At 38.6% G+C, this 57,671-nt stretch carries 60 protein-coding genes (1 of these 60 running past the window's edge); 6 read left to right on the forward strand and 54 right to left on the reverse strand.

Features of this window, described 5'->3' with window-relative positions; all coding sequences use genetic code 11:
* Window positions 1-125: 125 nt before the first annotated feature.
* The 37 genes from wrbA to JOD18_RS18155 form a co-directional block, all read right to left on the reverse strand.
* Window positions 126-737 (reverse strand): NAD(P)H:quinone oxidoreductase type IV, encoded by a 612-nt coding sequence (gene wrbA, locus JOD18_RS17975; protein WP_204670504.1) that lies wholly within the window; start codon window positions 735-737, stop codon window positions 126-128.
* A gap of 123 nt (window positions 738-860) precedes the next feature.
* Window positions 861-1,466: an alpha/beta hydrolase gene (locus tag JOD18_RS17980; RefSeq protein ID WP_204670505.1), complete on the reverse strand. Its 606-nt coding sequence runs from the start codon at window positions 1,464-1,466 to the stop codon at window positions 861-863.
* Window positions 1,467-1,494: 28 nt separating this feature from the next.
* Window positions 1,495-1,695 (reverse strand): hypothetical protein, encoded by a 201-nt coding sequence (locus tag JOD18_RS17985; RefSeq protein ID WP_204670506.1) that lies wholly within the window; start codon window positions 1,693-1,695, stop codon window positions 1,495-1,497.
* Window positions 1,696-1,731: 36 nt separating this feature from the next.
* Window positions 1,732-1,905, reverse strand: coding sequence for a VOC family protein (locus JOD18_RS17990; RefSeq protein WP_204670507.1), 174 nt, complete (start codon window positions 1,903-1,905; stop codon window positions 1,732-1,734).
* 50 nt (window positions 1,906-1,955) lie between these two features.
* Window positions 1,956-2,567 (reverse strand): flavin reductase family protein, encoded by a 612-nt coding sequence (locus tag JOD18_RS17995; protein WP_204670508.1) that lies wholly within the window; start codon window positions 2,565-2,567, stop codon window positions 1,956-1,958.
* A gap of 39 nt (window positions 2,568-2,606) precedes the next feature.
* Window positions 2,607-3,545: a VOC family protein gene (locus JOD18_RS18000; protein WP_204670509.1), complete on the reverse strand. Its 939-nt coding sequence runs from the start codon at window positions 3,543-3,545 to the stop codon at window positions 2,607-2,609.
* A 242-nt stretch (window positions 3,546-3,787) separates the two neighbouring features.
* The gene (locus JOD18_RS18005) at window positions 3,788-4,243 is read right to left on the reverse strand and encodes a MarR family winged helix-turn-helix transcriptional regulator (RefSeq protein ID WP_204670510.1); all 456 of its coding nucleotides are present in this window, start codon (window positions 4,241-4,243) and stop codon (window positions 3,788-3,790) included.
* A gap of 379 nt (window positions 4,244-4,622) precedes the next feature.
* Window positions 4,623-5,069: a hypothetical protein gene (locus JOD18_RS18010; protein WP_204670511.1), complete on the reverse strand. Its 447-nt coding sequence runs from the start codon at window positions 5,067-5,069 to the stop codon at window positions 4,623-4,625.
* Between the two features lie 871 nt (window positions 5,070-5,940).
* Window positions 5,941-6,495, reverse strand: coding sequence for a GbsR/MarR family transcriptional regulator (locus tag JOD18_RS18015; protein ID WP_204670512.1), 555 nt, complete (start codon window positions 6,493-6,495; stop codon window positions 5,941-5,943).
* A gap of 742 nt (window positions 6,496-7,237) precedes the next feature.
* Entirely contained in the window at window positions 7,238-7,900 is a 663-nt protein-coding gene (locus tag JOD18_RS18020; RefSeq protein ID WP_204670513.1) for an ABC transporter permease, read from the reverse strand.
* Window positions 7,900-8,799 (reverse strand): osmoprotectant ABC transporter substrate-binding protein, encoded by a 900-nt coding sequence (locus tag JOD18_RS18025; RefSeq protein WP_204670575.1) that lies wholly within the window; start codon window positions 8,797-8,799, stop codon window positions 7,900-7,902. Before JOD18_RS18025 ends, JOD18_RS18020 begins: the two co-directional genes overlap by 1 nt.
* 46 nt (window positions 8,800-8,845) lie before the next feature.
* Window positions 8,846-9,490, reverse strand: a complete 645-nt coding sequence (locus JOD18_RS18030) for an ABC transporter permease subunit (RefSeq protein WP_204670514.1) — start codon at window positions 9,488-9,490, stop codon at window positions 8,846-8,848.
* A gap of 13 nt (window positions 9,491-9,503) precedes the next feature.
* Window positions 9,504-10,658, reverse strand: coding sequence for a betaine/proline/choline family ABC transporter ATP-binding protein (locus tag JOD18_RS18035; RefSeq protein WP_204670515.1), 1,155 nt, complete (start codon window positions 10,656-10,658; stop codon window positions 9,504-9,506).
* Window positions 10,659-10,931: 273 nt separating this feature from the next.
* On the reverse strand, window positions 10,932-11,192 hold the full coding sequence (locus tag JOD18_RS18040; RefSeq protein ID WP_420827809.1) for a YlmC/YmxH family sporulation protein: 261 nt from the start codon (window positions 11,190-11,192) through the stop codon (window positions 10,932-10,934).
* Window positions 11,193-11,624: 432 nt separating this feature from the next.
* Window positions 11,625-12,404 (reverse strand): RNA polymerase sporulation sigma factor SigG, encoded by a 780-nt coding sequence (gene sigG, locus JOD18_RS18045; RefSeq protein ID WP_204670517.1) that lies wholly within the window; start codon window positions 12,402-12,404, stop codon window positions 11,625-11,627.
* Between the two features lie 91 nt (window positions 12,405-12,495).
* Complete coding sequence (gene sigE / locus JOD18_RS18050) at window positions 12,496-13,215, reverse strand: RNA polymerase sporulation sigma factor SigE (protein WP_204670518.1); 720 nt, start codon at window positions 13,213-13,215, stop codon at window positions 12,496-12,498.
* Between the two features lie 26 nt (window positions 13,216-13,241).
* A complete protein-coding gene (gene spoIIGA, locus JOD18_RS18055) occupies window positions 13,242-14,126 on the reverse strand; it encodes a sigma-E processing peptidase SpoIIGA (RefSeq protein ID WP_204670519.1) in 885 nt (294 codons plus the stop codon).
* Between the two features lie 227 nt (window positions 14,127-14,353).
* Window positions 14,354-15,523, reverse strand: a complete 1,170-nt coding sequence (ftsZ, locus tag JOD18_RS18060; RefSeq protein ID WP_204670520.1) for a cell division protein FtsZ — start codon at window positions 15,521-15,523, stop codon at window positions 14,354-14,356.
* A 65-nt stretch (window positions 15,524-15,588) separates the two neighbouring features.
* Entirely contained in the window at window positions 15,589-16,884 is a 1,296-nt protein-coding gene (ftsA, locus tag JOD18_RS18065; RefSeq protein WP_204670521.1) for a cell division protein FtsA, read from the reverse strand.
* Window positions 16,885-17,085: 201 nt separating this feature from the next.
* Window positions 17,086-17,439, reverse strand: a complete 354-nt coding sequence (locus JOD18_RS18070) for a small basic family protein (protein WP_204670576.1) — start codon at window positions 17,437-17,439, stop codon at window positions 17,086-17,088.
* Window positions 17,439-18,164: a DUF881 domain-containing protein gene (locus tag JOD18_RS18075; RefSeq protein WP_204670522.1), complete on the reverse strand. Its 726-nt coding sequence runs from the start codon at window positions 18,162-18,164 to the stop codon at window positions 17,439-17,441. The genes JOD18_RS18070 and JOD18_RS18075 overlap by 1 nt, the downstream gene beginning before the upstream one ends.
* A 21-nt stretch (window positions 18,165-18,185) precedes the next feature.
* The gene (locus JOD18_RS18080; protein ID WP_239588205.1) at window positions 18,186-18,863 is read right to left on the reverse strand and encodes a DUF881 domain-containing protein; all 678 of its coding nucleotides are present in this window, start codon (window positions 18,861-18,863) and stop codon (window positions 18,186-18,188) included.
* A complete protein-coding gene (locus JOD18_RS18085; protein ID WP_204670523.1) occupies window positions 18,844-19,650 on the reverse strand; it encodes a cell division protein FtsQ/DivIB in 807 nt (268 codons plus the stop codon). Before JOD18_RS18085 ends, JOD18_RS18080 begins: the two co-directional genes overlap by 20 nt.
* Window positions 19,651-20,154: 504 nt before the next feature.
* On the reverse strand, window positions 20,155-21,261 hold the full coding sequence (gene spoVE / locus JOD18_RS18090) for a stage V sporulation protein E (RefSeq protein ID WP_239588206.1): 1,107 nt from the start codon (window positions 21,259-21,261) through the stop codon (window positions 20,155-20,157).
* Window positions 21,262-21,418: 157 nt separating this feature from the next.
* A complete protein-coding gene (gene murD / locus JOD18_RS18095; RefSeq protein ID WP_204670524.1) occupies window positions 21,419-22,765 on the reverse strand; it encodes a UDP-N-acetylmuramoyl-L-alanine--D-glutamate ligase in 1,347 nt (448 codons plus the stop codon).
* Window positions 22,762-23,748: a phospho-N-acetylmuramoyl-pentapeptide-transferase gene (mraY, locus tag JOD18_RS18100; protein WP_204670525.1), complete on the reverse strand. Its 987-nt coding sequence runs from the start codon at window positions 23,746-23,748 to the stop codon at window positions 22,762-22,764. Before mraY ends, murD begins: the two co-directional genes overlap by 4 nt.
* 95 nt (window positions 23,749-23,843) lie before the next feature.
* Window positions 23,844-25,301: a UDP-N-acetylmuramoyl-L-alanyl-D-glutamate--2,6-diaminopimelate ligase gene (locus JOD18_RS18105; RefSeq protein ID WP_204670526.1), complete on the reverse strand. Its 1,458-nt coding sequence runs from the start codon at window positions 25,299-25,301 to the stop codon at window positions 23,844-23,846.
* A 288-nt stretch (window positions 25,302-25,589) separates the two neighbouring features.
* Entirely contained in the window at window positions 25,590-27,515 is a 1,926-nt protein-coding gene (locus JOD18_RS18110; RefSeq protein ID WP_204670527.1) for a stage V sporulation protein D, read from the reverse strand.
* An 84-nt stretch (window positions 27,516-27,599) separates the two neighbouring features.
* Window positions 27,600-29,822 (reverse strand): penicillin-binding protein, encoded by a 2,223-nt coding sequence (locus tag JOD18_RS18115; RefSeq protein WP_204670528.1) that lies wholly within the window; start codon window positions 29,820-29,822, stop codon window positions 27,600-27,602.
* 9 nt (window positions 29,823-29,831) lie between these two features.
* A complete protein-coding gene (gene ftsL / locus JOD18_RS18120; RefSeq protein WP_204670529.1) occupies window positions 29,832-30,209 on the reverse strand; it encodes a cell division protein FtsL in 378 nt (125 codons plus the stop codon).
* A 31-nt stretch (window positions 30,210-30,240) separates the two neighbouring features.
* On the reverse strand, window positions 30,241-31,179 hold the full coding sequence (gene rsmH, locus JOD18_RS18125) for a 16S rRNA (cytosine(1402)-N(4))-methyltransferase RsmH (RefSeq protein WP_204670530.1): 939 nt from the start codon (window positions 31,177-31,179) through the stop codon (window positions 30,241-30,243).
* A 24-nt stretch (window positions 31,180-31,203) separates the two neighbouring features.
* Entirely contained in the window at window positions 31,204-31,635 is a 432-nt protein-coding gene (mraZ, locus tag JOD18_RS18130; protein WP_204670531.1) for a division/cell wall cluster transcriptional repressor MraZ, read from the reverse strand.
* Window positions 31,636-31,981: 346 nt separating this feature from the next.
* Window positions 31,982-33,604, reverse strand: a complete 1,623-nt coding sequence (bshC, locus tag JOD18_RS18135; RefSeq protein WP_204670532.1) for a bacillithiol biosynthesis cysteine-adding enzyme BshC — start codon at window positions 33,602-33,604, stop codon at window positions 31,982-31,984.
* A 380-nt stretch (window positions 33,605-33,984) separates the two neighbouring features.
* Complete coding sequence (locus JOD18_RS18140) at window positions 33,985-34,389, reverse strand: DUF3397 domain-containing protein (RefSeq protein ID WP_204670533.1); 405 nt, start codon at window positions 34,387-34,389, stop codon at window positions 33,985-33,987.
* Between the two features lie 294 nt (window positions 34,390-34,683).
* Window positions 34,684-35,133 (reverse strand): RsfA family transcriptional regulator, encoded by a 450-nt coding sequence (locus JOD18_RS18145; RefSeq protein WP_204670534.1) that lies wholly within the window; start codon window positions 35,131-35,133, stop codon window positions 34,684-34,686.
* A 602-nt stretch (window positions 35,134-35,735) separates the two neighbouring features.
* Window positions 35,736-35,909 (reverse strand): 50S ribosomal protein L32, encoded by a 174-nt coding sequence (gene rpmF / locus JOD18_RS18150; protein ID WP_204670535.1) that lies wholly within the window; start codon window positions 35,907-35,909, stop codon window positions 35,736-35,738.
* Window positions 35,910-35,942: 33 nt separating this feature from the next.
* Window positions 35,943-36,470 (reverse strand): YceD family protein, encoded by a 528-nt coding sequence (locus JOD18_RS18155; RefSeq protein ID WP_204670536.1) that lies wholly within the window; start codon window positions 36,468-36,470, stop codon window positions 35,943-35,945.
* A 144-nt stretch (window positions 36,471-36,614) separates the two neighbouring features.
* Here JOD18_RS18155 and JOD18_RS18160 point away from each other — a divergent pair, with 144 nt between their 5' ends.
* Entirely contained in the window at window positions 36,615-37,823 is a 1,209-nt protein-coding gene (locus JOD18_RS18160; RefSeq protein ID WP_204670537.1) for a nucleotidyltransferase, read from the forward strand.
* A gap of 115 nt (window positions 37,824-37,938) precedes the next feature.
* Here JOD18_RS18160 and JOD18_RS18165 read toward each other — a convergent pair whose 3' ends face one another.
* A complete protein-coding gene (locus tag JOD18_RS18165; protein WP_204670538.1) occupies window positions 37,939-38,958 on the reverse strand; it encodes a SepM family pheromone-processing serine protease in 1,020 nt (339 codons plus the stop codon).
* A 493-nt stretch (window positions 38,959-39,451) separates the two neighbouring features.
* On the opposite strand from JOD18_RS18165, the gene ylbJ reads away from it, so the two are divergent.
* The gene (ylbJ, locus tag JOD18_RS18170) at window positions 39,452-40,648 is read left to right on the forward strand and encodes a sporulation integral membrane protein YlbJ (RefSeq protein ID WP_204670539.1); all 1,197 of its coding nucleotides are present in this window, start codon (window positions 39,452-39,454) and stop codon (window positions 40,646-40,648) included.
* On the opposite strand, the gene coaD is transcribed toward ylbJ, so the two are convergent.
* The 7 genes from coaD to JOD18_RS18205 all read right to left on the reverse strand — a co-directional run bounded on the left by coaD (window position 40,589) and on the right by JOD18_RS18205 (window position 44,907).
* Entirely contained in the window at window positions 40,589-41,080 is a 492-nt protein-coding gene (gene coaD, locus JOD18_RS18175) for a pantetheine-phosphate adenylyltransferase (protein ID WP_204670540.1), read from the reverse strand. The two genes, ylbJ and coaD, sit on opposite strands and share 60 nt — an antisense overlap.
* The gene (rsmD, locus tag JOD18_RS18180; RefSeq protein WP_204670541.1) at window positions 41,073-41,642 is read right to left on the reverse strand and encodes a 16S rRNA (guanine(966)-N(2))-methyltransferase RsmD; all 570 of its coding nucleotides are present in this window, start codon (window positions 41,640-41,642) and stop codon (window positions 41,073-41,075) included. Before rsmD ends, coaD begins: the two co-directional genes overlap by 8 nt.
* 740 nt (window positions 41,643-42,382) lie before the next feature.
* Window positions 42,383-42,658 carry a YlbG family protein gene (locus tag JOD18_RS18185; RefSeq protein ID WP_204670542.1) on the reverse strand — a complete coding sequence of 92 codons (276 nt, stop codon included), beginning with the start codon at window positions 42,656-42,658 and terminating at the stop codon, window positions 42,383-42,385.
* Window positions 42,659-42,688: 30 nt separating this feature from the next.
* A complete protein-coding gene (locus tag JOD18_RS18190; protein WP_204670543.1) occupies window positions 42,689-43,129 on the reverse strand; it encodes a YlbF/YmcA family competence regulator in 441 nt (146 codons plus the stop codon).
* 65 nt (window positions 43,130-43,194) lie between these two features.
* Window positions 43,195-43,428 (reverse strand): YlbE-like family protein, encoded by a 234-nt coding sequence (locus JOD18_RS18195; protein ID WP_204670544.1) that lies wholly within the window; start codon window positions 43,426-43,428, stop codon window positions 43,195-43,197.
* A 9-nt stretch (window positions 43,429-43,437) separates the two neighbouring features.
* Window positions 43,438-43,806 (reverse strand): spore coat protein YlbD, encoded by a 369-nt coding sequence (gene ylbD / locus JOD18_RS18200; RefSeq protein ID WP_204670545.1) that lies wholly within the window; start codon window positions 43,804-43,806, stop codon window positions 43,438-43,440.
* 63 nt (window positions 43,807-43,869) lie between these two features.
* On the reverse strand, window positions 43,870-44,907 hold the full coding sequence (locus JOD18_RS18205; protein ID WP_204670546.1) for a CAP domain-containing protein: 1,038 nt from the start codon (window positions 44,905-44,907) through the stop codon (window positions 43,870-43,872).
* 143 nt (window positions 44,908-45,050) lie between these two features.
* Here JOD18_RS18205 and JOD18_RS18210 point away from each other — a divergent pair, with 143 nt between their 5' ends.
* Both JOD18_RS18210 and ytvI read left to right on the forward strand, forming a co-directional pair.
* A complete protein-coding gene (locus JOD18_RS18210; RefSeq protein WP_204670547.1) occupies window positions 45,051-45,416 on the forward strand; it encodes a YugN family protein in 366 nt (121 codons plus the stop codon).
* A 306-nt stretch (window positions 45,417-45,722) separates the two neighbouring features.
* Window positions 45,723-46,778 carry a sporulation integral membrane protein YtvI gene (ytvI, locus tag JOD18_RS18215; protein ID WP_204670548.1) on the forward strand — a complete coding sequence of 352 codons (1,056 nt, stop codon included), beginning with the start codon at window positions 45,723-45,725 and terminating at the stop codon, window positions 46,776-46,778.
* Window positions 46,779-46,966: 188 nt separating this feature from the next.
* On the opposite strand, the gene JOD18_RS18220 is transcribed toward ytvI, so the two are convergent.
* The 7 genes from JOD18_RS18220 to cyoE all read right to left on the reverse strand — a co-directional run bounded on the left by JOD18_RS18220 (window position 46,967) and on the right by cyoE (window position 53,584).
* The gene (locus JOD18_RS18220) at window positions 46,967-47,422 is read right to left on the reverse strand and encodes a DUF420 domain-containing protein (RefSeq protein ID WP_204670549.1); all 456 of its coding nucleotides are present in this window, start codon (window positions 47,420-47,422) and stop codon (window positions 46,967-46,969) included.
* A gap of 20 nt (window positions 47,423-47,442) precedes the next feature.
* Window positions 47,443-48,333 carry a cytochrome c oxidase assembly factor CtaG gene (ctaG, locus tag JOD18_RS18225; protein WP_204670550.1) on the reverse strand — a complete coding sequence of 297 codons (891 nt, stop codon included), beginning with the start codon at window positions 48,331-48,333 and terminating at the stop codon, window positions 47,443-47,445.
* 317 nt (window positions 48,334-48,650) lie between these two features.
* Window positions 48,651-48,977, reverse strand: coding sequence for a cytochrome c oxidase subunit IVB (gene ctaF / locus JOD18_RS18230; protein ID WP_204670551.1), 327 nt, complete (start codon window positions 48,975-48,977; stop codon window positions 48,651-48,653).
* Between the two features lie 3 nt (window positions 48,978-48,980).
* Window positions 48,981-49,601 (reverse strand): cytochrome (ubi)quinol oxidase subunit III, encoded by a 621-nt coding sequence (locus JOD18_RS18235; protein ID WP_204670552.1) that lies wholly within the window; start codon window positions 49,599-49,601, stop codon window positions 48,981-48,983.
* 1 nt (window position 49,602) lies between these two features.
* The gene (gene ctaD / locus JOD18_RS18240) at window positions 49,603-51,462 is read right to left on the reverse strand and encodes a cytochrome c oxidase subunit I (RefSeq protein WP_204670553.1); all 1,860 of its coding nucleotides are present in this window, start codon (window positions 51,460-51,462) and stop codon (window positions 49,603-49,605) included.
* 17 nt (window positions 51,463-51,479) lie between these two features.
* Window positions 51,480-52,568: a cytochrome c oxidase subunit II gene (coxB, locus tag JOD18_RS18245; protein WP_204670554.1), complete on the reverse strand. Its 1,089-nt coding sequence runs from the start codon at window positions 52,566-52,568 to the stop codon at window positions 51,480-51,482.
* Between the two features lie 80 nt (window positions 52,569-52,648).
* Entirely contained in the window at window positions 52,649-53,584 is a 936-nt protein-coding gene (cyoE, locus tag JOD18_RS18250; protein ID WP_204670555.1) for a heme o synthase, read from the reverse strand.
* 451 nt (window positions 53,585-54,035) lie between these two features.
* On the opposite strand from cyoE, the gene JOD18_RS18255 reads away from it, so the two are divergent.
* On the forward strand, window positions 54,036-54,926 hold the full coding sequence (locus tag JOD18_RS18255; RefSeq protein WP_204670556.1) for a COX15/CtaA family protein: 891 nt from the start codon (window positions 54,036-54,038) through the stop codon (window positions 54,924-54,926).
* A gap of 490 nt (window positions 54,927-55,416) precedes the next feature.
* Here JOD18_RS18255 and JOD18_RS18260 read toward each other — a convergent pair whose 3' ends face one another.
* On the reverse strand, window positions 55,417-56,622 hold the full coding sequence (locus JOD18_RS18260; RefSeq protein WP_204670557.1) for an FtsW/RodA/SpoVE family cell cycle protein: 1,206 nt from the start codon (window positions 56,620-56,622) through the stop codon (window positions 55,417-55,419).
* Window positions 56,623-56,744: 122 nt separating this feature from the next.
* Entirely contained in the window at window positions 56,745-57,038 is a 294-nt protein-coding gene (locus JOD18_RS18265) for an Fpa/YlaN family protein (RefSeq protein WP_204670558.1), read from the reverse strand.
* 522 nt (window positions 57,039-57,560) lie between these two features.
* On the opposite strand from JOD18_RS18265, the gene JOD18_RS18270 reads away from it, so the two are divergent.
* Window positions 57,561-57,671: the 5' portion of a hypothetical protein gene (locus JOD18_RS18270; protein WP_204670559.1), read on the forward strand. Its footprint extends 342 nt past the window's final position; 111 of the gene's 453 nt are visible here — the first part of the coding sequence; the start codon lies at window positions 57,561-57,563; the stop codon falls past the right edge of the window.

The raw sequence follows: 57,671 nt of genomic DNA on the forward strand, positions 1-57,671 counted from the left end.
CCTGTTTGGTCATTCTTTTAGACATACAAAATACTCCCTTCATAATAGGTGAGAATTTTTATTATTTCTCTGTCTACTATAAAGGGAGCATATCAAAAGAGGTACCATCTTCTTCAATATATGAATTATTGATTTCCTTTTTTAACCCATTCAGCAGCTGTAATTGTACGCTGTGCCTGATGTTTTACTGCAGCTTCGATATTTTCAACCATTTTCCCGTCTTGATCCACAGTAACACTGGTACCATAAGGGTTGCCACCAGCGGCAAATATAGATTCATCAGAGTAACCTGGAGGAACAATGATGGCTCCCCAATGCATCATGCTTGTGTATAATGATAGAATGGTTGCTTCTTGCCCGCCATGCGGATTCTGTGCCGAAGACATGGCACTAACTACTTTGTTAACCGTTTTTCCACTAGCCCAAAGTCCACCTTGAAGATCTAGGAATTGTTTCATTTGTGAAGCCATGTTTCCGAAACGTGTAGGTACACTGAAAATAATGGCGTCTGCCCACTCTAAATCTTCTGAGGTAGCAACCGGTACATCTTTAGTTGCTTCTACTGTTGCTTTCCATACTGGATTTCCTTCAATTACAGCTTCAGAAGCTAATTCCTGTACTTTTAAAACTCTTGCTTCCGCACCATTAGCCTCTGCTGCTTCTGCTGCCCATTTTGCCATTTGGTAGTTGGTACCACCCATACTGTAAAAAATAACTGCTACTTTTGTGTTTGACATTTTTTCCATCTCCTTTGATTGATTTGATTTTCCAAATAATTTATTTAAAAATCCCATTGTGACACCTCATTATAAGTTGTGTTCAAAACATTGGAGGTGATTCATTTACTTCCTGTCAATGCCTTACTTTAATTGCTCATACCATTTGCCGGCAGCGTCTATCTCTTGCATTGTCAATTGATGACCCCGATCTTCCCAATGAATTGCCACCTCTGCATTTGCTTTTTCTAATAAGTTTTTTAATTCTTTAGATTCTTCTGGTGAACAGATTGGATCATTAGTTCCTGCGGCAATAAATATAGATTTCCCGGATAAGTCAGGTAAACCCATCCCTCTTCTTGGCACCATCGGATGATGAAGAATAGCACCCTTTAATGCATCTTGATAGTGGAACAATAAGCTTGTTGCGATATTTGCTCCATTAGAATAGCCAATAGCTATGACATTACTCCTGTCAAAACCATGCTCATCTGCTGCTTCATCCAGAAATTCATTCAGCTCCTTCGTACGGAAAATAAGGTCTTCTTCATCGAATACTCCCTCTGCCAGTCGCTTAAAGAAACGAGGCATACCATTTTCTAAAATATTTCCACGGACACTCAATACAGAAGCATCTTCATCAATTCTTCCAGCAAGCGGCAGAAGGTCTAATTCATTCCCACCTGTTCCATGCAACATCAGAAACGTCGGTTTACTAGGATCATTTCCTTTTTGAAAAATATATTTCATACTTTATCCTCCTCCAAAATTCTTACCTCTACAGACGGCAAGATTTCTTCAAAAGCGACTCTTTCAGACTCCAGCCATGGCGGCAGCATAAGCCTGCTACCAAGTTCATCCAGCGCTTCATCGACTGCAAACTCTGGCGGATCTGCTGCAATTTCAAAAAGAATTCCGCCTTCTTCATAAAATAAACAGCTTTAAAATAATTTCGTTCACGTATTTCCGTTGGATGCATTCCTTTTTCTTCAAGTAAATCACGCCATTGGAATAGCTATTCCTCATTCTTCGCTCGCCAGGCTATATGGTGAACGGTGCCAGCTCCCATCAATCCACAGACAGATGGTGTTAATTTAATATCTGCTGTATTGCCAACCGCAGCTTTCGATTGAAACCTTAAAAAACCATCTTGATCGCCAATATTTTCAAATCCTAATATTTCCTCCAACAGCAGCGGTTTTATTAGGCTGTACAGACATTAATACAGCTATTTTGACATTATTTAGGACGTTCTATTGCAAAGGTTTCACCTAGCTTTGCATAGTTAGCGCCCGCCAACCGACTTACGGCAGCTAATCCTTTTGCATCCACTCTGCCACGTTCATAAATGGCCTCATCGATATGAAACTGAACTACTTTTCCAATAATTAAGTCACAGCCAGGTAAGTCACCAGTACCTCCTAATTCCAGAGAATGTTCCAGCGTGCATTCTAATCTCACCTTTGCTTCACGAATCCCCGGCACAGAAACCTTCTTACTATCTGTCGGTGTCAGCTTTGCCAGTTCCACTTCACTCTCATCCGGCGAGAGGGGTGCAGCCGTTTGATTGATTCTATCCACATTTTGTTCGTTAACCATATGAATGACAAATTCTTTGTTTTTCAGGATGTTTCTTGCTGTATCCTTTTGCTCCCCTCCAGAACGCTGTAATGATAAAGAAATCATCGGCGGATTAGACGATACAATATTGAAGTAGCTGAATGGAGCACCATTTATCGTACCCGCCTCAGATAATGTCGTAACAAAAGCGATCGGCCTTGGAATAATACTCCCAGTCAGAAATTTATAATTTTCTCTCTCTGTCATAGAATCCGGAGTAATGGAAATCATCGTCGTCATTCCCCCTTTTCATATACTGCTAGTTACGAATTAATCTAATTCTCTTACCTGAATCGGAATCAGTGTACGTTCCAGCTGTTCTCTGTGCTGTTCATACTGGACCGGCAGCTTTAATTCACGTCCCATTGTCGCTTCTGACTCATCGTGTGCAAATCCTGGTGGATCTGTTGCGATTTCAAATAGAATTTCACCATGCTCCCTAAAATAGATCGCATTAAAATAATTTCTATCCTTCACAGGGGTTACGCCATAGCCTTGTTCCCCAACATACTGCTGCCATTCTAATTGGTCTTTATCATCATCTGCTCTCCATGCAATATGATGAACTGTGCCTACTCCCATTTGCCCCCTTTCAGTTGAGTTTGTTTTTAAATCAACCACATTTCCAATGTCGGCGGCCGAACGGAAACGGATAAGGTCTTCTTCTTGGCCTACTTTTTCAAGCCCCATTACATTTGCTAATAAGTCAGCTGTCTTTTCCGGTTGTGCAGACAATAATGTTGCTCCTCCAAACCCTTTAATTGCTACTTCCGAAGTAACATCTCCAAAAGTCCAAGTATTGTTTTCTCCTTCTTTCCGTTCGACAAACTCTAAATGAAGTCCATGTGGGTCATCGAACGTGATGTACGATTCACCAAAGCGTTTTGTTTTCTTAAAAGGAATTTCAAATTTCTCTAGACGCTCCTCCCAAAATTCAAGCGCACCTTCAGGAATAACATAAGAAGTCACTCCTACCTGACCATCACCAATTTTCCCTGCATATGCATTTGCCCATGGGAAGAAAGTGATAATGGTTCCTGGCTTACCACCTTCATTACCAAAATAAAGATGATATGTCCCTGGATCATCGAAGTTTACGGTTTGTTTCACTAAACGTAAGCCTAAAATACCAGCATAAAAATCAAGATTTTCTTGCGGATGACCAACGATTGCGGTGATATGGTGAATGCCACTTGTTCTTTTTGTCACCTTCTGTCCTCTCCTTTAAAAATTCCGTTCTGTATTTATGAATCAACAGTCCTTGTTATCTCGTTTTTAGTTGCTTATTGCTTTTTCTTTGATGAATAAACATTTCTAGTTTATCCATATTCCAATTAATTAGCCTAATTTCATTTAATCTCTAATTCGTATATTATTAATTCGAGATAATCTCACAAAAAAATTTCAAAAAATTCACCATGTTATTTTTGGTTAAACTTTTTGAACTTCTTCTACAAGCTTTGTGCGTAGTAGCCCAGTTTTTTCAACTGCTCAATCAACTGCTGCTTTTCCTCTCTATCTAAACCAGCACATATTTCTTTAATTGCCTTTCGATGTCTCGGAAAAATGTTATTCATTAAATCTCTTCCCTCAGCCGTAATCTCAGCAAAAGTAATACGTCGGTCATGCGGACAAGGTTTTCTCTCTAATAATTTTTTCTTCTCCAATTTATCGACCACATACGTAATACTGCTGCTAGCAATCAACACTTTTTCACCGATTTTCTGAATTGGCTGTTCCCCTTTGTTGTAGACAAGTTCGAGAACTGCAAATTCAGTCGGATTCAACCCTGTTGATTTGATATCCTCTTCTACCCGCCTTTTCAAAGATTCTAGGGCACGGGTTAAAACAATAAACAGTTTTAAAGACAATTCTTCTTCCTGATAGTCATTTATTTGATTTCCCATAGGCACCCTTCTTCCTAAATTATCTCGAATTAATTTATCTCGAATTCAACATAAATTATATATTGTATATTTCCCTTTGTCAACAGGTTTTCAAAAACATTTTTTTACAGGTACGTTTATCTGTTATGCCATTTTTTCTTACATATTCAGCGTACGTTCATTGTGGTATTATTAGAGTATCGATGCAATGGTTCATATCTTAACATTCATCACATCAGCAAATGGATCAGATTCAACCAAATCAGGCTCACCACTAATAGATAGGAATCGCTTCTAGAAAATCATAAAAATCACTGTAAGCAATAATAAAAGAAAAAATAGTGACATAATTTCAACGTTAATCTCATATTGGTTTGATCAGCTTTATTAGTCTCTAGCTTCATTCCTCATCGCCCTGCTCCTTAAAAACCTTGATCATTGTATTCATACATAAGGAAACAATATAAAAACACGCTCCTCCAATCAGACTGGGTACGATAATGAGCTGTCCATCCAGGTTAATACCTATAAGCCGAGCAAATAGTATACCCGCCAAAAAACCAGCAAAAATATATAGGACTGGATGGAGAACATAAGCAGAGGCTCGATACCGAAAATTTATTTTTCTCATTATGCTTTCAATTAAGGTGGAGGCAGGGATTCCTCCAATTATAAAAACAAAGATGGAGACCATAAAAACAAGTTGAAAAATACCTTCAAAATCTGGAGCCTCCGGATAACCTTTCCGCGGCGGCTGATAATAAATCATAGCCATAATAATACTAAGCGTAAAAGCAGATAAAAGAGCTTCGATCAACTTTCTCAATGTCCATTTAATCAAAATCATTACTTCACTCCATTCATGATGCTTTATTTCATTATGTGTGAATTTTTTCTGATAACATAGAATCTCATTCTTCGGAAAGCCACTTTCAAAACCAAATTGCTGATATCTTTCTCACTATGCACATAGTGCTAATATTACATCATTATCCTAATATTTTTTAGTGACCATAGTCATTTTCTTCAAAAATAGGACTTTTATCACTTTTTTAGTTAGCTGATGCCGCCCCTTTGGCAGGCTAACGTTGCGACATCCTGTACGTTGAAAAGCGAAGGGCTTGGCTGGAGTGATTCTTTGCACATTTATTCAGTCAAAATAAGGAAATCGAATATAACTCTCCTATAAGATTACAGGGAATATGTTTTTACTCATGGATCTATTACTCTTCCTACCGAAAACAAACCTCAAAATGAGGAAGACAGCAATTGAAAAGCTGCTTTTTGCAGCGAAAGAGAGTGTTTCTAAGCCTTTAGAACAACTATCTCGTGAGCTATTTCTATTAAAGCAAAAGCTAAAGGCCTATGATTGGCACAACCAAAATATTGCATTATATAACAAAGAAATCCCTCTTCCATCAAACAGAGGGATTTCTTTTACTCACCGTCTGTAAATGCGAATCAGTACGTTAATTCTAATTTGTACTCTATGCCAGAATGCATCCATGCAGAGAAAGAAACAAGTGTTACCCATTTCTGAATCAAGAAAAGGAGGCCTGTTTCATATATAAACTTGGTTAAATGCTACTTAAAAAAAATTCATTTACGGTAGGTGTATTAGAGTTATCCAAAAACTTTAAAAAAATATTTGACATTGTACGCTTATCTTTCAAAAAAACTGTCACAAAATGCAACATTTTGCGACAGCCCCTTTTGATCTACTTTGTATTATGGTCATCTGCTTGTTTTGGAACATGCTTAAAAATTTCGCCACTTTCGAAAAAGTCGTTCACTCGCCGAATCCAATCATAATATTCTTTCCATTGATGCAATTCTGCCAACAGTTCATTTATCTTTTGTTCATTTTCGTCTGTTAATTCATCATTATTCATCAACTGGTCAATACTCTTGGTCAAGCGCTTTTCAAACTGCCGGTTACGGTTAATTGCCTTCCTCCAAGTGGAAGTAAACAGCGAAATAAATGTTTCATAATAGTCTGTTTCTACTTGATAGAGGTCTTTACGAATCCCTTTCTTAAAGACGCGTTCTGCGATATTCATATCGATCATTTCTCGGACAACCTGACTCATTCTAGTTTTACTCATCCCTGTTTCTGCTGCCAGCTCATCTAAGGTCATCGGCTCCCTATTCATATAAATAATCCCGAGTACACGGCCGACGCTTGTCGGCGCACCAAACCCGTTCATATTATCTGTTATCTTCTCAATAAATTGTGTTTCCACATCGGTGATCATTTCATCTTGATTTGACATATTAATCTCCTTTTCATAAGCGCATTAGATTAAGCGTCGATTTTCTCAAGTTTCAGTATGAGATGTGAAGGGGGTGGTTCACCCTGATAAACCTGCTCAAAGACCGCTGACCATAATCATATTGTTGCGATTGGTCATTCTGCTATTGTTTTATAGTGATGCTTTCATACCAATAAACAAGCGCTGTTTCTTCACTATATAAATATGCCGTGGAATTAATTTGTCATTCTAGACAAACCAGCTTTTTCACCCTATCAACCGGTTCACGATGAAATGCCCCTACAATTTTATAGGTATGCCACATCAGATACCCTGACAGCTACTTCTAAAAAAGCAGATGGCACTAATGTAAAATATGGGCTTGGATCGTTTCTAGTAAGTGTGATGCTTGAGAAAAATGCTTACCAGAATAGACTAACACGTCATTATGTGCTTGTATATTACTAATTTAAAAAATAGCTGACAATCAAATGGTTACTCCCATACAAAGGGACAAAATCATTTGAAGCAAACTTTAATTGACATAATTATTTGCCGTTCACGCCAATTCCATCTTGAGAGCACTCAAGTATTCATGTTCGAATCCATTCAGCTCTTTATTATAAAAAGTGCGGGAGATAGATTGTATCACCTGGACGATAGACATTGGCATGTAGAAGTGTCCTATTACTCAAAACACACGGAAAATGTTCACTGCTTTATTTCCAATACCTTCCCTCCAGCTGTTTACTAAAGCCTCGGTCTAAGCGGCTTTCGGTTTATCAACTTTAGCAGGCTGAAGTTTTTTTTCAATCCACCCCATGAACACATCAACAATAATAGCCATTAATGCCGTAGGAATCGCACCTGCTAAAATAATCGCTGTTCCATTGGTTGCATTTGTCCCGGTCAAGATAATTGCGCCTAAACCACCTGCTCCCACAAAGGCACCTATTGCCACGATACCAATTCCAATCACTAATGCCGTCCTCAAACCTGCCATAATCACACTAATAGCTAGCGGCAATTCGACCATACGTAACAGCTGAAATCTTGTCATACCTGAGGCAAAGCCTGCCTCCACAATATTTTTGTCTACTTCTTTCATGCCTACATACGTATTCTGTGTAATCGGCAGGATCGAGTAAAGCATCAACGTAACAATAACAGTGTTGGTGCCAAGCCCCATCGCGATCATAATGACTGCCATTGCACCAAGTGCTGGTACTGTTTGGATGATACTGCCAATCGCTAAGACCCAGCTGCTTAATTTACCGTATTTTGCAATCAGAATTCCTAAAGGGATGGAAAAAATGGCTGAAAATAACACACCATAAGCAGCCATTAAAAAATGCCGATAAAATTGTTCCCATATATAGCCACTATTCTGACTGACATAGAATATGAATTGCTCCACTGTTTCCATTACTCATCCCCCATTTCTGCGTCCTCAAAATAATTATGTTCTTCCAAGAATTCTTGAGCTACGCTTCTAGGATTCATTAATTTAACATCGGCATTATAATTAAGTTCTTGCATTTGTTCGGTTGAAATTTGATTATGCAGACGATCCATAATATCCTGGATTTCCGGATACTCCTCTAAGATTTCATTTGTTACTACAGGTGATGCATCATACGGTGGAAAAAAGTTCCTATCATCTTCTAGCACTTTCAAATCAAATTCCTTAATCCGTCCGTCAGAAGAATAAGCTAGCACAACATCCATGCTGCCTGTTGCTGCTGCTTCATATACTAATCCAATATCCATTGGATATACTTTTCCAAAAGCAAAGTACATCTTTTGAAACCCGTCATATCCATCACCTTTTCGGTTTATCCATGAATTATCTACACCAAATGTTAAATCATCACTGTATGGTTCTAAATCAGATACCGTATCTATACCATGCTCATCAGCAAATTCTTGTGTAACAGCTACAGTATAAGTGTTATCAAACCCATAGGTAGGTCCCCATGTTTGATTAAATTGATCTTGAAACTCTCTCTCCACAATTTCTAAAGCTTCTTCTGGATCTGTAATTGGATCCATTCCCAGTGCACCAGATAAGTCTGTACCTGTATATCGGGTTGACGTTATATCCAAATCACCGCGAAGCATACCTTGATGTTGTACAATCGATGATCCTAAATGAGAGACTATATCTGTTTGTGCATCGGTTTCTCTTTCAATCATAATCGCCAGCATTTCTGCCAAAATTTCAGTTTCGGATGTTACTGCTGATCCGATTTTAATCGTGTCACTCGACGTACTTGCAAGACCAGGTAATGAACACCCTGCCAGCATTATTAATAATATAGTCATAAGTGTGCCTTTATATATTCTGTCTTTCACCGTGTACACCTCCAATTTAAACGGCGTTATAAGAATCCTTTAGTCCTTCTGGCGTTAATTTATTTTCCACCACTGCTAACGAACGATCTGCGATTACAGCCAAAATAGTAGCTGGTACTGTCCCTGCCACAATCAAAGCAGGCTGATACAGGTTTAAGCCATCAAAAATAAAATCACCTAAACCGCCTCCCCCGATAAAGGAAGCCAATGTGGCCCAGCCAATTAAATACACAGTTGATAACCGAATACCAGCCATAATAACCGGAAGTGATAAAGGCAATTCCATTTTGATTATCGACTGCCAGTCATTCATTCCCATGCCTTTTCCTGCTTCAATCACACTATCATTGACCCCTTGTACACCAATATACGTATTTCTTAGGATCGGTAAGAGGGAATAAAAGAAAAGTGCAACTATGGCTGGCAGTTTACCAACACCCAGAATGGGGATAAAAAACGCAAGAATTGCTAAACTCGGAATCGTCTGTAAAATGCCGATAAAAGATATAAAACGACCTGCAAATTTAGGCACTCTGGACAAAAGGATACCTAATGGCACTGCGACAATAACTCCCAAAATTATTGCTGCCAGCGAAATATAAAAATGTTCCCATGTTTTGACCAATAAATCGTTCCAATTCGCTGAAAGAAATTCTAACACGATCCTGCACCTCCTATTCCATCACTCTACTATTTTCTTCCATTTCTGTTCCGTCACCCCAAATGGTATCGTACACTAAGTTTGCTAAGGTAGCTCGTGTCACGATGCCCTTAAGGTGTTTATGATCATCCACTACTGGTACATATTTCATGCCACGACGGAGTATTTTGTGTACTGTTTCACGAAGCAAACTGTCCTCTGCTACGGAAAATACATTGGTCTCCATCAATTCGTCTACAATTGTCACTTTCTTATGATTTAAATTAACCATTTCAATATCAAAAAAACCTTTTAATACGTTATCTTCATCTACCACTAATAAGGAATCTACCCTGCGATCACGCATTAAGGATACCGCCTCTTTTAATGGTGTAGCAGTCTGTACTGTTACAGGACTTGTTGACATTATTTGTTTAACGGTCGTTACATCCGGTTTACCTTGAATTAGTCGCTCACGTCCAAGGAATTCTTCAACAAACTCATTGGCTGGATTTCTCAATATTTCATCAGGTGTATCTGCCTGAACAATCTCACCACTGCGCATAATCACTATCTTATCAGCTAGTTTAAGAGCTTCATCCATATCATGTGTAACAAAAATAATCGTCTTGTCCAATTCCCTTTGTAATTTCTTAAATTCTTCTTGTAAGGAATCTCGAGTAATTGGGTCTAAGGCGCCAAACGGCTCGTCCATAAGAATTAACGGCGGATTGACTGCCAATGCACGTAACACGCCAATACGCTGCTGCTGACCACCACTTAGTTCATGCGGATAACGATCTAAATACTCTTCTGGCATATCAACCAGCTTCAATAGTTCATGAGCTCGTCTATCCTTTTTCTCTTCCGGCCACTTCAATAAGGTGCCGACAAGAACAATATTTTCTTTAATTGTCATATGGGGCATTAACCCAATTTGCTGAATGACATAGCCAATTGATCGACGTAATTGAACAGGATCTTGATTTGTAATATCCTTGCCATCGACAAGAATAGTTCCTTCCGTTACGTCAATTAGCCGATTAATCATTTTCATGGTGGTTGTTTTCCCACATCCACTCGGACCAATAAAACAAACAAACTCTCCTTTGTTAATTTTTAAGTTTAAATCTTTAACAGCAACTGTTCCATCTGCGTATTTCTTATAAACATGTTTAAACTCCAACAATGTTTACACCTCCATAATTTGCCTCGTACTGCTTTTTTCTATATCTTCTTTATTTTATAAAATAAACAAAAAAGATGAAAACAGCATATAACTTTATATAATGTGTAAAATCCGTACAATTTATATTGTACGGATTTTACAAACTGTTAATCATTTATTTCCTTCCAATTACAGCTCTTTTTGACCAGTATTATTGCTTTTTGTTAGTTTATTATTCCATATATACCAGATTATTAATCACATTCCATTAAATACTCCTAACATTTACCCAATTTATGGGAGGAGCATATTATCGGTATGCTGTGCATTGGCTGGGAATGTTTGGCCATTTTTCTTCACCAGGATGACATCTTGACCAATCCTAATTATTTGATTCCAAGGGATAATTACTTCACGGGATTCTCCGAACATGCCAAGTGTCTTTGTCTTCGTAGCAATCACCAGGTTAGTGATCTTCCCAACGTCTACATCAATTTCTATGTCTGTAACATGTCCTACCCGAGTACCATCTTCAATAAAGACAATGTCCTTCATTTGCAGCGCCGTAAGCGTGATCAAAACAAGCACCTCCCCTTATTATTAAATATATGTAATCTGTTGTGATTTATGGTTGTTTCTCGACGAGATTTTTAATTATTCACTCCAATCATTAGAAAAAACAGAAGCAAAACGTAAGCTACATCAAATAATGTGAAATGGCTATATCCACATTTTGACTTGAAAAGAGTGCAAGGCCTCGCTCCGGTCAACCACTTCGCTTTCCACGGGGACGGACAAGGAGGCTGAGCCAAGCCTGCGGAAAGCGCAGCCTATTTCCGAAGCGCTGTCAAGCACAAAAAAACGATCAAAATCATCCATTGAAAAATCTGTCCCTTCACTGCTCATCCTGCTATGGATTACTGTTTTTTCATAGGGGGATGGATATAAACTCTGATCTTATAAAAAAAGTGATGTCGCCATCACTTTTTACTCAAACATCTCTCGATTCATCTCTTTGATTGCTGCCTTTTCTAAGCGGGAAACTTGTGCTTGAGAAATCCCAATCTCTTCGGCAACCTCCATTTGTGTCTTACCTTGAAAAAAACGCTGGCTGACAATCATTTTTTCACGATCATTTAAGCGTTTCATGCCCTCTTTGATAGAAATATGGTCCACCCAGTCATCATCCTGAACATTCTCATCACTGACTTGATCCATGACATAAATAGGGTCGCCACCATCATTGAAGATCGGTTCAAATAAAGAAACGGGATCCTGTATTGCATCTAGCGCAAAAATAACATCTGTAACCGGTACGCCTAATTCCTCAGCAATGGCATCAGGGGAAGGATCTTTTGCTGTTTGACTTAATAATTTCTCTCTTGCATGTAATGCCTTGTAAGCCGTATCTCTTAGTGAACGTGAGACACGTATCGGATTATTATCCCTTAGATAACGTCTAATTTCACCGATAATCATTGGTACGGCATAAGTAGAGAATTTTACATTTTGTCCTAAATCAAAGTTATCAATGGATTTTAATAACCCAATACAACCTACCTGAAACAGGTCATCACCATATTCTCCACGATTGGAAAAGCGTTGAATAACACTTAGAACCAGACGTAAATTCCCATTAACTAATTTTTCTCGTGCAAATGGATCCCCACTTTGCATTTCTCGAAATAGTCGCCGCATTTCTTCATTCTTTAAAACGGGTAATGTTGCAGTGTCTACCCCACATATTTCAACCTTGTTTCTTTTCATACAAAAACCCTCCCAATTGGAGATCCTTCTCAAAAATCAGTATCACCAATCGGAGGGTTTTTATGCATCATCCATCATTTACCACTTGCGTTCAAACCATTTTATTAAATTCCTTTTGCAGTCGTTTAATAATCTTTTTTTCCAGCCTAGATATATAGGACTGGGAAATGCCTAGGAGATCGGCAACATCCTTTTGTGTCATCTCTTTATGACCTACTAATCCAAAGCGCAGTTCCATGATTTGTCGCTCTCGACCGTTTAATTGTTCTAACGCTTTACGCAATAAACTTTTATCAATATTTTCCTCTAAATCTTTGAAGGTTACATCTTCATCTGTACCTAATACATCTGATAACAACAGTTCATTTCCATCCCAATCCACATTTAGTGGTTCGTCAAACGATACCTCCGTTTTAATTTTGTTATTCTTTCTTAAAAACATCAGTATCTCATTCTCAATGCAGCGTGAAGCATAGGTAGCTAACTTGATCTTTTTTTCTGGATTGAAGGTATTAATAGCTTTAATTAAGCCAATCGTTCCAATACTGATCAGATCTTCAATATTAATCCCAGTATTCTCAAATTTTTTGGCAATATAGACAACTAGGCGCAAATTACGCTCAATTAACATAGCTCTTGCCGCCTTATCTCCGACAGGAAGACGGTTAATTAGTTCAAACTCTTCTTCCTTTGATAGAGGTGGGGGCAATGCCTCGCTGCCTCCAATATAGTAAATTTCATTTACTTTAAATCCTAATTTTTTGAGAATTTTGATCATAATCATTTTGTGCTTAGGCTTTACTGGAATCATGTCATTCGCTCCTTCATTTATTAGTATCACCCGGCCTGTTGAAACAGTTTAGGGTGTAATAAGCAATGATAGCTGCCATCTGCTACTAAATGTCCAAATTGTATACCAATCAGCACCTTGCTGGTTGTAATTGTCTGGTTAGGCAACTCTACTTTCAAATAGTCGGGCTTAAAGGCCAGCATCATTTGTTGTTCTCCACTTACACCTTGGTAGGGAATCCATTGAAAGTGTTTCGCCTGCAGCAAATCTGTCTCTCCAAATGATTGACTAGCTGTCCGCAAGTCATATATCTCTTCCTGATCCATCCATTGGGATAACAGCCCTTCATCAACCATGATGACAGGGTGATGGCTCAATGGATCAACTAAGTGATTCCCACTGTCCAGATAGCCTGTTGTACATAGGAGTTTCCCAGACCATTGAATCGTTACCTTATAAAAAAATTGTTGCTGAAATTGCTGCATACGATGATGGTCCATTCGATATTTTGTAAAGAAAAAAACGATTGGAAACCCGATTAAAACAAATAATCCATGAATATGGTGGGACGCAAGATAAGGCTGCGACGCATGATTTTCTGCTGATAACAGGAAATGAATGGCAATCAAGCCACCACCAATTGCAAACGTCATAAAATAAAAACTAAATAATGATTTACCAAAATAGGCCAAATTACGAAATGGAAAGGCAATCCAAATCATAATAAGCGAATAACAAACCTTAATCCATAATGAATGAAGGTTTACATCCGGAAAAATAAAGGTAATCGGAACAATCAATGAACCAAATAATCCCGCTAAAAATAAACGGTACCATTTTGTTTCATGTTTAGTCACAGATTGCGTTAGTAATAATAGCATCCAATCGAGCAAAAGATTTAATAACCATATGACTTCTACATATATAATCACGTCATGGTCCCTCTTTATTGTCATAATCTTTACAACTTGTCTCATAGTATAAAGTAAAGCCATTTAAAAGTCTGTCACAGTTTGTCTGCAAAAACCAACTAGTTTTTGAATATATAAGAAAAAAATGTAGAAAAGAGAAATGAGGTCTATTGACAAAACGAATGAGGGGAAATGTACATGAAAAAACTGCATTCACCATGATAGATGAATGCAGTTGTTTATCACTATTATCTTCTTCGATTGCGATTTCTTAAGAAGGTTGGGATATCCAATGGATCCTCTTCTTGTTTCGACCGCAGGTTGGCTTGCGGCTGATAGCTTTCTTGTTTTTGTTCTGTGTGCGCCTGATTTTGTGCTTGTGTTTGGGTTTGGGATGGTTCTTGTTCCCTTTTTGTCATTTTTTGCAATGATGGCTGCTGTTTTCTTTGTGTATTGTTCATTTGCGTTTCATCAAAACCAGTTGCAATCACAGTCACCACAATTTCGTCTTTTAAGTCCTCGTTAATAACAGAACCAAAGATAACATTCACTTCTTGGTCTGCCGCAGAGGTGACGATATCAGCTGCTTCTTGTACTTCATACAAGCTTAGATTTGTTCCGCCAGTAATGTTCATTAGTACACCATGTGCACCATCAATCGACGTTTCTAATAATGGGGAAGAAACTGCTTTCTTGGCAGCTTCCGTTGCTCTATTCTCACCTGTAGCCACACCAATTCCCATTAAGGCAGATCCTTTATCCTGCATAATGGTTTTTACATCGGCGAAGTCAACGTTAATTAAACCTGGAGTAGCAATTAAATCGGAGATACCTTGGACACCTTGACGCAGTACATTATCTGCTTCTCTAAATGCTTCAAGCATTGGTGTGTTTTTGTCAATGATTTCTAATAAACGATCGTTTGGGATGACAATTAAGGTGTCGACTGCTGATTTTAGTCCGTCAATACCAGAAACTGCTTGTGTAGCACGTTTTCTTCCTTCAAAGGTAAACGGTCGAGTTACCACACCAACTGTCAGTGCACCAACATCCTTAGCGACTTGTGCAATAACTGGGGCTGCTCCTGTTCCAGTACCGCCGCCCATACCGGCAGTAACAAATACCATATCGGCACCTTTGAGAATCTCTTCAATTTGTTCTTTACTTTCTTCAGCTGCCTTCTTACCCACTTCAGGGTTTGCGCCAGCTCCTAAACCTCGTGTTAATTTGGAACCAATCTGCATTTTCACTTCTGCTTTTGATAGGTTTAATGCCTGTGCATCTGTGTTTACTGCAATAAATTCAACGCCTTGTACGCCATGTTCAATCATTCGATTCACGGCATTATTACCGCCACCACCGACACCAATAACTTTTATCGTTGCCAGTTGGTCCATATTTGTGTCAAAGTCTAACATGCTATTTCCTCCTAAAATATACTAGAATTATAATCTATCTCTCTGTAGTCTTCTGCACTTATCTATCAATCAAAGAAGTATTTAAAAAAGTTAGCAAGTTTAGGTTCTTTCTTTGTATTTGATTGATCTTTGGAAGTGGACCTCTTCGGTTGCTTTGTACTCTCTTTCGTTCTCTCTGATTGTGGTGATTCACCATCAATTGTTACTGCGTTGACAAATTCTTTCCCTTGTATTTTCGCATTCTTGTAAGCAAATTTCAAGATTCCAATTCCAGCGGTATACAAAGGTTCACGTACACCAATATAATCAGGGATGGCAATACGCACATTACTTTGGAAAATATCTTGCGCCAATTCAACTGCCCCAGACATACTCATTGCTCCCCCAGTAAGCACCAATCCCCCAGGTATTTCATTATAACCCATTTTTTGAATTTCCTGTGCACTATGAATTAATATTTCCTCAAAACGGGCTTCAATGATTTCAGCAAGCTCTGGCTGACTAAACGTCTGTTTCTGATTACTGCCAATGATATTGACCTCAAACACATCATCTGGATCTGCATCAGGGAAAAAAGCATGTCCATGATTTAGTTTAACTTCTTCTGCTTCTTCGGAAGATGTTCTTAACCCCATAGACAGGTCTTTTGAAATGTTGTCGCCTCCAAGTGGTACAACACTAGTAGCGGTTAGCCCTCCATCTTCAAATATAGAAACAGTAGTACTTCCCCCGCCAATATCAAGCAGTGCAACACCTAAGCTCTTCTCATCTGGGGATAATGCCACCTCGCCGGTAGCTAATGGTTGTAAACAAATGTCCATTATCTCCAGGCCAGCACGCTCCACACACTTTAAGATGTTATGAAGCATAGTTTTAGCGCAAGTAATGATAGTGCCTTGCATTTCCAATCGTACACCAATCATGCCTCTTGGGTCACGTATTTCATCCAATCCATCGACAATAAATTGTTTTGGGATAACATCTACTACCTCTCGTTCAGGTGGAATGGACATGACTTGAGCCGCATCTAATACCCGGTGAATATCCTCTTCTCCAATTTCCTTATCCTCACTAGATACTGCTACAACCCCGTGACAAGGCTGCAATTGAACGTGACTGCCATTGATACCAACTATGACACGATCAATATGTATATCCACCATTCTTTCCGCCTGTTCAACAGCTGTACGGATGGAATGGACGGTTTCATCAATATCTACAATGGCACCTTTCTTCATTCCTAGAGATTTAGCCGTCCCCACACCTATTACATTTAGGGATTCTCCTAAAACTTCACCTATAATTACTTTTATCTTTGATGTCCCGATATCCAAACTGACTAGAATTTCTCCATTATCCATAAGGCACCTCCTGCTACAATGTGTCCCTAATTACGTCTATTTTAATTTAATTGTGAACTGTGTAAAGTCTATTATAATAAAAAACAATACAATTTTACACGAATATCTGTGATTTGAGTGAAAAAATATACAATGAACTACAGATAATTTACTTTTGCAACCAATAATAGTCCAAAAGACTTATATTTTGCGAACAAGCGTTCACACCGCGTCCTTTCGTTGTTTATACTTTAACAATAATATTCTTCTTATACTTGCCAGATTATTAAACAGTCTCACACCGAAGGCAAATATGGCTGCTAAGTATAAATCAATTCCTAACTGTGTACCTAAAAAAGCTAACAACGCTGCCAAACTTACATTAAAAAAGAATCCTGATACGAAAACACTTTGATCAAACTTCTCTTCTAATTGAGCCCTGATTCCTCCAAAAAGGGTATCAAGTGCAGCCAAAACTGCTATAGACAGATAGTTTATATAATCAGCAGGGATCGATACATTTGTTAAAATACCAATGCATAATCCAATGATCAAAAACAGGGCTGGTAACCACATCATTCTTCATCCTTCTCTAGGTTATCCTGTGTATGTATCTCCTGTAAATCAATTACCTCATCGTATGGCGGAAGTGTAACTGGTTGTGGTTCTGATATCTCGATTTCCACATCCTCTAATGCGAAGTAATCATGAATCTCACTTGACTCTAACTGAAGCTTTAATTTCTCCACATCTTCTGCCAATACATGAATGATATATGGTAAATCTCCGATAGAGCTGTTATTAACATAGATACTTCCATTTACCATTCGAATCGGGGAAATCGCAATCAAACGCTGGTTTTCAATAGCAATATCTTCCGCTCCTGCTGCATTTAATTGATTAATCAGCTGATGCAAAAATTCGGCGTGAAGCGTCGGATACGCTTGTTTCTCTTGATTCAAAAACAAAGGCAATAGGCTTATCTCGACCCCTGTTCCGCTCTTTTCTGATAAACCAGCTTCTGTACGCAAGGTTTCAATTGATTCTTTTATTGCCTCCATTTGCTGATGTTCAGATTGTTCTTGATATTCATTTAACATTTCCTCTTCTTTCCTAATCTCCTGATAGAGATCTTGCTGTACTTGCTGCTCCTCTAACAGAGCTGTTCTAATTTCCCAAGTATCTCGTGTATCACGGCCTTCTGGATGATTATTAGAATTAAACAGGATAGCGACCATAAAACCAATTAACAAACAAATAAAGCTTAACATAAAAGCTTGTTCAGGTATTCTTTTTTTCATGGTTATCACTTATCCTTTACCTTACATTTCGATCGTCGATTGTTTTTCAATCGCCACCTCAATATTTTCCTGTACCAGCATGTCAATCACACCATTCTGCAAATTCAGGCTTGTATCCAATATTTTTTGGTCCCCAATTGCAGAAATGACAAACGGAGCGGGATAAGGAGTTCCATCCACTGAGATAACTGGGCCTACACAGGAGATGTAACTATTGCGGTAGATGCGCTGCCCATTAATAGCAACCGCCTTCGCTCCCGCACTAAATAGTTCGTTCACCACTTGGTGAATATGCCGGTCATGCACAATATATTGATTGGCATGATCTTCTCTAGGAATATAATCAGCATCTCGTAATGTAATGATAACTCCTTCACCATAAATGGGGAAATCACCTGTAAGCTTCTGAAGGTTATTTTTCATTTGTACCAGATTTTTCATCATATCTGTATCCTGGCTAAGCTCTTCTTCCATGGTGCGTATCTCTTGTCGAATACTGTTTAATTCACTTCTTAATTGTTTGTTTTGCTCTTCTAGTTCATTCAGCTGCTGTTTATAGTTAAAATCCTCTTGCCAAGTTTGTTTATTTATCTGCGCAGGGCTGGAAGAGCTGGTAAATTTATAGTTAAATGCAAGAAGAAATCCTAAAACAAGAAAGACACAGGCATACAGGAACTGACTACGCCTCATCCGCTTCATCAGTCTCCCCTTCTTCCCCTTCTTCCTCATCTTCACCTGCATCATATGGCGTAAAGACGGCACCACCCTCGTCAATCTTGATCACACCCTGTACATCTGAATCTAGTTGACTGGCAATCGATGGATAATTATTAAAGACAGACGAGAAATTTCGGATCGTAGATTCTACTACATTACCGTCTGTCATATAGAGTTGGATATGATAGGGATTAGATTCTGTAGGCAGCCACTGAACTTCAGAAATAAGTGCTGTCACATAGGTGGAAATATGGGCCAACTCGTCTGAAAACTCCTTTAGATAAGCGTCTTCTTCAAAACCCGTTAATATAGGTACTTCACCATTTGCCTCATTCCAATTGACCTTCTGCAGCATATCACCATTTTCCAAAAGCGGATGCAATTCACCATCTATATTAGCATAGGCGACATGACTAAGTTCATGAACTTCGATATTAATCGTACTTGGAAACGATTTAGTTACGTGAACCTCCTTTATTTGCGGATTGGTCAATATGTTTTCCTCTACTTGGGAAGAACGAACACTCCAAAAGTTGGCGTCCTCCTCAATCTCACTTTGTTTCTTAATCTCTTCTTGATCCAGCCAGGTTAAGCCTGTCACATTAACATGTCTGACATAACTCATCGGTGACTGCAAATAAATCACAATAAAAATCAATACGAAGAAAATAAATACGTACATCACTAATTTCCGGTTAGCCCGTTTTCTTCGCTCTTGTTTTAGTTTAGGTATTCGATCTTCAATTGATACTACTCTTTTTTGTGCCATTACATTACTTCCTTTTTTATCTATCTTGGATATCAACGAGTAAGCGAAGTACAGCAACTGTCTGAAAGTGAGATAATACATGCAGCATTCTCCTATTGGATTGTTAGATGAATAGCAAAAAGGCTTCCATCATGACTTGTCCAAAAAGGCGCTTGGCCAGCTTATCCCGTTTCACATGTAGTTACAGTTCGTACTTCCGTATCTTGCAAGACAAACGAATGACGTTTTTTTTCCAGAATCATTCATAGTAAAATCATTATATCATAGTCATCCAAGGATAGACATCATTCATATAAGTGATTTTAATTTTTTTTAAAATATGAAAAATATACAATGGACACGATTTAATTGCAGGATGACCACATCTAAAATCCCCACCTGCATCTTTAAGACTTGAAGATGCAAATGGGGAATAAAGCGACCCTTGAAATAGGGCCGTACAGATAATTCTGGCAGGATAAATAAGCACTTTGTTTTCATGTAAGAAGCCAGGAAAATATTACTTTATTGCTGTCGATATTTACTAATATTAATCAGAATGCCTACCGAACAAAGGGTTAAGGTCAACGATGACCCGCCATAACTTAGAAATGGTAATGTAATGCCTGTTACTGGAATTAAACCGATAACAACACTGATGTTAATCATAACCTGAATCATAATCATGCCAATAATCCCAACCGCAAGTAACTTGGAAAATAAATCTGGTGCATGAATAGCTGTTAAAATCCCACGCCAAGCAAATAAAAAAAACAATACAATAACGAAACAGCCACCAATAAAACCTAACTCTTCCGCAATAATAGCAAAGATAAAATCATTGTGCGGTTCAGGTAAATAAAAATACTTTTGTAAACTGTTCCCCCATCCGACTCCTAATAAACCGCCCGGCCCAATGGCATATAGAGATTGGATAATTTGAAAGCCTGTACCTAATGGATCTTCCCACGGATCTAAAAAAGCAATAATACGATTGATACGATAAGGTGCAGAGATAATTAGTAACAAGAAACCAATAACGCCAAATCCCGCCAAAAAGATAAAGTGAGAAAACTTTGCACCAGCTACAAATATCAGTAGAAAACAGGTCAGCAAAAAGACCATGCCTGTCCCCAAATCCGGCTGCAACATAATAATAAGGAAGATAGCTATGGACATGCCTAATGGAGGCAGGAACCCTTTCTTAAACAATGACAGTTTGTCTTGGTGCTGCACAAGAAATCCGCTTAAAAACATAATCATCCCCAACTTAATAAATTCTGCAGGCTGTATACTAAATGCACCTACACCTATCCAGCTTCTGGCTCCCCCTCTTACCATTCCGATACCGGGGATCAATACAGCAATTAGTAACACGACACACACAATGAAAATCCATTTTCGATGTTTCAACCATTGATAGTAAGGGATATGTGAAACAATCATCATAGAAATTACCCCTACCCCTGCAAACAAAATCTGCCGCTTCAGAAAATAGAAGGAATCACCAAACTTATAGGCAGCCCAAATCGATGATGCACTATATATCATTACTGTACCAAACAGCAAGATCGCAAAAATAATACCTATTAATAAATAGTCTGGTTTATGCTGTTTTTGCATTTGTACCATAAAAAACCCCCACCTTTTTTTGAAAGATTAGGGGCTTTCTTGTCCTATTTATCCTTTTACTGGCTGTTAACAAAAGGAATCTCCCGCAATCAGCCATTTTACCGGATTAATTCTATTACCATTACCGTTTTCTTAAATTATAATAGACAAGCCCCTATTATAATTTATGCACTGCATCAATAAACATGTTACCTCTTTCTTCAAAGGTTTTATATTGATCCCAGCTGGCACATGCTGGCGACAATAAGATAACATCTTGTTCCTCTGATAATGGATAGGCTTTCTCTACCGCCTCTGCCACATTCTCCGCATAAATAATATTCGAAATACCTAATGCTTGCCCAACCTTTGCTAACTTCTCACTCGTTTGTCCAAAGACAATCAAGCTTTTTACATAAGACATATATGGAATCAATTCATCGAATTCATTCCCGCGGTCTAATCCACCCGCCAAAAGAATAACGGGTTGTTTAAAAGCACTTAAAGCTTTTGAAGTAGCGAGAATATTGGTTGCCTTTGAATCATTATAAAATCTTCTGCCATTCCATTCTCTCACAAATTGAAGACGGTGTTTGACACCTGTAAAGCTTGTTAAAACAGCATAAATAGCTTGATTAGATAAACCATCGACTTTAGCCACACAGATAGCTGCCAAAATATTCTCGATATTGTGATCTCCTACTAGAACAACTGAATCGATATCGATAATGGGCTTTCCTCGAAAATAAATCGTCCGCCCATCAAGGTATGCGCCATTTTCTACTACTTTCTGCCGGCTAAACGGTACTAGTTGTACCTCGGAATCTTTTATCATCTGACAGACATGCTGATCATCGGCATTATAAACAAGAAAATCACTCTCTGTTTGATTTTTCGTAATATTGGCCTTCGCCTCCATATAATGTTCCATTGTATGGTGATAATCTAAGTGGGCAGAGAATATATTAAGTAACACAGCGATTCGCGGTCTAAATACCTCGATGCCTAACAATTGGAAAGAGGATAGTTCTACTACCATGGTTTGTCCTTCTGACATTTGCTCTGCTACTTCAGAAGCAACATGACCAATATTCCCTGCTAAGGCAGTTGGACGGTTTGCCTGCTGATACATTTCATAGATTAATGTTGTCGTTGTCGTCTTCCCATTAGAACCTGTAATGGCTACTACTTCTTCGACACCAAAATAATGGATAAGTTCAACCTCTGTTAGGACAGGGATATGACGTTCCCTTGCCTTTTCAATAATCGGGTTCTCATAAGGAATCCCTGGATTCTTAATAACAGCCTCAACATTGTCCAACAAAGAGAGTGGATGGCTCCCTACCACTACCTCAACCCCCTGCTGTTCTAACAGTTGGACATTGGCATCCTCTTTTGGTGTCTTCCAATCATTCACGATAACACGCACACCGTTACGCCCTAACAACTGGGCAACGGCCGTACCACTTTTGGCAAGGCCTAGTACTAGTACATTTTGATAAGGAAAATCTGTTAACTTTCTCATGCAGTGAACACCTCAATATAAATTCCTAGTAGAGCAAATAAGACAGCAACCGCCCAAAAGGTAGTCACTACACGCCATTCTGACCATCCCTTTAACTCATAATGATGGTGTAATGGACTCATCAAGAACACTCTCTTGCCTCTTGTTTTAAATGAAATTACTTGGATGATGACCGATAACGTTTCAATCACAAATACTCCGCCAATGATAACTAATAAGATTTCCAGTTTCAGCAATATGGCAATCGCAGCGATTGCACCGCCTAGTGCTAATGAGCCGGTGTCTCCCATAAATACCTTAGCGGGGTGGGCATTAAATACTAAGAACCCTAACAAGGCGCCGACTACTGTTAGACTAAACAGTGTAACCGTCGTATTTGGTGTACCATACCATGCTAAGATGGCAAAAGCACCAAAAGCCACTGCGGCTGTACCTGCTAACAAACCGTCCAGTCCATCAGTCAGGTTCACAGCATTAGAAGCACCTACCAGCATTACGATGATAAATACTGGATAAAACCACCCTAAATCAAAAGAAAATGAAGTTCCTGGTATCAATAAGGTGGTGGCAAAGTCCTGCTGTAACAATACAATATAGAAAATAATAGCAATGACAATCTGCCCTAATAATTTCTGTTTGGATGTTAAACCAAGATTTCGTTTTAACACTACCTTGATAAAATCATCTAAGAACCCTAATAAACCGAATCCTATCAATACTAATAAAAGCAGAAATACTTCATAATCAAAGTGACCGCCATTGGCGCGAAATACAACTATTAAACTAGTAATGGTGATACTTAAAATAATCATTACACCACCCATGGTTGGTGTACCTGATTTCTTTTGATGGGATTGTGGTCCTTCTTCTCTAATGCTCTGTCCAAACTTCAACCTCTTTAGAAAAGGTATAATAATCGGCGAAAGAAGCACTGTAATTAGGAATGCTATTGCCACCGTTGCCAAAAATGTAAGTTGATTCATTACGTTATTCTCTCCTATCTTGAATATAAAAAGCAGTTCGGCTTATCACCATTGCTGGCGGAAGCTGTCATTCACTCTAACTGCTGACCTCTTACTTAATCTAAATACTTCTTTGCTATTTGTTCATCATCAAAATCCAATACTTCTTCTCCGATTATCTGGTATGTTTCATGTCCTTTACCAGCAATAAGAATTACATCAAGTTCCTCTGCTTGCTGGATTGCTTGCTGAATCGCTTGTTCTCGATCACTAACTACTTGGTAATTTTCATGGGCAATGCCGTCCACCATATCTGCCAAAATAGCTTCCGGTGATTCGGAACGTGGATTATCAGAAGTGAATATCGCTTGATCGGCATATTGACAGGCGATATGGGCCATTAATGGACGCTTGGTACGATCCCTGTCGCCTCCACATCCTACAATCACATGAATCTTGCCTTTACAGAATTTCTTGATCGTCGTCAACACATTCTCCAATGAATCAGGAGTATGGGCATAGTCTATGATCACACCGAAATCCCCTTGGTGTTCCACTGGCTGAAAACGACCTTTTACGCCGGATGTCTGTTTAAATACGGCTTGAATATCCACTAAGTCTATTCCTGAAGCATAAGAAGCGGCTGCAGCTGCCAGCAGGTTATACACACTAAACATTCCCATTAGTCGGCTTTCAACCATCATATCCCCTGCTGGTGTCTTCATTTTAAAAGCTACACCGTTTGCCTTTAGTTCGACATCTGTCGCTTGAAAGGTGGAGCGATGATGTACACCATATGTAATAATCGGCTGTGCGGTTGCCTTCATTAGAAAATCTGCATGTGCATCATCACTATTGATAATCGCATATTTTCTGCGGTCTTCTGCTAGTGAATTACCCAGCTGTGCAAACAATAAACTTTTGGCAAACAGATATTTATCCATCGTTTGATGGTAATCCAGATGATCTTGACTTAAATTAGTAAAAACAGCAATATCTATATCCACACCATGAACCCTGCCTAGGTCTAGGGCATGAGAAGAAACCTCCATTGACATGACGTCAATATCTTTTTCCACCATAAGTGCCAGATTTTTTTGTAAAAACAATGAATCTGGCGTTGTGTTCTTTACAGGGTATACTTCCTGATCCATAGTCATTTGGATTGTACCAATCATCGCCGTCCGTTGTTTAGCATATCGATGGATCTCATCAATGATATGTGTTACCGATGTCTTCCCATTTGTTCCCGTTACACCAATTACCTTGAGCTGGCGTGAGGGATGCTGATAGAAACTATTCGCTAACAGTGCCAATGCTCGTTGTGTATCTGGAACAAGCACAACTGGTACTTCGACATCGACTGGCTTCTGCGCCACAATAACGGCTGCCCCGTTTTGAACGGCTGCCTCTGCGTATTGATGACCATCAACGGTATACCCCTCAATGCATATAAACATGGAACATTCCGCTAATAAACGATGGTCCATTTCTATCTGCTGAATCTCTAAACTTGTTAGATCCTTATCACATGTATAGTCAGGTAAATTATTGATTAATTCTGCTGCATTCATCTCTTTCACCTTTTTCATTTATAAAATTATTTACGCTGTGTTAACCATCTTACCCCCACTTTAAGTGTGTATGCAAAGAAGCCTAAATAAATGGAGTAAGTTAAGTTAATCCTGATACATCTCGTTCTTCCATTTCCCTCACATCAAGTTGCCCGTACACAAAGAGCAGCATGATAAGAGGAAACATACAAATCATTTAACTGTTTTGTTATTATGTTGTGTTTACAAGATATAAACAACTACAATATTATAACAAAATATACCCTGATTGACGATACATAATTATAACTATTTATTTCCTAGTACTAACCGAATCGTACTTCCTTCTTCTACTTGTGTACCTGCTTTAGGAGCCTGATCCAAGATATACTCCCCATCTCCGACTACATCTGCTTGCAAGGACATTAGGTACTGCTGTAATTCTTCTTTTTTCAACCCCACTAAGTCAGGCACTTCAACAGGAGGGGATTCTGGCCATTGATAATCCTTATCGATTCCCTCTTCTTGTCGAGGAACACCCAAGGCCATAAGGCTGTCCTCAATAATGGAACCAACAATCGGAGCTGCTACAACTCCACCAAATTGTATGGTGTTTTTGGGATTATCGATAGCAACATAAACCACGATCTCTGGATCATTGGCAGGAGCAAAGCCGATAAATGATACAATGTGATTATTCTCCATGTATCTTCCGCCTTCCCCAACTTTTTGGGCTGTCCCTGTTTTACCTCCAACTCGATAACCATCAACAAATGCGCTGCGCCCTGTTCCTAAAGCTACGACAGATTCCAATGCCTCTTGTACTTGTGCCGATGTTTCTTGCGATATGATTCGTCTTTTCAGGACAGGTTCTGTTTCTGAAACTACCTCTCCACTGACTGAATCAATAAATGCATCAGCCACATACGGTTCATATAAATAGCCACCGTTTACTGCTGCTGAAACAGCCATGACTTGCTGTAACGGTGTAACGGACACTCCTTGACCAAACGACGTGGTGGCCAGTTCAACCGGACCAACACGATCTAAATTAAAAAGGATACCCTTCGCTTCCCCTTGAAGGTCTACTCCCGTCTTCTCTCCAAAACCAAATTGATTAATATAAGAGAATAACTTCTCCTTGCCTAGTTTTTGTCCCAAAACAATAAAGCCAGGGTTACATGAGTTCTGAACTACTTCTAAGAAGGTTTGATGACCATGTCCACCGCGTTTCCAGCAATGTAAAGTGGTTCCACCTACTTCAATCGATCCACTATCGTAAAATTCATCATTCTCTAAGTCTACGACATCTTCTTCCAAAGCGGCGGCCAGTGTTATTATTTTGAACGTAGACCCTGGTTCATATGTACTCCAAATAGGTAAATTGCGATTATAGACTTCTGCACTAATTTCTTGATAATTGGCAGGGTCAAAATTCGGTCGTGAAGACATTCCTAAAATCTTTCCATTTTTCGGGTTTACTGCAATAGCAATAGCACCATCTGGATTATATTTCTCCTCTGCTATATCTAATTCCCGCTCAATGATTGTTTGTACTTTATGCTCAATTGTTAATCTCAGATCAAGCCCGTCCACAGGTGCTGTATACTTATCCGCTTTTTGCTCCATTCGTTTGCCTTTGGCATCACTATAAAAAGACAGACTTCCTTTTTTCCCTCGCAGCAATTCATCATACATAAGTTCCAAACCAGTAAGTCCTTGGTTATCAATACCACTAAATCCTAATACATGTGATAAATACGCACCATGAGGATAATGTCGAATCGAATCTTCTGCAATGTATATCCCATCTAGATTAAATGACTGTACTAAAGAAGCTTTCTCTTCAGAGATCTTCTGGCCTTCAGGTTTCAAAATGACGATTCGTTCATTCTTTTGTAGATGCTCCAGGACACGTTCTTTTTCCATGTCTAATACCTTTGCAAGTACATCTGCCGTTTGTTCGGCATCCGTAATCTGCCGTGGTACGGCCATTACTGTTGGTGCCGATACATTCTCTGCTAATACCTCTTCGTTTGCGTCAAGAATTTTCCCTCTTTCAGGCTCAAAGACAATGTCCCTGCTCCACAAATCTTCCGCTTGTTCCACTAAAAAATCCGACCAAATAAATTGTACATATCCTAATCGGATCAAAATAACCAGTACAACAGCAAGTGCACAAAGAAACACAGCTACTATTCGGCGCTGTACCTGAATATTGGTCATTCGTTTCATAGCAATTCCCCTTTTACATTAAGAAACTATTTGTCCCAATATATGACTGGTAAAGCAAGAATAGAACACTGTGTCTCATCTGGGCTATGCCCCGTTGGTTTCTTCTGTTTCTTCTGTCTCTGCTTCATCTACGTTCTCTTCTTCAGACTCCGCAGGTGCTCCATCTGGTTCTTCTAATTCAACCATCAGATAGTCCTTCTCATTTAATGGTGTTCCTGCTTCAATACTTTGTTTCACAACATAACCACTGCCTAACCACTCGACATCTAAATCTAAGAACTCTTTAAAGGCTAAGATGTCCCGGAAAGACCATCCCGTCATTTCTGGCATCGTCAATTGATCAGTTGCTACAAAGACCGTTTGTCGAGCTGATATCTTATCTCCAGCTGCAATATTAATTTTGGTAATATTCTCGCCATCACCGACAACAACTGGCTGGATTCCATTTGCTTGCAATTGTTCTACTACTTGACTTGTCTCTTTTCCTTCCCATTCAGGCATTTCAATTGCTTTTATCGGTTCATTGGATTCTTTATCAGGTTGAATATTTAAATAGCGCAAACTATTTTCCATCACATTTTTGAATACAAATGACACAGGAGCAGAACCCGTTTCTGTATCTTCCAATTCAGGTTCCTTTACAGACACATATATCATTAATTCTGGATCATCAGCAGGTGCCATACCAAGGAAGGAAAAGACATAATTTTCCCTGCCTGTTTTATAACCGCCTGTTTCTGGATCAGGTATTTGAGCGGTACCTGTCTTTCCAGCAACTGTATAGTCGTTTAGATTATAAACATTATGTCCTGTACCAGTCTCCGAAGTAATAACTGTCTCCAGTATCTTTAATGTCTCTTGCGCCGTTTCTTCAGAAATAGGCTCCCTTACTACTTCTGGTGTGTGTTCTGCAATTACCTTACTGGTGTCACTGTCGACCACCTTGCTGATTACATAAGGTTTCATCATTTTGCCGCCGTTGGCAATGGCTGTTGCGGCCTTCATCATCTGCATTGGGGTCGCCGTGCTTCCTTGTCCAAATGAAGTGGTGATGATTTCAATTAAATTATCTTGTAGCAGACGTCCTTCTACTTCGCCCGGCAAGTCAATCTCTGTTTTCTTGTCTAAGTCAAAAGACTGTAGATATTCCATAAAACGCTCTGTTCCAAGCTTCTCATACATTAATTTTGCTGCTGCTACATTAGAAGAGCGTTGAATCCCCTCTAAATAACTAATGGTTCCCCAGCCACGCCGCGCGTTATGGTCACCAATGGCTGGTACATAACTTTCCGGTTTGTATGAACCTGATTGGAATTGTTCATCTGGATTCCATACACCTTCTTCTATAGCTGCTGCCAATCCGAAAATTTTCATTGTAGACCCTTGTTCAAACGGGGTTGCAATAGCATCATTATACCAATTTGTTACTTCTTCCATATCATTCGGATTATAGCTAGGTCTATTACCTAATGCTAATATCTCACCTGTTTTTGGGTTCATAACAATGGCAGATACACGGTCTGGGTTATACTCTTCCATTACTCCAGTTAAGGCGTCTTCCAGCAAGGTTTGAATTTTTTGATCGAGCGTCAAGACCACACTCTCACCATTATCAGGTTCATTAATCACTTCTTTTGGATTTAACAGCTTCATATTAAATTGATCCCGCTGATAGGATAAACTGCCATTCACCCCTGTCAAGCTATCATTCATAAAACCTTCAATACCATTGATCCCAACGATCTTATCATCCTGCTTATCGGTCAGGCCAATCGTGTGTGAGGCAAACATACCATTGGGATAAAAGCGAATCGGTTCTTCAATAAAATGAATACCAGGTAGTTCTAGTTCTTCTATCGCTTCTTTTTGCTTTTGATCTAATTCCCTGGCACCTGAGCCAAACTCCACTTGAAATTGTCCCTTTTCAATCCCTGACTGAAGTCTCTCAGCTATTTCTTCTTCTTCCATATCAATAATCGGAGCCAAACTCGCAGCTGTCTTCTCTACGTCTGATACATGCCTTGGTGCCATTGGATTAGCAGTTTGGTTTTCATCAAGAACGGCATATAAACGATATACTATATGTTCTTGCGCCAGTGCCATGCCGTTACGATCATATATCGTCCCTCTGGTAGCTGGAATCGAATAATGATTGGTTCGCTTCTCATCGGCCAATTCTTGAATTGACACACCAGAAACCTCTCCTACAACTTGGAGATACATAAAGCGTCCCAGCACTATAGTAAATAACAAACCAAAGATAATAATCCAAACAGTAGGCATCAATTCGGTTACTCTGTTTTTCATGTTATACACCTAATCTGTTAATTCATTTGCTTGTTTAACTTTAGTATTTTGTATTTTCAAGCCATGACTCTTGGCATTTTCAATAATGCGTTCAGGCTGGCTTAATTCTTTGATCTGAAAGGATAGATTTGTGTTTACTACACTTTGTTGTTCGACTTGATTATTTAATGTTTCTACTTCGCGATTAAGTTGATCTAAGGAAGAACTGTAAGAAACAATATAAGCAGAAATGCTTAAGAAAATAACAGCAAATACAGCATACATTATTTTCTCGCCAGGGGTTACCCAGCGTTTTTGGACTTTCACTTTCTTTTTCACAATTTTCGGTTGTCGAACAGGTTGACTTAGTCTTTCATGTCTTAAGTCTCTTGCATGTTGACTACTCATTAACATTTGCCACCTTTCTCCATGTTTTATATTATTCCTTCACTCTTTCTATCACTCTTAACTTAGCGGAGCGTGATCTCCTGTTTGCCTCCAGTTCCTCTGCATTCGGAACAATCGGCTTCTTATTAACCAGCTGAAAATCCGGCTGGTATTCACTAGGAAGCACAGGAATATTACGGGGTAATTCAGGAGGAGTACTCCACTTTTTAAAGGCTTGTTTACAAATGCGGTCCTCCAAGGAATGAAATGTGATAACAGCTACCCTTCCCCCCGGCCGGAGCAGATGAACTGCTTGATCCAGCGCCTCTTCAAAAACTTGCAACTCATCATTAACAGCTATACGAATCGCTTGAAAAATCCGTTTGGCCGGATGGCCGCCCGTTCTCCTTGCAGGAGCTGGAATCGCCTCCTTGATGATATCAACCAGTTCAAATGTTGTTTGAATCGGCTGTTTTGATCGCTCTGCTTCAATTTTTCTGGCAATTTGTTTAGAAAATTTCTCTTCTCCATATTTGAAGAAAATGGAAACCAATTTTTCATAAGGCCACTCGTTCACAACATGATAAGCCGTTATACCTTGGTCTTGATCCATTCTCATATCTAACGGAGCGTCATGCTGATAACTAAATCCTCTTTCCCCACGATCAAGCTGTGGAGATGACACACCTAAATCAAACACGACTCCATCCACCTGATCTATTTGTCTTTTAGTTAGTTCTTCTTGTAAGTAACGAAAGTTTTGTTTCACAAAGGTGATTTGTCCTGCAAATTTCTTTAACCTTGCTTGTGCTGCTTCTATGGCTGTCTGATCTTGATCAAAAGCAAACAGGTAACCATTCTCATCAAGATGCTGAAGAATGTACTCAGAATGGCCGCCGCCTCCTAATGTACAATCCACATACGTTCCACCCGGTTTTATATGTAAGTTGTTAACTGTCTCCTGCTTTAAAACCGTATAGTGTCCAAACATGCCCTCACCTCTCCATTTCGTTTCTTACAAATCAAAATCCATCATATTCTCTGCTATTTCAGCGAAAGATTCTTCTGAGACATCAACAAAATCATTCCATTTATCTTCAGCCCAGAATTCTACTCGATTAGATACACCGATTACTGCACATTCCTTCTCGATATCAGCATACTTTCGCAGTGGTGCTGGAATATTAATTCTTCCTTGCTTATCCAGTTCGCACTCCACGGCACCCGAGAAGAAGAATCGAGTAAATGCACGTGCATCCTTTTTAGTAAGTGGGAGTTTCTTTAATTTCTCCTCTAGTTGGCGCCATTCATCCATAGGATAAGCAAATAAACATTGATCTAATCCACGCGTAATCACAAATTGCTCACCCAAGCCTTCACGAAACTTGGCAGGAACAATAATACGCCCTTTGGTATCAATGTTGTGCTGATATTCTCCCATGAACATAGCCACGCACCCCACTTTCTATTTTATCGTACCACATTCCCCCACTTTTCACCACTATTAATTACAAAATAAATTAATCCTTTATCAAAAAGGGTATCAAAGTACTGATAAAATCAAGCTTTATCTATATAAGAAATAAAGTGGGGGATGGTGGGGGGATATTGCAGTGTTTGTGCCTTCGAGTGGGGAGCGGTAATCTGGATAATAAAAAACCTTCACCTATCTACATCGAACTTAGATAAGTGAAGGTTTCTCTTCATTTGGAATCATGTTATTGAAAAGTATATTATCTTTGCTAGAGGCAATGATGGAGCTGCCACGCTTTTGCGTATCAGCTCCATCATTATTAAATACGAACAATATAATGCTGCTGTTGCCAATCCAATTGGGAATGCTGCAATTCTTTCAACCAGTCCATTCCATAATAATTGAGAAAATAAATAAGATTCCATATCCGCTCTTGCAAACCACCTTGCGGGTGGAGTTGGAGATCGATAAGATCGAATAACTGCAATTGTGTACTATATTTCTGCTTAAATTCTTTTTCCAGACGATTAGCCATCTGATCTATTTGATAACAGATCAGGCGTAAATTTTTATCGGCATACTGAGAAACATCATCCCCAAGGCTGTCCGCAATCTCTCGGAACGGAAGATGCGTTTTTGCAACAACTGCTTTGAATTGCTCGGTTAAATCAGTAATTGGCTGTTGTGTCTGCGCAGCAAGCCAATGTTGCTTCTCCACCTGTACCCCATTGTTGATAACAGCACTAGGTTCCAGTTCCATTCTATCCAGCCATTTTTCTGTTTTTTGCTCAAGAATTGTCAGCGATACTCTTGGCAGTACCGGAGGCATCTTCAATGAGACATCATGAAAGGCCTCCTTAAGTATCGACCAATAAGCAGCTTCACTAGGACCGGCAAAAAAGGCCAAGGTTGGAAACAATTTTTCCTGCATTAATGGCCTTGTCACCACATTATTACTCAGCCGTTCAGGTTGGTTTGCTGCTATCTCAAGCAGCTGCTTCTGGGAATAAGAACATTCATCATTCTTCCCATGCCAATTATCATTATTCCGCTGTAATAAAATCCGTTCTCCATTCTCTTCCACAAATAAATGGGCATCGGTTTCTTTCACATCCACACTGACATAATACCCCTTCTTTCGCATAGATTGCAGCGAACGATAAGTATGACGACTGATGGACGGCTGCTTTTCAATAAGCTCTTTAAAGAAATCCGCTTCCAGCTGCCGAAGTTCCTTTGCACCTGAATCAACCAAAATTAGGCCGCTGTCAGCAAACAATTGATGAATGACCAGAGCAAAAAAATCTACATACGTTTCTGATTCTGCCAGTTGATCCAACAATAATTGGTATAGACCTTTGGTATAAGACGTTTCTTGCAGTAATGAAAATACAGATGTCATCCATTTTTTTACCTTCTCCTGATCCAAGTCTCGATTGGAGACGGATACCTTTTCGCCATGTGTACTGTCAATCTTCCATTTCTGTAAGGAAGTATGTTCCGGCATAAAGATATGATTTACTTCATCAAAGTCATGGTCTTCCCCTGCAATCCAAAACACAGGCAGAACCGGCACCTGTAACTGCTCTTCTTGTTCTTTGGCCAAGGCAATAATCGAAATAATCTTATTAATGGTATACAAGGGGCCCGTCAAAATCCCTGCTTGCTGTCCACCGATCACCACCACACTATTCTGTTCCCGCAAGCGTTCAATATTATCAATAGATGATTCGGAGGCGTGCCACTTCTTATTCAACTGTAATAATACTTCTGTTAATCGGTGTCTTTCTGCCGCCCCTTTGTTAATATCCTTAAGCCGGTCATGAAATAAATTAGAATCAATGGGATTATAATCAAAGTGGGATAAGAGCTGGTGCTCGCCTTTTAAGTAATCAACCATAAATTTATTATGTAAATTGAGTCGTTTGGATTCGATCTGCATGAATCATTTACCCCTTTATCGTCAAATATGTATGATAGTGTAATTCATTAGTATTGTACATAATACGAAACAGAAAAGCATCTAATTTGTTTGTCACTCTCGGCCAAAGCTCCCTTTTATGATTGAAAGAAAAAGAAGAATGACTTGTTTTCCAAAGGTAGATACTCCTAACTTTGCGTTATTCATACCATTATTTTTTTAAAAAAACTGGGGATAGGGGGATGAATCATGTAATGAAACTATCCAGCACACGGAACACACAACCGCAAAAAAACGCAACCTTTCAACTCTGATAAAGGCATGTAAATCAAATTAGGAAGGCAACTAATGTTTTCATGGGTAGCAATGTCTATCAGGACATACTGGTTTGGAACAACTTCTTAAAAGATCCCAGCAATGATAAAAACACTGGTTATACTATAAACAATCCCTATTACACTGCTAATGATATAAAGAGCAAAAAATAATAAAAATGTCAGCTTCCAAAATCGTTTCCATACATGGGCGAAAACAATATCTGTATACGTACGCCAATGAAAAACAACCATGATCAGCCATAAAATGAGTAAAAAGGCAATAATATAACCAAATAAATTAAGCGAGAATATCCATTTTACATTTGCAACGACAGCAGCAATATAAAGAATGGTTGTGGAGTCAATTGCAAAATGAAAAGCGTATCTTTTTTGTCGAGAAATTTTGAGAGCTAGTACATACACAACATAAGTCACTAGCAATGGCAAAGTGACCATTAATGCTAGTAAATAATAAATTCCCTGAACCATCGTCATACCTCTTTTCCATCCAAACCACAATCTTAAAGTTCGATCTTAAACATCATAACTGTAATTCAATTATATAGGACAATCTTTTTCAATCAAGTAAAATATTCGACAAATAGAGGTTGTTTAATATAGATCATGGTTCGTGTCACAAGCAAGATATCTGGGGGTCAGTTTAGATAAGTACTGGGTGTAACATATGTAAAAGGTAATTAACCATACAAACTCATCATGATTTGCAGCATATTTTTAGCAGTTTAAAAACCCCACTTTTCACAGTGAGGCTGCGTTAAATTCCTATTCTTCCAAGCTATCCATCGCTTTTTTTACTGATTGGTGAAAAGCTTGGTATTTCGAAAGTTTTGCTTGCAATTGCTGATTCTGCTTGACTACATTCTGAAGTTCCTGTTGCTCATTTAAACTATTGTAATACTTTTGCATGCGTTCCAACGTTTCTAGTACGTCATGGATATTAGGTTGCACGGTCTGCGCTGAAATAGTTTCTTGATCCACTGTATAACTTACTTGTTTACGTTCCTGTTTAGCAAGTTGAATCGCTTCCTCATATTGTTTTCTTAGCGTTGCATTCCAACGAAAACCACATGCTGCTGATGTCCTTGACAATTTTTCTCCAACTTCACGAAACGCCGTTAATTGTGTCTTCCCTTCACGTATATATTGTAGTACAGTCTCCGCTAGCAGTTTATCTTCATTTGGAGACCATGCGTCTTGTCGGATTCCTTGCACTATGCCACCCCCTCTATTCTTTGATACAATGTATGCAATTAATAGAGAGGATAGACTATTTATTTACCTGCAAATTTACGGCATCATTCTGAAAAACAAGCATAATAACTGCTTCCCATGTCCTATCTATGTATAAAACCAACAAGTTCTGACAGAGGACACTATTCATAAAAATCTAGTTGTTCTAGCCAGTCATAAAGCTATTTTTGCATGGAGGGTAGAAACTATTCCTCAGCGCAACCAACGTCATGATGTCAATCGCCATGCCTACATTAGTACGTCCTGTACGTCGAAAAGCGAAGGGCTTGACCGAAGCAAATGTTCACACGTTTATTCAGTCAAAATATTGACAAGGCAAGGACATGATTACACCATGATAACAAGCTGTAGGTGTTCGTTATGTGTGAAAATTCAGCCAACGAAACCACCTAACAACTATGCGTAAAGGAATAAAGTGCAAATCTAAGGCAGAGTTTTCTTGCCGAATAAATTGCTGACAGACAGCAATACATCTGTACTAGAAAAAGTTATGTTTTTACTGCAAATAAAAATAGTGCAAGAGAGTAACCCTCCTACACTATTGTGTTGTACTACATATTGAATTATTGCTCTACTACTTGTTTACCATTATACTGTCCACAAGATTTACATACATGGTGTGGCTTTGTTAATTCACCACAATTTGAACATTCTACCATTCCTGGTACAAGTAATTTTTTATGTGTACGACGTTGATTTTTTACCTTTTTTGAAGTTCTGCGCTTAGGTACTGCCATGCATTACACCTCCTTTAAAAGAGAAGCAAAGATCTATTCTTTACTATCTTCCTCGTTACTGTTGTCATTTAATAAAGACTGTAATTTTTCAAGGCGTGGATCTACTTTCTCAGATTGTTGCTCTTCTGTTATAAGTGTCCACCCATTACCTTCTTGTATTGTATTTGCCTCTAATTGTTCATCATCTGCAAACACTCGTAGCGGGACCTCTAATAGTATATTTTCCTTGATAAAAGGTGTTAAGTCAAGTATTTCTCCATTAATAACAAACACGTCTTCTTCTTGGTGATAGCTAGAAGTAGTAAACTGTTCGATCGTATGGATGTCAAAATCATACTTTACATCAACCAATGTTCTGGCACAAGGTAAAATCATTGTCCCTCTGATCGTAAAATCACAAGTAATATCTTCCCCATCCATCCACGCTTGTCCATCAACGGTAACAGGTTCAATAGCACGAATATCATTATCCAGCTCAGCTAATTCTGAAACGTTAACTTGCTCATGAAAAGGATAGGAGCTTTGTTGTGATTGTTTAATTTTTTGGATAAATATTTTCATTAGATTCACCTCAAGGCAACAAGAAATATTTTAAAATGGATTTGGCTATTTGTCAATATATTTTCTTTACACCAACAACAATTATTGCTTTTGTGATATACTACAATCGATATCCCAATAGATTGTTTCCATTAGGAGGTTAACATGAAAGCTTGTGGACTTATAGTAGAATACAATCCCTATCATAACGGACATCGGTATCACTTTCAACAGGCACAGCAACTAACCAATGCCGATTGTATGATAGCTGTTATGAGTGGCAACTTCCTGCAGCGAGGGGAACCCGCTGTCGTTGATAAATTCGCCAGAGCAAAAATGGCGGTTCAGTTAGGTATTGACCTTGTTGTAGAATTGCCATATTTCTATGCCGTACAGCACAGTGAACTGTTTGCTCAAGGGGCGATTGAAATATTAGCCCACCTACATGTTGAGGCCTTATGTTTTGGCAGTGAACACGGTAAAATCAATGATTTTCAGAACATGTATCAATTGATTCAGCAACGACAAGAACAATATGGCCAACAACTGACTGAGGCTTTGTCAAAAGGCTTCTCTTACCCAAAAGCACATGAAACAGCTTTACGTGCTATCGGAGGAAAAGAAATTTCAATTGACGTTACTAGACCAAACAATATTCTAGGTTATCAGTATGTGAGCAATATCTATAAGCAACAAGCTGACATTACTCCTTATACGATAACAAGGATCAAAAATGATTACCATGATCAGGCGATCCGTGATGCAATTGCAAGTGCCACTAGTATTCGAAATCAATTATTACAAAAACAGTTTGAGCAAGTACAGAGCGCTACACCGCCAGAAACTTGGCAACTTCTTGAAAAATATGTTCAACAACATCATTCCTGGCATCATTGGGAGGCTTATTTCCATTTGCTTAAGTATCGTTTATTAACTATAAAACCGGATGAGCTTCGTTCTATCCATGGAGTCAAGGAAGGTATCGAAAATCGTATGCTAGCATCCATAAAACAGGCCGCTAACTTTCAGGAATGGATGACGCTTTTAAAGACAAAACGCTACACTTGGACTAGTATCCAACGAATTGCAACACATCTGCTGACCAATACACATGCAGCTGAAATAGAGTCTTTATTACGTCAAGCAGATCAAACACCTGCTGTCCGCATTTTGGCAATGAGTAAACAGGGACAAACCTATCTCAAACAGATCAAAAAACAAGCCACAATTTCTTGGTATACCAGCAACAAATCGCCGTACCCATACCAAGCATTAGACCAGCGTGTAGACGCAGCCTATTACAGCATCCTTGACCAGACCTCCCAAATGCAACTAGCCAAACAAGCTTACCATAAACCATATATGATCACATGAATCACCCTTTGTGGGGGGGCATCCACCCCACAAAGGCTTAGCGAAGGCATTATCCAATTTAGACTTTAACTAACGATGAAAGGCAATAGACACACGTTCTACTGCCTCTTCACGCTTACAGCCCTGCTAGATATTCCAATGCTTCCTCAAATGTATCGACAGGAACTATTTCCATATCTGTACCAATATCTTCAGCTGTCTCTTTAGCCACTTGATAATTGGACCCTTCTCTGCCTCCTTCATTAGGAGCAAAGAATATATCACATCCAGTTCGATCAGCAGCAATCACCTTCTTATCTACACCGCCGATACGGCCAACATTCCCTTGATAATCCACTTCTCCTGTACCAGCAATTTGATATCCCTTGGTAATATCTTCAGTTGTTAATTGATCATAAATCTCAAGTGAGAACATTAAACCAGCACTCGGTCCACCAATGCTTCCACTGGAAAAGGTTAAGTCTGGCGAAACAGTCACCTGTCTATTGGTCACCAATTGAATACCAATCCCCGGCTGTCCATCTAAATCCTCAAGTTCTGCCAATGCGATTTCTTCTTCCATTGTCTGTTCATCACGCTCAATCGTTAAACGCACCGCATCACCTGCAGTTTTGGATGTTACATAATCAATTAGATCTTCCGACTCATTAATTTCTTTCCCATCTATTTCAATAATTTCATCCCCAGACTGTAAGATACCGTCTGCTGGCATTCCTTCTACAACCGAGACAACATATACTCCTTTATATTCAATATCAATTGTTTCACCAGCTGCTTCGTAGGCAACTACCATTGAGGCTTCTTGAGAGCTTTCCATCATCATCAATTGTAATTCATGATATTCAGCATCTGTCATATCCTCTGGTACTACTTCATTAATCGGCAGCACATCGAAATATTTTCTAAACTGAGCGGTCAAGTATGTAAAAGGGGTTGCCCTTCCTCCTTGAATCGTAACAAGATACATTTCCCCTTCACTCTCATGGCCTCCATCCACTTCTACAATCGGATTTAGCGGATCTGCATGACCAGGCTGATGAATATAAAATGGCAATCGATAGCTAAAAAGAAAAAAAACAGCAATTAATGCTACAAAAAAGATTAATATCCTTACATTACCCTTTAAACGAAACATCCTATCCCTACTTTCAAAAAACTAAGATTAACAAATTGCGTTGTCATATTTATACGCTCCACAAGCGTATATTAGAAACGGTAGGACAAATTTAAAACACTCTATATTTTACTATTGATTCACAAAAAGGTACAGAAATGTGCAAGACATACACAATCCATACTCTATACACCGTGTCTGCAGGAAAAACGAGCACTGGTGATGACTTAGCACGATCGTCATACAATATGAAAAGGACGTGCTTGTCTTGATTATCCCTCTAGGATATCTGTCTGCTTATTTCAGTTGTTCTTGTATACAGACAAGCACCTCCTACAAAACTCTGCCTTAGAGGCAGCACTTGATTATTTTCGCAAGGTTATTGAGAGATGAATCAAGCTAGGCTAGTAGAGGAACTGAAGTTTTCATGGATAGCGATGGCTATCCATACATGTAGGTTTTAGATGAAATATTTACATCATATATTTATTTCTTAAGAAAAAGGTGAATAACTATGAAACAAAAGCTAGCCTCCTTATTATATGCCATGATCGCCGTTTTTATTGTCGTAATGATAATTATTTATCCACAGCAAGTCTTACAAGCAAGTCAGCGTGGACTCGAAGTCTGGGCCGGCATCGTTTTTCCAGCCTTATTACCCTTTTTTATCACGGCAGAACTTTTAATTGCCTTTGGTGTTGTTCATTTTATCGGTGTTCTGTTTGAACCTATTATGAGACCGTTATTTAATGTACCAGGGGTTGGAGGTTTTGTCTGGACGATGGGAATGGCGAGTGGATATCCATCAGGAGCTAAATATACGGCAAGGTTGAGACAGGAAAAGCAGCTATCCCAAGTAGAGGCGGAAAGGCTAGTATCCTTTACCAATGCCTCGAACCCTCTATTTATCATCGGAGCGGTCGGTATCGGTTTTTTTCATGATGCAAGGTTAGGCATACTGCTGGCAGTCGTCCATTATCTTAGTAATGCACTGGTTGGAATCTGTATGAGATTTTATAAAAGAAAGGAAATTTCAACGGCCGGATCCTACTCATTTTCTCTTACTAAAGCCTTTCATCAGCTTCATCAAGCACGCATAAATAAACGGCAGGCAATTGGCAAAGTGTTGGGTGAAGCTGTTACTCAATCAATTGAAACACTAATCAAAATAGGCGGCTTCATCATGCTGTTTTCAGTGATTACCGAATTGTTATCCACTATCCAACTTACCGAATTGTTTGCTGGTTTACTTGTCGGCCTGCTAGCATTTGTTCAGCTTCCTGCTGATCTCGCACCTGGGTTATTTGTAGGTATGTTTGAAATAACGATTGGAGCGAACACTATATCACAGACTCATGTAGCCGTTTTTTTTCAGGCAATTGTTATCTCGATCATGTTAGCCTTTAACGGTTTTTCCGTCCAAGCACAAGTCGCAAGTATCTTGGCTGATACAGATATTCGCTTTACTCCTTACTTCTTTGCACGAATGGTACATGCCTGTTTTGCCAGCTTACTTGTAGTTGTCTTATTTTTTCCTGTCTATCAACTAAAGACAGAAACAACATCTAGTATCATGACATTCACCCATCATATAAGCTTCCCATTAGGTGAAATTGGATGGTGGATTACTTTACTTTCCTTGTCAGTTTATTTATACATTCTCTTGCTTAAATTTTTCAATCAGCGCCGCTTCTACTACCGGAGGTACTAAATCAGATACATTGGCATGAAATTTAGCCACCTCTTTCACCATGCTGGAACTAAGAAAGGAATACCGATTATTAGTCATCATAAAGAAGGTTTCAATGTCTTCATTCAGTTTTCGGTTCATAGAGGTAATTTGCATTTCAAATTCAAAATCGGTGACCGCCCGCAGTCCCCTGATGATGGCTTGTGCATTCTTCTCTTGAGCATAATCCATTAACAGTCCCTTGCTCGAATCTACTTGAACATTGGGGATATCAGCGGTTGCCTGTCGGATTAATTCTATTCTTTCTTCTACACTAAATAAGGGCTGTTTCGCCTGATTATTAAAGACAGCTACAATAATATCATCAAAGACATTGGCCGCCCTTTTGATAATATCTAAGTGTCCATTTGTTATAGGGTCAAAACTGCCGGGACAAATGGCAAGTCTAGTCATGATTTTCCACATCCTTTTGAATAATTGTAATAGCAGTAGTTGCATTGTACTCTTCTTGCTTGATTAGCTGGTATGACTCACTGATTATATGGATAGCATTATTAGGATCATGTTCACACACAATAAGCCCTTGATCTTGCAGTATGTCAGCCGCAATAATGGCTTCTAACAATTTCTGATAAGACACTTGATGATAAGGCGGATCTAAAAAGATGATATCAAACTTTAGCTTTCTTTTTTCAAGAGCTTTTAATGCGCGAAAGGCATCATTTCGAAACACTTCCACTTGTTCTTTTATTTTTAAATGATGGATATTTTTATGGATAACGGAAATGGCTTTTGCTTGTTTATCTACTAATACCGCTCGCTCCACCCCTCTGCTAACCGCCTCGATGGCCAGGGCGCCGCTCCCGGCAAACAAATCAAGACAAGTTCCTCCATCAAAGAAAGGGCCTATTATTTGAAATAAGGATTCCTTCACTTTATCTCCAGTTGGACGTGTTAATTGATTAGATACCGATTGAATTCTATTCCCCTTTAACTTTCCCGCAATTACTCGCAAATACGATTCCCCCATTCTGCTGCAGCTAAGATATTTCTGTCATGAGACTTCGCTCTCCAGAAGATGTCGAATTACGCTGTGATTAATATAGCATAAACTAAAACAATTTCACAAATTTACAAGTATATTTCCTTCGATAATGGACAAACTTTAACTAAAGCAACCAGATAAGTTGCTTTATTCGGAGAAGACTTACCATTCCCCATAAGTTCTTCCTCCGGTTTCTCCTCTCCCTTTATCTTTTTATTTTCTCATATCAACGAGACAATAAAAAGAGCCTGCAGTTGATTAACTGCAGGTTTTTTTTATTTAAAAAGTGGTGTATTCGACTTCTTTTTTGTGAAGCAAGTAACATAAAAGAACAAAGAGGATGGGAGTGGAGAGAAGTCGACTCCTGCAAGAAAGGCGGAAAGTGTCGGGTAAAAACGTAACAACTGGACCGAAGCAACTGAGATAAAGGAATCACGGTGAGTGTATGAATCGATGATGACTTATCATAGGGCGCTGTCAGGAAGTTGTCCAGTTTTTGACGCTTGTAGCCAGACAAGGGAATAGCATGGGCTGAAGATCCACTTGAAAAAGTGCTCTACTTTTTCAAGTTAGCTGAAGCCATGCCTGCGGAAAGCGAATTCTCGGAGTGGACATCCATCTTGGCTAAAAGATAAAGGATCAAATGCTCTTCTTGTTTTTTCTAATCCAGGCTTGAGTCAGAGTTTTCATATAAATCTCCCTCTAAAAAATCAGATCCCCATTTTATAATCTAGCTCTTTATCTTCTATTTTCACTTTTTCTTCAAATTCTGTTTTGATAAATGGCTTATAGGAAGGATCGACCCTTGTAACGAAAGACAATTTATGTAATGCAGTTGTTGTCTGATCGACCTTATCCTGGTCAACATAAATAATGGCATACTTCAATTTCTTAGAGACATGCACCATATGACCATATTTCTTAATATGCTTAACATGTTTCATTTGATGAAACCAAACGACTAAACCTTGTCTGCTTACAATCATCATGTCCCCCCTCTCTTCACACTTTTATAACTATGAGACTTTACAACCGCAGCCGCCCCCTGATCCACAACTGCACCCAGTATCTGTTAAAGCTGCACCATCTAATGGTACTTTGATATTTTTACTGACACTAAATGCCATAATCTTACTTATTTCATCTAAAAATCTTTGTAATGAAGTTTCCGCCACTTTGTAGGCAGCAATGGTTTCATGCATATCCATCTCTCGTTTAGCTGCACGGATATCTTTCATAATTTGACTATAATCAGGATGGTACCTGCCAAAACGCTCTACTTCTTCATAGGCGGATTTTATTTTATTAAAACGTTGAATCAGTTGCTGAGCTTCCTGATCCTGATCCATTATTTGCTTTAATCTGCGGAATTCTTCCATTTCTTCTGATTGTAAGACCAGCTGCCCTAACTCTTCGGCATGATCTAATATATCGACAATTTCCATTGTTGCTAACATTTGAGTGAAACACCTCCATAGTCATATCATATCAATTATCACCGAGAATGAAAAGAGGCAGCTTCTTAATCATTCCAAGAACCTGCCATTTGCATTAATAACTGGACCATATGAATGTTTTGCTGGATCCGTTCCATCCTTTGAGGTAATGTCTTACCATAAAATAATTTGGCCTCCTGTTCCAACTCACTAACTCTGGATGGATCTCGAGTGAGATAACGATACCACTCCGGATTCTGCCTGATATAGCGCCAGAGTTCTTCTTTTTGCTGAAGATAGCGGTAAGTTTCTAGTTCCATAGTGCCCTCCTAGTCTTTGGATTGAAAAGGGGCTGACCCAGACTGATTATTACGATATTGCTTAAATTGATCCATTAAGACAATGATATGATCAATGGCACCATTTAAATCGTTGATATGGTTTTCTAACTGATTCATATCTAATTGTTCGATATGCTTCCAGATTTTTTTAGTCAGCTTTCCTGCTGTTCCATTATCTGCTTTCTTTTCCTGATGATCAGCATCAGCAGTATATTTACGCCATGATGGATCATCCTCACCCAAAAGTACGTACTGTTCAAAGGCTTCTTGTAAGGTGCGCTCTCCTTGACGCACCTCTTTTAATAATAATGGATGTCTTTCGATAAAGGCCTTGAATTCTTTTACCGTCGCATTCACTTGATCACCTCTCTAGCATTTGTACTACTATAATCTATGCGTACAATGGCCTGTGTGCGACGATTACTCTTTTTCTAAAAATTTTTGAGTGTAATGTGTTCGATAAACACCTACCCCTAAATCAGTATACTCTTTCTTCAATAAGGCCTCTCTCTGACCTTCATTATTTAACCAATGGTGGATCATTTCTGGAGCATCATAAAAAGAAACACCTATATTCTCACCAGCTGATCGGTAATCCACATTTATATTTGTTAAGCGGTCAGCTAAATTCTCCCCATTTATACTGTAATGAGAGAAATAGCCCTCCTCTTTCATTTCTTTACTATGCCGTTTAGCGACTTTTCCAATGGTGTCATTCCAATTTAATTCATTTAATCCAGACTCTGATCGAATAAAATTGGTAATGTCAAATATTTGTTGTGCTTCTGCTGTTTCAATCGCTGCCCACTCTTTTTGTTCCTCAATCTCTGTTATTTCCCCTTTGTAATACAGTTTGTAAGGCCTGATGAGTGCCAGCATTTCTTGATTCATTAATCGGATACCGCTTAATTGATCATCAGAGGGCGCGATATATAATTGTGCAACCACTTGATCATTGAGCAAAATAACCGGCCTGTTCTCCAAATCTTTTTCGGTTAATTCTATACGGTATTGATCAAATATCAATTGCTGCTGAATCGGATACGATTTTTCTATCTCTTCTAGCGAGTTGCCTATTTCTAATGGCTGGATATTCAGTCCCTTGCCAATCGCATATAACCCCTTTACTTGCTGATCTTCCACTGCTACTTGCATATAATAGTCTTCTTCTTGATAAATCCACCATTGCCAGCCAAAGACAGCAGGATCCTTTCGCTTGGGTTTGCCAAACGTGTCTACTATTTCATCACTTGATTGGTTTACAAAGCGCCACAGTGTGTCTTTTCGCCAATAAAGCATATGATCAGCTGGAAAAGCTGACTTTTCTACATGTTGTGAGACATACTGCTGCTGTAAAGTCACATGCAAGGGATCTTCTTGCTTTTTTTCCATCCATAACAATGCACTGAAAATGATGATAAACAATAGTATGATTACTAATACAGCCTTTACTTTCATGTTTTTCACCTACCTGTGAAACGGGGTTAATAAACTATATGTTTATTTCAACTTTTCATGAAAGTTATTTATCTAGAATAATTGCATCTTGCTCGATTTCGTAATATGATATGGTTAGCGATAAATATAGATGAGGTGAAAGTATGGAATTTACAGATATCGGATTGGAAGGTTTAATAATTGACTTAGAACTATTAGATCATGCAATGGAGAAGGCCAACTTTGTCCGTGCAGGTCAATGGGATTATGAGCGTGTTACATATGATTATAAGATTAACTCTCCCGAAAAAAATATTACATATTACGTTCGCGTACAAGGCTATGCAATAGAAGGTGACGTTGATAGAGGAGACGCCGTTATCAAATTATTGACACCTTTGTTAGGCAAACATTACTATCCGCATGGAATTGAATATGGTGAAGAAGAGGACTTCCCTGCTTCAACGGTAGAACGTACAGAAAAATTATTACAAACAGCAAAATCCAATATAGAACCATTTGTGAAATAATCCTTCGAGCACAACAATCGAACGGCTGTATAGCATATACAGCCGTTCTTTATCCAATTTTTTTACAATAAAGTAAGAGGCCAGCAGCAAGGTTATCTTCACCACTGTCCAAGAACTCAACAACAAATAAGGATAGTGAGTAGAATAATACAATTAACAGAATAACTGTTTACAAAGCTATTCTATGGCTTTTCTACCCGTTGCTCTCCTTCGGAATTGATCCACATATTAAGGTAGATATATATGTAATATAATAATTTTAAAATCTTTAGGTCGATTTTATAGAAAGGGTGCGTTACAGTTTAAATGAAAAAACTAAATAAGAAACATATCAAATTAACTCTAGTTATCCTACTGTTACTCGCAGCCGGTTATTTTATTCTTCCAGTTTCCATTCCGCTGCTCATCGCGTTCATTACAGCCTTATCACTTAACCCCATTGTACGTTTTGGCATGGAGAGGTTAAAACTAAAACGAAAACTTTCTGTCACCGTTGTTTTCTTCCTTTTTGTGACTATAATCAGTATTATCAGTGTATTAGCTGTTACAAAAACAATTGGACAAGTCGTTAGTATCGCCGAAAATATACCAAGCTATATTATTCAAGTAAACAATCAGTTATTGGAATGGGAATCCGACCTTGACCACATTACTCAAGACTTACCTGATCAGCTCGTTGAAGAAGTAAAGATGCAAATTCAGTCAACGACAACTACTCTAAGCAACAATGCTAGAGAGATGTTGCGAATTGAACGAATTGCTACGGTTGTAGGTAAAGTACCTGATTATTTGGTCAGCATAATTGTTTATTTAATCGCATTATTTATGTTTATGTTGGAAGTACCTCGACTAAAAGTCATGTTCTATCGTCATTTAAAAGACGATACAGCTGAAAAAGTTCGCTTTATGCATCAACGCCTATCTGATGTATTTTTAGGATTCTTTAAAGCCCAATTCCTCGTCAGTATTATTATTTTCATTGTCACTCTTATTGGATTGTACATCATTGTACCAGAATATGCCTTAATTATGTCTATTATCATCTGGTTAATTGATTTAATTCCTATTATTGGTTCAATTATTATTTTAGGCCCTTGGGCACTGTATATGCTCATATCAGGAGAAGTTTATGTAGGCACACAGCTTGCCATTCTCTCTATTATCTTATTAGCTATTCGACGTGTAGTCGAACCAAAGGTAATGGGGAAACATATTGGATTATCTCCATTAGCTACATTAATCGCCATGTACCTTGGTTTGAAATTGTTAGGTATACTAGGCTTTATCATTGGGCCACTTCTTGTGATTGCCTTTAACTCGGCAAAAGAAGCTAACATTATTAAAATGGATTTTAAAATATAGTAAAACAAAATTTATCGAGGTGTTAGCGCCTTCTTCCAGATTTAGAGAGACCAAAAAAAAGGAAGTCTAAAGTAGCTGCTTAATAAACGATTACATCAGAAGAAAAAACACGCACAATGGCTTTAAAGCAGTTGTGCGTGTTTTTCACTTGTTAAAATATGCTCTTGTTATGAAAGAGCTGTATTTTTTTATGTCCCTAAAATGGCTTTTAACAAACTGGTTGTTTCCCCGCCATCATATAAGACATACAATAACAAATAAACGGCAATACCGGTGATAGCAGTAAAAAACCAAATAATACTTGTAACAGGACCAATTTTCCGATGCTTTTTAATATTTCTTTTAAAAGCAAGAATTAAGGTCACAATCCCAAAGACAGCGCCTGTTGTTGCCAACGTAATATGAAAAATCAGAAAAATAGTATAGTACACTTCTAATTCTTCCGGCCCGCCAAAGCTTGTGTTTCCAAGAAAGATTGTCCGGGACATATAGATAATAAAGAAGATTAACGCACTGATCGAAGCAGCAATCATCGTCTTCTTATGGGCTTTATAATTCCTTTTGGCGACAAAACGCCAGCCGATAGCAACCAAAATGGCGCTAATCAAAATAAAAGACGTACTTATTGTTGGTAATATATGCATGTAATACATTCCTTCCAATGTTAAACTTGCTCTGTATGTTGCTGTGTAGGTAGTGGATCGATTTTGTCTGTTCCTTTATTAAACCAAGGGAAGAATATTTTGGCAATAATTGCTCCATAAATAATTTCTTGGGTGACTTTCATGATGATACCGCCAAGTTGTTGATCTTCAGCGATACTAAACGGAGAAAACATTTCCGGTCCGCTTAGCGACAGTTCGCTTAAAACATCGATCGGCACACACAACGCTAATGTTTGCAGCCAGCTTCCTGTGGCACCAAATGCCGAATAAATACTAGTAGGGGCAAAAATAATCAAAGCACACGCCGGTGTAATAAGGATACCATTCGCAGCTATGTAACCGATTTTGAGTAATGGGGACATTGTATGAGTCTCTTTCAAAGGAGAGAACAATGGCCACCATAAAATGAATGCTGCCACCAAAATCGTTAGTGTGATCGACACATGTGCCGGTTCACTTGATTTTGCATAATCAAACACAATGGGAATATGATAGACCGAGAAAAGCCCATTAAAGAGCAGCAGAGCAATCAAAGGTTTGGTTAATAATTTTAAGATTTGACTAAGTACCGGAATTTCAAAAATCTTTCTCCATACCCATTCTGGTATTCCTTTAATCATGAGAATTGGAAATAATAAATAGTATAGAGCCATTTGTAGCATGTGTCCGGTAAACATAATGTGTGATAACAAATCAATAGGAGAGCCCTTAATAATGTACAATAAGAGTAACCCGCTATAAAAAAATTGCATTTGTTTCACTGTTGCTTTTTTATCATCTTTCCTGATGATAAAAAAGAGAAAATATACTATACCTAGTATGGCCACAAATGTTGCAAAATAGGGGCTCCATAGCGCTCGAAAACCAAATATTTGTAGTTCTTGCCACATGTGAATCACTCCAATTGATATCGTTTAAATGTGTGTTCAAAATGTTCGGTAACAGGACCATCATCGCGTCATTTTTATTGGACCTTTTGAACAACTCTTTTAAGCTATGTATCATTATACCGAACTTCCCACCTATTAAAAAGCATTAAACAAATGATATTTCAACAATTTAATGAACAGCAACATGATCTAACATTCGATAAGGATGTATTTATCTATGTCACAGGACAAACCGATAGAAAGCTCGTCCTATTTATGGATTGGCTTCCATACGCACAAAAGCTTGAGAAGCATACACTTCTCAAGCTTTTTACAGATTACCACCAAACTAGGACTACTAACGCAAGAATCGTTAGGAAGGCAGCAAACACGCCGCCATAAAACATCATTGAAGGCATTTCATGTCCTTTATGGCTCATATGCATAAAATAATACAATTGAAATCCTACTTGCACAGCTGCCAGAATAAGCATAATCGGAATTACAAACAATTTTGGTAACTCGGCCATAACCATACCAAATGCAACAATAGTGAAAATAATCATTAACGCAAAGGTAATTACTTGCTGCTTCATTTCTTGTTTTCTTTTTTCTTGTTCATACTGCTGCTGTTGGTCGATAGTTGTCATCGATTTATCTGTCATAGTTTACAGCACCCCCATCAGATAGACTACTGTGAAGATGAATACCCACACTACATCAATAAAGTGCCAGTATAAACTTGCAATATAAAACTTCGGTGCATTATATAAATTCAAACCGCGTTTGGCATTACGAAACATTAATGCGATAATCCATGATAAACCGAATACTACGTGGCCGCCATGGAATCCAACCAATGTATAGAATGCCGAGCCAAATGCAGAAGATCTCATCGTAAATTCATAGTCATGAATGTAATGAACAAACTCATAGATCTCAAAGCCAAGGAAGCCAAGACCTAAGGCAACCGTAATTCCTAACCAGATCATCATTCTTTTAAAATCGTTATTTTTCATATGATACATGGCATATACACTGGTTAAAGAACTAGTTAAAAGTAACATGGTCATGATGAACACCAATTCAAGTCCAAACAAGTCTTGAGAAGAGGCCCCACCATTTGTTGAATCCCTTAGAGCTAAATAAGTCCCAAATAAACTTGCAAACAGGACAGTTTCTCCACCTAGGAAAAACCAAAATCCTAGGAATTTATTTTTTCCTTCTAAGGTGGCTTGCTCAGGATTAGAAGGCATATGTTTTGGATTTAGTACATCTTGTTCACTCATCTTATTCCTTCGCCTCCTTCTGCAAATCTTCTTTATGGATATGGTATCCTAAATCATCTTTAAGCGACCTTACTAACATACAGCCAAGAGCGATGCCCATACCAATAAACACAGCACTCAGCCAAGCTAAGTTGTCTTTTTGATAGATAAAACCAAGTCCAGCAATAAAGAAACCTACTGACATAATAAATGGTAAGAAAGAATTGTTAGGCATATGGATATCACCTAATGGTTCAGCAGGTGTCATACCTTTACGACCTTCTGTTTTTTCGATCCATAATGGGTCTAATCCACGTACAAGTGGTAATTGTTTAAAGTTATAGAATGGCGGTGGAGATGGAATCGCCCATTCTAATGTACGTGCATCCCAAGGATCTGCCCCTACTTTCTCATTTTTAACCGATGTTTTAACCACGTTAATTAACAGAATGATAGTTGCAATTCCCATTAAAAAGGCACCGATGGAACTGATCAAGTTCCCTAAATCTAAACCTTGGCCTTCTAAGAATACCCAGTAACGTCTAGGCATACCCATTAAGCCTAGGAAGTGCTGGATAAAGAATGTCATATGGAAACCGATGAAGAATAACCAGAATGTTATTTTCCCTAATGTTTCATCTAAAATAGTTCCAAACATCTTCGGCCAAAAATAGTGAGTTCCTGCAAGTAATCCAAATACTACCCCACCCACAATAACATAGTGGAAGTGAGCAATTACAAAATAAGTGTCGTGGTACTGATAATCGGCGGAAGCTGCTGCCAGCATTACCCCTGTCATCCCGCCAATGGTGAAACTTGGAATAAACCCGAGTGCCCAAAGCATAGCGGTATTAATCTGAATGTTTCCTCCCCAAAGGGTGAATAACCAGTTGAAGATTTTAATACCTGTTGGTACAGCAATTGCCATAGTCGCTACCGCAAAGATGGAGTTTGCGGCTGGTCCCATACCTACAGTAAACATATGGTGAGCCCACACCATGAAACCAAGGAATCCAATTAAGACGGTTGCAAATACCATTGCTGTATAACCAAATAATCTCTTTTTAGAGAATGTAGCAATAATTTCGCTAAAGATACCGAATGCTGGTAAAATTAAGATATAAACCTCAGGGTGTCCGAAAATCCAGAACAGGTGCTGCCAAATAACGGAATTACCACCCATTGCCGCATCAAAAAACACTGAATCGAACATACGGTCAAACATCATTAAGAACAAACCAACTGTCAAAGCAGGGAATGCAAATAAAATTAACGCACTTGCGACAAATGCCGTCCAAGTAAATAATGGCATACGCATGTAAGTCATACCTGGTGCCCTCATGTTGATGATCGTTACGAGGAAGTTAATCCCCCCCATAAGTGTACCCGCACCAGAAATCTGCAGACCTAATACATAATAATCTACCCCATGTCCTGGAGATGTTGTAGAAAGCGGTGTATAAGCAGTCCATCCAGCATCTGCTGCCCCACCTGTAAACCAACCTACATTCAACAAGATACCTCCAAATAAAAACAACCAAAATCCTAATGAGTTTAGGAAAGGGAATGCCACGTCTCGGGCCCCTATTTGTAATGGCACAACCGCATTCATGAATGCGAAAATCAGTGGCATGGCTGCTAAGAAAATCATGGTTGTACCGTGCATCGTGATTAATTCGTTATAAAAGCCCGCACTGACAAAGTCGTTCATAGGCTTTATTAGCTGTACCCTTATGGCCAAAGCTTCTAATCCACCAAGTAGAAAGAAAAAGCCACCTGCTATCAGGTACAGTATAGCAATCTTCTTATGATCCACGGTTGTCAGATAATCCCAAATCGTGGATCCGAAGCCTTTTTTTTCATTTGCTACCAATGTACTCACGTTTTGTTAACCTCCCTTTAATTCGAATGTACTGATTCATTTTCTCTAAAGTGTTCTACACTATCCACTGGTTCTTCTGTTGCTTTTAATTCCATAAGGAAATCAGCAATTTGACTAGCTTCTTCTTCGCTAATAGAGTTCTCTTCTAAATAAGGAGCACCTAACATGCCATTTCCTGGTTTGATACTTGCAGGATCAAGGATCCACTCTACCAGATTTTCCTTATTGAAATCTCTTACACCGGCTATCATAGCACGATTGCCGAAGTCAGCTAAGTTTGGTCCAACAACAGGATTAGTAGAGCTTGCATCAATCGCATGACAACTTATACAGCTATTTGCAAATAACTCTTGTCCTTCTGCAGCCTCAGCTGTATATTCAGGATCAGTATCTTGCATAGCTGCTACCCATTGATCATACTCATCTTGACTGACTACTACAATCTTAAAGTCCATTAAAGAGTGAGAATCCCCACAGAACTCTGCACATTTCCCCCAGTAAACCCCTTCTTCATGCGCCTCAATATACATGGTATTCTCATTATCAGGGTTAACATCCATCTTACCGGAAATCGTTGGCACCCAGAAAGAGTGGATCACGTCGTTTGATATCATGTTGAGATATACTCTTTCGTCTACTGGAATATATAATTCCTGACTTGTCTGGATTTCTTCATTTGCATATTCAAAGTTCCACCAGAATTGCAAACCAGTTACATTAATGTTAATACTATCTTCCATTTGACTTTCATCTGCTAAATCATATGTAACAGCGACAGTTGGAATCGCAATAATGATTAAAAGTAAAATTGGAATTACTGTCCAAATTACTTCTAACTTATGATTCCCTTCTACTTGTTGTGGGATGTGACCTTCTCCAACTTTCTTTCTGCGGAACTTCATCATTACATACAAGAAAATAATCATAACGACAATAAAGACCACTGTCATAACAAGAATTGATACGATGATAACTGTCATCGATTGTTGCGCCCCATAACCTTTTGGTGCAAGTGCAGTAAGGTTTTCTTTACCGCATGCGGAAAGAATCAATACCAAAAAGGAGAACAAGGACAACGTTCGGATTTTTCCCATCCAATCTTTCATGTTTAACCCTCTCTTTCTTTTTAACTTACTATATTATTTAGAAAAACTTGAAGAAAATCAAGTTCTACTGACATATTTCATTATAACAAATTATTCGGTAAAGTAATAACAATCATCGAAATAAATATCACCATTAAATATAATAAGGAATATAAGAACATGCTATTCGCCCATTTGCTATTATCCTTCACCCAAAACCCCTTAACTGCTAACACAAGCCAACCTGTATTTAATAATGTTCCTATTCCCAGAAATAAAGGACCTAAATCATATAATAGGAATGGTAATGGTAATAAGCAAACGATATATACTAGCATTTGCCTTTTTGTTATCTCCATACCATAAATGACTGGAAGCATAGGAATATTAGCGGCACGGTATTCTTTTTCTTTTTTCATAGCAATCGCTAAGAAATGAGGTGTCTGCCAAATAAAAATAAGTAAAAACAAAACCCAGGCCGTAGAATGAAGCTGTGGATCAACTGCCGACCAGCCTATTAATGGAGGTACGGCACCTGACAAGCTCCCCACTGCTGTATTAATAGTATATCTCCGTTTAGACCATATCGTGTATAACACAACATAGCTAAACCAGCCTGCAAATCCAAAAAAAGCAGCTTGCCATGAGGCTAGAGACAATATTAACAGACCTGTAATCGATAAAGCAGCTCCAATCACAAGTACATGCATGAGATCAATAGAACCTGTGACCGTAGGACGTGATTTTGTTCGATTCATGATCTGATCAATATCACGGTCATAATAATTATTAATCACACACCCACCTGCAATAACAAAAGCAGTACCCACCAGTGTTACCAGCATTAAGTGCCAATATTGTGCAATAGATGATCCTGTATAAAACAAGGCTAGCCAAAAACCGGCAAATGCAGTCATTGTATTGGAGTTAATAATCCCTATTTTTAACAGTTGTTTTAGATCAGCCCATTTATATACATAAGAATCCAAAGTCCTCGTCAATACAGGACTATCAGAAGAAACACTTATTTTATCCATTAGAACCATAACTTCCTTTCAGAGTTTATAATAATGATGATTAGAACATATATGAGATATTACTTAACAGGGGTTTTCGTTCTTATTATTAAATCAGTAGAACTTTCAAAAAGATGTATGTATTTGCATTATACCTAAAAATATCAAACAATGCTATTGTATCATGGATTTTATCAGTGTGCTATCCTACGGAAATAATCAATTATCTTTATGGCATTTTTGTGAACTTTTTTTCAGATGATAGTATTTGTAAGACGGAGCTTCTTTTATTTGATATAATAAATAGGGTTTACTGATAGCATACCTACTATAAAAATACATAATTTAAGTGAGACTTCTATCAGTGGTATGCTTACTTACTAATTCAGCATATAGTTACAAATTTATCAGCTGGATTGAGTTTCTGAAGCTTGCCCTGTGATAAATGACAGTCTTTAGATGAGGTGTACATATGAAATTTCTTAAATGGTTAGCTGTGATCTCAACCCTTATCATGCTCGGGGTACTAGTTGGAGGTGCACTGGTCACCAAAACTGATTCGGGAATGGGATGTGGTGCCAATTGGCCATTCTGCTACGGTGATTGGTCAATGGAGATGTTTATTGAGCTGAGCCACCGGTTAGTATCGGGGACTGCCGGAATATTTGTCTTATTGCTGGCAATTGTATCATGGAAAAAGATCGGACATATCCGTGAAACAAAGTTTTTAGCTTTTATTTCTGTTTTCTTTTTAGTAGCCCAGGCTCTAATTGGCGCTGCTGCCGTATTATGGCCGCAATCTGATTTTGTCTTAGCCCTTCATTTTGGTATTTCTTTAATTTCTTTTGCGGCAGTATTATTGTTAACTTTATTGATCTTTGAAGTAGATCACAAATTTGATGCCGATTCGTTATATATATCAGCTCATTTCCGGAAACATTTTATATGGTTGGCGATATATATTATGGTCGTAGTCTATTCCGGCGCTCTGGTAAGACATATTGATTCAAGCCTTGCTTGTCCCAGCTGGCCTATGTGTGAACGCGGACAGCCCTTTGGTTTCGCAGATTATCATTTCGGGCAATGGGTGCAAATGGGACACCGGCTACTGGCTGGAATTGCATTTATCTGGACCTGGTTCTTATTTTTCAAAATTAAACGGCATTACCGTCACAATAAAGTGATGTATTATGGATGGACTATCGCCGTTTTCCTAATTACAGTTCAAGTCGCTTTAGGGGCATTCGTGATCTTTACCACTGGTAACTTATTTATTGCCTTATTACACGCACTATTTATTACTTTGTTTTTTGGTTTGCTTTGTTATTTCTTGTTGCTATGCTATAGAAGTTTGAAAAAATAAATTGTTTTCCCTCAGTACTGATATTCGTTCATATGCTTATATATGATACATTTCTAATGATGTCTAACAAAGGGGCTGTTGCAAAATGTACATGTTGCATTTTGCGGCAGTTTTTTTTGTATGTGGGATGGTTCCTTTTGATTATTGCTAGTGATGGGAAAGAGCCTTTACGGAAGACATTCATTTTTCAATTATCATATTCGACTTCGACAAATGGAATCATAGGATGAAAGATGGCTCCTTGTGGCTTGAAAAGATTAGATACCTCGGCATCTTAGCGAAAGCCAGCTCCTTAAAGCTGAAACAGCTAATATGATAATCTCAAAAGCCCCCTTAGGATTTGAAAGGATCGAGTAGCTATAGGTGTCAACAGAAATAGAGATCTTGATGACACCCCTTTTCAACCATATGAAAAAATCAGTCATACACTTAAAAAGAGAGACTGTCCCACCTTGATTCCCATTGTGCAACAGCCTCGGTTCTATTATTTTTAAGATAATTGTCTGTTTCTTACTGATTTTCTGGCAAATGGGCGTGAGAATTTCTTTTTCTCTGTCGGATTGTCCAGTTCTTCTTCTTCATTATAACGCTGATAATTCACATGACGGGCTATATTATTAAGAATACCCATCGAGAATAGTAGCACAACCAGTGAAGTCCCCCCTGCACTGACAAATGGCAGAGGTACCCCTGTAATAGGAAGCAAACCACTAATTGCCCCCATATTGATCACTGTTTGAATACCAATCATAGAAGAAAGTCCAATTGCAATTAAACTTCCAAATGGGTCCTTGCAAATTTTAGCTATATACAGTCCTCTAATGACAATAACAGCTAAGCAAGCAAGTACAAAAACAACACCAAACAACCCTAGCTCCTCTGATATGACTGCCATAATAAAGTCACTGTCTGCTTGTGTTAAATACCCTAGTTTCTGAATGCCTTGTCCAATGCCTTGTCCGGTTACACCGCCAGTGCCAATGGCAATGTAGGATTGAATCAATTGATATCCCGTATCATCAGGGTCTGCAAAAGGCTGATAGGCTCCCGTAAATCGAGAGATTCTTGTATCTGTTACTAACTGCAGACTTAACGCTACTAGAACAACTATGCCTATTAGTGCTAAAAAACTCAGATGTCTGAATCTAATACCTGCACTAAATATCACCGTACAAGCTGCCGCAAATATGATACCGGCAGTACCAATATCTGGTTGTTTGATAATAAAAGCGAGCAAAACTGCCGTAATAGCTAATGGAGGCAGTACCGCTTTAAAAAAATCGTCAATATATTCTTGTTTTTTGGTATAAACAGCTGCCAAGTATAAAATAATCCCCACTTTAACAAATTCGGAGGGTTGGATGGAAAAGGAGCCAATATATATCCATGATTGAGCATTATTTATATTCGTTCCCCATAATTGGACAGCAAGCAAAGAAAGAAACATAATTAAGACGATCCATTTGCTTAAAGGCTTGTAGAGCGTATATTTAAAATAACTGGCAAATACAAAAAAGCCCACCCCAATTACAAGCCAAATCAATTGTCTGAGAGCTTGTGCATAAGCAGGCTCTCCATTTACGATAACAGAAGTTACCATACTCGCACTGTAAATCATTACAACACCAAAACCCGCTAATAACAATGGTGTCAGCATTAATAGAAAATCAAATGTTTTTGCCTTCTGATTCTTCATAAGGATTACCTCTAAACATCATAAAATTATCTCACTAAATTTAGTTACTGTTTTATGTAACATACCTGCATAACATCTATCTTTTAAAAGTATAAAAACTTTGCCCTTAGTTAGCAAAGTTTTTACAACCGCATATTGCGCTCTTGTGAAGCCTCATGTAAAACACTTAATTGCTGTTCCAAATTGTCCAACAGTGCCTTACCATCCTCTTCACGAATGAGCTGCAAACGAACCGCAAAGTCTATCTCTCTTGATAAACCATACATCTGTGTATCCAATACTTCCTCATATAAAGGGCATTGGGGCATAGTTAAGTTATCTATCTGAACTTTGATAAGCTGCAAGATTTTATCTGCATCTGCCTGCAGGATGGCGTAAGCTTGCTTTTCTTTGCTCAAAGGCATTTCCGTTATCATGCCAATCCCCTCCGCTATTGCTTCTCCATACTATTTTATCGTGAACATAATGAAAATGCAAGATAATATCATCTGTCAATCTTAATAGACAAAATAAGTGTGTGCACTGTTTCCAAACGAATAAATCTTTTTTACAGTGCGTGTTCAAAAAGTTCGGTGAAAAGGACCATCATCGATTAAGTCCGCAACATCGTGTTGCAACACCGGTACTAGTACGTCCTATACGTCGAAAGTTCAAGGCGGTGCAGCTTTGAGGAGATGGTCTTGCACACCGAAAAAGCGGTCTTCTTTTTCAAGGAGCGGAACGTATGCTTTTAATACGTGAGTAGCGGACTTGCACAGGAAGTGTTGACTTCTGCTTTACCCACACGATGTGGGTGATTTTAGTAGAAGTTCCTCTATTGCTAACGCAGAAATTCGTCGTGTCATTTTTATCGGACTTTTTGAACATGCTCTTACATGCAAAAATAATCTTTCTCTGCTATTCTATTACTTGACGATATTATAAAGAGGTGACTTATAGTGATTATTCAGTTAAAAGGCAAGGTGAAATATCCTATCACACTCGATCCAAGTGTGTGGATTTTTGATGACCGTAAGATCAGACTGGAAGAGGCTTTCCGCGAAAAGCCA

This window comes from Gracilibacillus alcaliphilus (genome assembly GCF_016909015.1).
GTDB lineage: Bacteria > Bacillota > Bacilli > Bacillales > Amphibacillaceae > Gracilibacillus > Gracilibacillus alcaliphilus.

What these genes read in the sequence shown, in the direction of transcription:
- wrbA (WP_204670504.1), bottom strand. Translation starts at nt 737, where the DNA reads ATGTCAAACACAAAAGTAGCAGTTATTTTTTACAGTATGGGTGGTACC.
- JOD18_RS17980 (WP_204670505.1), bottom strand. Translation starts at nt 1,466, where the DNA reads ATGAAATATATTTTTCAAAAAGGAAATGATCCTAGTAAACCGACGTTT.
- JOD18_RS17985 (WP_204670506.1), bottom strand. Translation starts at nt 1,695, where the DNA reads ATGCATCCAACGGAAATACGTGAACGAAATTATTTTAAAGCTGTTTAT.
- JOD18_RS17995 (WP_204670508.1), bottom strand. Translation starts at nt 2,567, where the DNA reads ATGATTTCCATTACTCCGGATTCTATGACAGAGAGAGAAAATTATAAA.
- JOD18_RS18005 (WP_204670510.1), bottom strand. Translation starts at nt 4,243, where the DNA reads ATGGGAAATCAAATAAATGACTATCAGGAAGAAGAATTGTCTTTAAAA.
- JOD18_RS18010 (WP_204670511.1), bottom strand. Translation starts at nt 5,069, where the DNA reads ATGATTTTGATTAAATGGACATTGAGAAAGTTGATCGAAGCTCTTTTA.
- JOD18_RS18015 (WP_204670512.1), bottom strand. Translation starts at nt 6,495, where the DNA reads ATGTCAAATCAAGATGAAATGATCACCGATGTGGAAACACAATTTATT.
- JOD18_RS18020 (WP_204670513.1), bottom strand. Translation starts at nt 7,900, where the DNA reads ATGGAAACAGTGGAGCAATTCATATTCTATGTCAGTCAGAATAGTGGC.
- JOD18_RS18025 (WP_204670575.1), bottom strand. Translation starts at nt 8,799, where the DNA reads ATGACTATATTATTAATAATGCTGGCAGGGTGTTCATTACCTGGTCTT.
- JOD18_RS18040 (WP_420827809.1), bottom strand. Translation starts at nt 11,192, where the DNA reads ATGAAGGACATTGTCTTTATTGAAGATGGTACTCGGGTAGGACATGTT.
- sigG (WP_204670517.1), bottom strand. Translation starts at nt 12,404, where the DNA reads ATGAAAAGAAACAAGGTTGAAATATGTGGGGTAGACACTGCAACATTA.
- sigE (WP_204670518.1), bottom strand. Translation starts at nt 13,215, where the DNA reads ATGATTCCAGTAAAGCCTAAGCACAAAATGATTATGATCAAAATTCTC.
- ftsZ (WP_204670520.1), bottom strand. Translation starts at nt 15,523, where the DNA reads ATGTTAGACTTTGACACAAATATGGACCAACTGGCAACGATAAAAGTT.
- ftsA (WP_204670521.1), bottom strand. Translation starts at nt 16,884, where the DNA reads ATGGATAATGGAGAAATTCTAGTCAGTTTGGATATCGGGACATCAAAG.
- JOD18_RS18070 (WP_204670576.1), bottom strand. Translation starts at nt 17,439, where the DNA reads ATGTGGTTACCAGCCCTGTTTTTGATCATTGGATTATGCATTGGTATT.
- JOD18_RS18075 (WP_204670522.1), bottom strand. Translation starts at nt 18,164, where the DNA reads ATGAAAAAAAGAATACCTGAACAAGCTTTTATGTTAAGCTTTATTTGT.
- JOD18_RS18080 (WP_239588205.1), bottom strand. Translation starts at nt 18,863, where the DNA reads ATGAAGCGGATGAGGCGTAGTCAGTTCCTGTATGCCTGTGTCTTTCTT.
- JOD18_RS18085 (WP_204670523.1), bottom strand. Translation starts at nt 19,650, where the DNA reads ATGGCACAAAAAAGAGTAGTATCAATTGAAGATCGAATACCTAAACTA.
- spoVE (WP_239588206.1), bottom strand. Translation starts at nt 21,261, where the DNA reads ATGGTACAAATGCAAAAACAGCATAAACCAGACTATTTATTAATAGGT.
- murD (WP_204670524.1), bottom strand. Translation starts at nt 22,765, where the DNA reads ATGAGAAAGTTAACAGATTTTCCTTATCAAAATGTACTAGTACTAGGC.
- mraY (WP_204670525.1), bottom strand. Translation starts at nt 23,748, where the DNA reads ATGAATCAACTTACATTTTTGGCAACGGTGGCAATAGCATTCCTAATT.
- JOD18_RS18105 (WP_204670526.1), bottom strand. Translation starts at nt 25,301, where the DNA reads ATGAATGCAGCAGAATTAATCAATAATTTACCTGACTATACATGTGAT.
- JOD18_RS18110 (WP_204670527.1), bottom strand. Translation starts at nt 27,515, where the DNA reads ATGAAACGAATGACCAATATTCAGGTACAGCGCCGAATAGTAGCTGTG.
- JOD18_RS18115 (WP_204670528.1), bottom strand. Translation starts at nt 29,822, where the DNA reads ATGAAAAACAGAGTAACCGAATTGATGCCTACTGTTTGGATTATTATC.
- ftsL (WP_204670529.1), bottom strand. Translation starts at nt 30,209, where the DNA reads ATGAGTAGTCAACATGCAAGAGACTTAAGACATGAAAGACTAAGTCAA.
- rsmH (WP_204670530.1), bottom strand. Translation starts at nt 31,179, where the DNA reads ATGTTTGGACACTATACGGTTTTAAAGCAGGAGACAGTTAACAACTTA.
- mraZ (WP_204670531.1), bottom strand. Translation starts at nt 31,635, where the DNA reads ATGTTCATGGGAGAATATCAGCACAACATTGATACCAAAGGGCGTATT.
- bshC (WP_204670532.1), bottom strand. Translation starts at nt 33,604, where the DNA reads ATGCAGATCGAATCCAAACGACTCAATTTACATAATAAATTTATGGTT.
- JOD18_RS18140 (WP_204670533.1), bottom strand. Translation starts at nt 34,389, where the DNA reads ATGGTTCAGGGAATTTATTATTTACTAGCATTAATGGTCACTTTGCCA.
- rpmF (WP_204670535.1), bottom strand. Translation starts at nt 35,909, where the DNA reads ATGGCAGTACCTAAGCGCAGAACTTCAAAAAAGGTAAAAAATCAACGT.
- JOD18_RS18155 (WP_204670536.1), bottom strand. Translation starts at nt 36,470, where the DNA reads ATGAAAATATTTATCCAAAAAATTAAACAATCACAACAAAGCTCCTAT.
- JOD18_RS18160 (WP_204670537.1), top strand. Translation starts at nt 36,615, where the DNA reads ATGAAAGCTTGTGGACTTATAGTAGAATACAATCCCTATCATAACGGA.
- JOD18_RS18165 (WP_204670538.1), bottom strand. Translation starts at nt 38,958, where the DNA reads ATGTTTCGTTTAAAGGGTAATGTAAGGATATTAATCTTTTTTGTAGCA.
- ylbJ (WP_204670539.1), top strand. Translation starts at nt 39,452, where the DNA reads ATGAAACAAAAGCTAGCCTCCTTATTATATGCCATGATCGCCGTTTTT.
- coaD (WP_204670540.1), bottom strand. Translation starts at nt 41,080, where the DNA reads ATGACTAGACTTGCCATTTGTCCCGGCAGTTTTGACCCTATAACAAAT.
- JOD18_RS18185 (WP_204670542.1), bottom strand. Translation starts at nt 42,658, where the DNA reads ATGATTGTAAGCAGACAAGGTTTAGTCGTTTGGTTTCATCAAATGAAA.
- JOD18_RS18190 (WP_204670543.1), bottom strand. Translation starts at nt 43,129, where the DNA reads ATGTTAGCAACAATGGAAATTGTCGATATATTAGATCATGCCGAAGAG.
- JOD18_RS18195 (WP_204670544.1), bottom strand. Translation starts at nt 43,428, where the DNA reads ATGGAACTAGAAACTTACCGCTATCTTCAGCAAAAAGAAGAACTCTGG.
- JOD18_RS18205 (WP_204670546.1), bottom strand. Translation starts at nt 44,907, where the DNA reads ATGAAAGTAAAGGCTGTATTAGTAATCATACTATTGTTTATCATCATT.
- JOD18_RS18210 (WP_204670547.1), top strand. Translation starts at nt 45,051, where the DNA reads ATGGAATTTACAGATATCGGATTGGAAGGTTTAATAATTGACTTAGAA.
- ytvI (WP_204670548.1), top strand. Translation starts at nt 45,723, where the DNA reads ATGAAAAAACTAAATAAGAAACATATCAAATTAACTCTAGTTATCCTA.
- JOD18_RS18220 (WP_204670549.1), bottom strand. Translation starts at nt 47,422, where the DNA reads ATGCATATATTACCAACAATAAGTACGTCTTTTATTTTGATTAGCGCC.
- ctaG (WP_204670550.1), bottom strand. Translation starts at nt 48,333, where the DNA reads ATGTGGCAAGAACTACAAATATTTGGTTTTCGAGCGCTATGGAGCCCC.
- ctaF (WP_204670551.1), bottom strand. Translation starts at nt 48,977, where the DNA reads ATGACAGATAAATCGATGACAACTATCGACCAACAGCAGCAGTATGAA.
- JOD18_RS18235 (WP_204670552.1), bottom strand. Translation starts at nt 49,601, where the DNA reads ATGAGTGAACAAGATGTACTAAATCCAAAACATATGCCTTCTAATCCT.
- coxB (WP_204670554.1), bottom strand. Translation starts at nt 52,568, where the DNA reads ATGAAAGATTGGATGGGAAAAATCCGAACGTTGTCCTTGTTCTCCTTT.
- cyoE (WP_204670555.1), bottom strand. Translation starts at nt 53,584, where the DNA reads ATGGATAAAATAAGTGTTTCTTCTGATAGTCCTGTATTGACGAGGACT.
- JOD18_RS18255 (WP_204670556.1), top strand. Translation starts at nt 54,036, where the DNA reads ATGAAATTTCTTAAATGGTTAGCTGTGATCTCAACCCTTATCATGCTC.
- JOD18_RS18260 (WP_204670557.1), bottom strand. Translation starts at nt 56,622, where the DNA reads ATGAAGAATCAGAAGGCAAAAACATTTGATTTTCTATTAATGCTGACA.
- JOD18_RS18265 (WP_204670558.1), bottom strand. Translation starts at nt 57,038, where the DNA reads ATGATAACGGAAATGCCTTTGAGCAAAGAAAAGCAAGCTTACGCCATC.